The sequence below is a fragment of the Comamonas sp. genome, assembly GCF_036666375.1.
In the GTDB taxonomy this organism is placed as follows: Bacteria; Pseudomonadota; Gammaproteobacteria; order Burkholderiales; family Burkholderiaceae_C; genus Comamonas.
On sequence record NZ_JAVWWA010000010.1, the window covers coordinates 1 to 41,649 of the forward strand.

Below are 41,649 nucleotides of genomic sequence, written 5' to 3' on the forward strand. Positions count from 1 at the left end.
GACGCGCCCGGCCAGGGAGGCTCACCACGAACGGATTAGTGGCAGCGCCGCTTTCTGTGGACCGTTCGTCCTGAGCCTGCCTCGCCGGCCGCGTCGAAGGATGAACGCCCTGCGCGCAGAAAAACCATGTGCAAATATTTTGCCATTGAGGTTCCACTTCCCCGATCTCATCCGTCAATGCCTGTGAACACCACCAACAAGGACTCTTCACATGCGTGACGGACAACGCCCCAGCCCGCGCGGCTGCCTTTCGCCGCTGGCGCTTTCCCTGACGCTGGCTCTGGCAAGCCTGGCCACCACCGCCCAGGCCCAGACTGCAGCCAGCAGCCCATCGGCCCAGCGCTTCAGCATTGCGGCCGGCCCGCTCGCGCCCGCGCTCAACCGTTTTGCCCAGCAAGCCGGCGTGGCCCTGGTCATGGACGCGGGCCGCGTCGCCGGGCTGCGCACCCAAGGCCTCAACGGCAGCTACAGCGTGCAGGACGGATTTGCGCAACTGCTCAAGGGCACGGGCCAGGCCATACAGAAATCGGACGCCGGCTATCTGCTGACGCCCGCGGCTGTCGCCGCAGCGACGACAGCGCCTGCGGCGCAGTCGGCCTATGCCTTGCCTGAAGCCGCACCGGTCCCCGAGGCCGGCCAGGACCAGCCGCTGCAAGCCGTGATCGTCCAGGCATCGCGCTCCAACATGGACGCGCAGAAGGCGCCGCAAAGCGTGCAGATCATCGGCCAGGCCGATATCGAACGCCAGATGGCGCTGTCGACCAATTCCTCGGATGTGCTGAGCAATCTGATTCCTTCGTACACGCCCAGCCGCGGCAAGATGAACGGCAGTGGCGAGACGCTGCGCGGACGCACGCCGCTGATACTGATTGACGGCGTGCCCCAGTCCAACCCTATCCGCCCCACGGGCCGCGAATCGCACACCATTGACTTCGCCATGGTCGAGCGCATCGAAGTCGTGCATGGCGCCAATGCAATCAACGGCCTGGGCGCGACCGGCGGCACGATCAACATCATCACCAAGCGCCCGGAAAACGGCGCGTTCAACCAGCATGTGGACGTGCAGGCCACCATGCCCAGCTCCAGCCCCGGCAGCGAGACCATGGGCTACAAGACCAGCTACCGCGTCAGCGGCCGCAAGGACCAGCTCGACTACCTGTTTGCGATTGCCGCCGAGGACCAGGGCCTGCACCGCGACGCGCGCGGCCGCTCGATCGGCACCGACACCACCCAGGGCGATCTGATGGACTCGCGCAGCTACGACATGCTGGGCAAGATAGGCTATTGGCTCGATGACGAGCAGCGCCTGCAGTTCTCGCTGAACCGCTACCGCATCAAGGGCGAGGCCAACTACCTGGCCGTGGCCGGCAACCGCGCCACGGGCCTGCCCACCACCTCGGTGCGCGGCCAGCCCGAAGGCACGGCGCCGTGGAACGATGTCTGGACGTCCAGCGTCAGCTACAACCACTACGACCTGGCCGGCATGGAGCTGTCGGCCATGGTCTTCCACCAGGACTTCGAGGCGCTGTTCGGCGCCGACAACTCCGCCACCTTCCAGGACGCGGCCATCGCGCCCGTGGGCCGGCTCTACGACCAGTCGCGCGCCACCTCGGCCAAGCTCGGCAGCAAGGTCACGCTGACCAAGTCCGACCTGCTCGACAGCAAGCTCAAGCTCACCGGCGGCTTCGACACCCTGGCCGACAAGGGCAAGCAGGACCTCTACGGCACGGGCCGCACCTATGTGCCCGAGTCCACCTACCGCAATCTGTCGCTGTTCCTGCAGGGCGACTACCAGCTGCATGAAAAGCTCGCGCTGCACGCCGGGGTGCGCAGGGAGCATGCCGAGCTGGAAATCGACAGCTACCGCACGCTGGCGCGCTACAACCGCGTCGCGGTCGCCGGCGGCACGCTCAAGTTCGACGAGACGCTCTACAACGCGGGCCTGGTGTTCTCGCCCACCGAACACTGGAACATCTACAGCAGTTATTCCGAAGGCCTGGGCATGCCCGATGTCGGCCGGGTGCTGCGCGCGATCAACACGCCGGGCCAGAACGTCGACGAGATGCGCAGCCTCAGCCCCATCGTCACCCACAGTGTGGAGCTGGGCACGCGCTACAAGCGCGGCGACTGGGACGCCGAAGCCAGCTGGTTCCGTTCGAGCTCCGACTACGGCACGCGCGTGGTGCGCGTCAACGACGCCTTCATGCTGGCGCGCGAGAAGAACCGCATCGAAGGCGTGGAGACCAGCCTGGGCTACCGCCTCAACCGCGCGCACAAGGCCAAGCTGTCCTATGCGCGCACCAAGGGCCGGTATGACAGCGACGGCAACGGCAGCCTGGACGCGCGCCTGGACGGCCTCAACGTCGCCCCCGACCGCGTGATTGCCGGCTGGACCGCGCAATGGAACGGCAATCTGTCGTCCTTCGTGCAGGTCCAGCATGCGATCAGCCGGCATTTCGACGACCCGGCCAAGCGCTTCAAGGGCTATACGCTGGTCGACGCGAGCCTGAACTACAAGCTGCCCCAGGGCACGCTGCGCCTGGCCGTGGCGAATGTGTTCAACCGCGACTACATCAGCTACTACTCGCAAAGCGCGCTGGTCGAGCCGCTGCGCTATTTCGCGGGACGCGGTCGCACGCTGACCGTGGGCTACTCGCTGGACTTCTGATGCGCCACCCTGCCCTCGCCGGCGCCTGGCGCGCGCTGGTCGCGACCGGCGGCGGCTATGTGCTGGTCGCGCTGGCCGTCAATGCGCTTGCGGCGCTGCTCGCACGCGCCGGGCAGCTGCCTTCGGACGCGGTGGTGAGCGCGGCCATGCTGGGCTTTCCGGCTTACCTCGGCGTGCTGCTGTGGGGCCTGGCCTGCCCCAGCGGCGCGCGCCTGGCCTGGGTGCTGGGCCTGGGCTGCCTGGTGTTCGCACTGCTGGGCTGGCTGGGAGCCAAGGCATGAGCGCCGCGCCGCAAAAACCCTGGCGCCAGCGCCTGGGCCCAGTCCACACCTGGGTGGGCATTGTGCTGGGCGGCTTGCTGTTTGCGGTCTTCTGGATGGGAACGCTCAGCGTGTTCGATCGCGAGATCGACCGCTGGATGATGCCCGCGACGCGGCTCGCGTCGCCTCCCGGTCCGACGCGGCTCGCGTCGCCCGCCGGCCCGCCGCGGCTGGACGCGATCGCGCCGCTGGCGCAAAGCCTGGTGCCCGCGGGCGCACGCCAGTGGCGCGTGGACTGGGCCACGCCGCGCACGCCCGTTCTGCGGCTGTCCTGGCAGACGCGGGACGGGCAGCGCGAACTGCGCTACCTCGACCCCGCGACATTGGCGCCGATGGCCGACCCGGGCACGCTGGGCGCCAGCGGCTTTTTCTTTCCCTTCCACTACGGCCTGATGCTCTCCTGGAACGACCTGGGCAAGTGGCTGGTGGGGCTGGCCGGCATGGCCATGCTGGTGCTGCTGGTCAGCGGCGTGGTCATACACCGCAAGCTGTTTGCCGATTTCTTCACCTTCCGCCCGCGCAAGCGCCTGCCGCGCAGCAGCCTCGATCTGCACAATGTCACGGGCGTGCTCGGCCTGCCGTTCCATTTCCTGATCACGCTGTCGGGGCTGGTGATCTTCTGGGCGGTCTATTTTCCCCAGGCGCACCAAGGCGTCTACGGCAGCGGCGCCAAGGCCAAGGCCGCGGTACAGGCCGAAGGCTATGGACGCTTCCGCCCGAACGCCGCGCCCGCCGCGCCGGGCCGGCCCCTGGCTTCGCTGGACGCCATGGCCGATCAGGCGCGCGCGCGCTGGGGCCCTGGCGCCGAGCCCTACTTCGTGCGCGTCTGGAAACCGGGCCAGGCGGACAGCTATGTAGAGCTGCGCCGGTCCTACGCCAGCGAAGTCTCGATGAACCTGGACCAGCTGTATTTCGATGCCGCGACCGGACAGTTCCTGCACCAGTTCCAGGCCGCGCCCGCAATGGCCGTGCAGCGCTTTTTCTCCGGCCTGCATTTCATCCAGTTCGAGCACCCGCTGCTGCGTGGGCTGTACTTTGCGCTGGGCCTGTCGGGCTGCGTGCTGATTGCCACCGGCCTCGTCTTCTGGCTGGCGGCGCGGCGCAAGGCCGCGGCGCCGGATGCGCGCTGGCGCCTGGTCGAGGCCTTGGCCGTGGCCAGCACCACGGGACTGATCGCGGCAACGCTGGGCTTTCTGTGCGCCAACCGGCTGCTGCCCCAGCACGCGCAATGGGGCGCGACGGACCGGCCCGGACTCGAGCTGCTGGCGTTCTTCGTGCTCTGGAGCCTGGCCCTGGCGCATGGCCTGGGCCGCGCAATGCAGGCCTGGCGCGAACAGGCCTGGGCGATTGCCGCGCTGGCGACATCGGCGCTGCTGCTCAATGCCGCGACTACCGATGCCTACACGCGGGTCACGACGCCCTGGGCAGTGTGGGGTGTCGATGCGGCGCTGCTGGCGCTGGCCGCCACCGCGATCTATGCCGCGCGCCGCCTGAAGGCGCGGGGATTGGCGACATGAATACACTGCTCGCCGCGCTGTGCCTGTTCGCTGGCTGGACGCTGCTGTATTTCGCCAGCGCAGGAACGCGCAGCAAACTCGGCGATACCGCGCCCCGTCCGGCCACATGCAAGATGGCAGCGCTGCTGCTGGCCCTGGCCGCCTTCGCGCTGTGCACCGTGAGCCAGGGGCCGGGAATGGGCAGTCTTTTGTGGCTGGCGCTGCTCAGCGCCTGTGCGTTTGCCGTCGTCGGTGTCGCCACCTGGGCGCCGCAGGCGCTGCTGCGCCTAGGCCGTCGACAGCGCCAGTGAGGTGTGCACCGGCATTTGCAAGCCGGCTGCCGCATCTTCGAGCGCCACCACATGGATATGCGGCTGCTCGCTCATCACGCCGCCAAAGATGGTCGCAAACGCCACGTCGGCCGCGTCGCGTCCCGTTGCCAGGCGCATCATGCCCATGGGAATCGCCGTGCCCGAAGGATCGAACTGGTACCAGCGATCGCCCAGGTAGACCTCGACATAGGCATGGAAGTCCGGCGGACCCAGGGCCGGGTCGGCGCCGTAGTCGGTGCCGGTGACAAAGCGCGCCGGCAGATTGAGCGCGCGGCACAGCGCGATCATCAGATGCGCGAAGTCGCGGCACACGCCCACGCGTTCGATCAGCGTGTCCACCGCCGATGTCGTGCCGCTGGAGCTGTTCGAGCGAAACGTCACATGCTGGCTCACCCAGTTGCAGATCGCCTGGACGCGCGCATAGCCTTGCGGCAGATAGCCGAACTGGCCCATGGCGAAATTCGACAGCCGGTCCGACTGGCAATAGCGGCTGGGGTAGATATAGGGCAGCACCTCGAGCGGCAGCTGGCGCACCGGCACTTCGCCGATCTGCGCCGGGTCCGCCGTGTGGTGGGAGATGTCCACCGTGGCACCGTATTGCACGGTGAGCGGGCCGGGCAGCGCGCTCAGCCGCAGGCAGCGCTGTCCCATATCGGGACTTTGCTGCAGCTCGCGGTAAGCGTCTGGCTGGCTGATCACCAGTTTTTCGCCGGACACTGCCTGGTGGGCGGTGTGCGCGGCATGGATATAGAAAAAGAAATCGGCTCCCGGTGCGAACACCGTATAGGACAACTCGATTTGGAGTTGAAGTCTGATCATGGTTGTCGTGGGCTACCAGAATGACAAGGAGAATTCCTGCGCCAGCGACTGCACACCTTCGCGCAACGCATGCTGGATGGCCGAAAGACCCATGCGCTAGCGTCAGTATGCGCTGCCCGGCGCCGGCAGGATGTCAGCAAACACCACCACTTCACTGCCATCCGTATGCCCACGCGGGCCGGCACTTCATGCCAGTCGGCACCGATGATCACGGCATTGCGGCTGCCGCCACGAAAGCCTGCTCCACGGCATCGAGCCGCTGCAGGCCCGCGTCCGCGCTGCGCCGCACCAGGCAGATCTGGCGCACGGGTGCGTTTCTGCCCAGCGCGATCTCGCGCACGCCATAGGCATCGCGCAGCTGGTAGCGGATCTTGGGCAGCACCGACACGCCTATGCCCGCGGCCACCATGGCGACGATCGCATCCATGCCCGGCACATCGAGCAGCGGCTGGCGCTGCGGCAGCAGCTGGTTGACGAAACGCGCGGCCATCTGGCCGGCGACGACGCCGCGGTCCAGCCGTATCCAGGGCGATTGGCCCAGGATCTGCTTGACGGTGCCGGGCGCCATGTTCGCGGGTACGACCAGCACGAAAGGCTCGCGCAGCAATGGCGTCCACAGCAGCCGGCTCGAGCCGCCCGAGACCGGCCGCACCACGACGGCGGCGTCGACGCGCCCGGCCTTGAGGCTTTGCAGCAGATCGGGCGTGGTGCCGCGATCTATCTGCAGCGCGATTTTCGGCGCCTGGCGCTGCAGCGCGGCAAAGGCCTGGGGCAGCAAGGTGGTCAGCGCCGACTCGGTGATGCCCAGGCGCACATGGCCCGCGGGCGCGGCGTCGGCGGTGTGGCGCAGCGACTCGAGCTCGGCCAGGCTGCGGTTGACGACGGCCGCCAGCTGCAGCGCGAACGGCGTGGGCCGCGCATTGCGCGCCGAGCGGTCGAACAGCGGCTGGCCGAAGTACTGCTCGAGCTGCTTCATCTGCAGGCTTACGGCGCTGGGCGTGAGGTTCACCTGCTCGGCAGCCTGGGCAAAGCTGCCCTGCTGCACAACGGCGGACAAGGTCGCCAGCAACTGCATTTTCATGAGTTTTCCTCGTGTATCGAACGACGAATGATCAAACAACAATTGAGCATTGTCTTCTAGCATGCAGGCTTGTTCAATCGATTTCGCCAGGCCATGACCTCCACTTTCCGCCTTGAAGACTTTGCCGCGCCGAACTCGGCATCGCCGGCGCGCGCGGGCACGCCCGCGCTGCCGCGCCGCCTGCGCAAGATGCTGTCGCTCGACGACTTCGAGCACGCGGCGCGCGCCTTCCTGCCCCGCCCCATCTTTGCCTATGTCTCGGGCGGCTGCGAGACCAACCGCTCGCTGCAGGGCAACCGCAGCGCCTTTGCCGACTACGGCTGGCAGACGCGCATCCTGAAGAACACCGCGGCGCGCACGCTGGGCACGACGCTGCTGGGCGAGGACTGGGCGGCGCCGTTCGGCATCGCGCCCATGGGCATCAGCGCGCTGTCGGCCTACCGCGGCGATCTGGTGCAGGCCCAGGCCGCGGCGGCGGCAAACATTCCCATGATCCTCAGCGGCACCTCGCTGATCCCCATGGAGGAGGTGGTGCGCGCCAACCCCAGGGCCTGGTTCCAGGCCTATGTGCCCGGCGAGCCCGAACGCATTGCGCTGCTGCTGGAGCGCGTCGAGCGCGCGGGCTTCGGCACGCTGGTGGTGACGGCCGACACGCCGGTCTCGGGCAACCGCGAGAACAATCTGCGCGCCGGCTTCTCGACGCCGCTGCGCCCCAGCCTGCGCCTGGCCTGGGACGGCATCACGCATCCGGGCTGGCTGTTCGGCACGGCGCTGCGCACGCTGGTCCAGCACGGCATGCCGCACTTCGAGAACTCGCAGGCCACTCGCGGCGCGCCCATCCTGTCATCGACGGTGACGCGCGACTTCGGCGCGCGCGACCATCTGAACTGGGAGCATTTCGATCTGATTCGCCGCCGCTGGAAAGGCAAGCTGGTGCTCAAGGGCATCCTGCACCAGGACGACGCGCTGCGCGCGCGCGAGCATGGCGCCGACGGCATCATCCTGTCCAACCACGGCGGGCGCCAGCTTGACGGCGCGGTCTCGCCGCTGCAGGTGCTGCCAGGCGTGGTGCAGGCGCTGGGACCCGACTACCCGGTGATGATGGACAGCGGCTTTCGCCGCGGCAACGATGTGCTGCTGGCGCTGGCGCTGGGCGCGAAGTTCGTGTTTGTCGGCCGGCCCTTCAACTACGCGGGCGCGGTGGCCGGCGAAGCCGGCGTGCGCCATGCGATAGGCATACTGGCCTCGGAAATGCTGCGCAACATGGCGCTGATAGGCGTCAACAGCCCGGCCGAGCTGGGCCGTGAACATCTCTTTTCGCGCCCCTGAACGGCAAGACGCCGGCAGCGCTGCCGGCGTCTTTCGCTGCAGACCCAAAGCTTCATTCGAGCTTGATGTTGGCCTCGCGGATCAGATTGCCCCACTTCGTGTGTTCGGCCTTGATGAAGGCCGCGAACTGCTGGGGCGTGCCGGTCACCGGAATATTGCCTTCGAAGGCCAGCTTGTCCTGCACGTCCTTGCGCGCCAGCATGGCACCGACTTCCTTGTTGACGCGCGCCACGACCTCGGCCGGCAGGCCCGCGGGGCCGACCAGCCCCAGCCAGGTGGTGGCGTCGAAACCGGGATAGCCCTGCTCGGCCACCGTGGGCACCTGGCCTATCACCGGCAGGCGCTGGGCCGAGCTCACGGCCAGCGCGCGCACCTTGCCGCCCGTCATCTGCGACATCACCGAGACGCTGTTGCCGAAATACAGCTGCACCTGGCCGCCGAGCAGCTCGTTCATTGCCGGGCCCGCGCCCTTGTAGGGCACCTGCAGCACCTGGATGCCTGCGCGGCGCGTGAGCATCTCACCCGCAAGATGGCCCACCGTGCCGTTGCCCGCATGCGCAATGCTGTACTCGCCGGGCTTGGCCTTGGCGGCCTTGATGAAATCGGCCAGCGTGCGAAACGGCGAGTCGGCGCGCACCACCAGCACCACGGGCTGCACCGCGATCTCGACGATGGGCGTGAAGTCCTTGAGCGGATCGAAAGGCATCTTCGCGTAGAGCGCGGGATTGATCGACAGATTCGAGGCCTGGCCCATGCCTATGGTGTAGCCGTCGGGTTGGGCCTTGGCCACCGCGTCCAGGCCGATGTTGCCGGCCGCGCCGGGGCGGTTCTCGACAATCACCGTCCATTGGTTGAGCACGGTGAACTTCTCGGCAATCAGCCGCGAGGTGGCATCGGTGCCGCCGCCCGGGGGAAACGGCACGATCAGCTTGATGGGCTTGGCCGGCCAGCTGCTCTGGGCGAAAGCGCCCGTCGTGCCCGCGGCCAGCGCCAGCGCGCCGGTGTGAAGAAAAGTACGTCGTTGCATGGTTTGTCTCCTTGGTTTATTTCTTGTTTCTATGCGCAGGCCACTATGGAGCGGACGTCAACTCCTGATAGAACCGTTCGTCCTGAGCTGATAGAACCGTTCGTCCTGAGCTTGTCGAAGGGCCGTTCATCCTTCGACGCGGCCGGCGAGGCAAGCTCAGGACGAACGGAGGGCGTCATGCCTTTCAAGAGAAGCCGCTGCGACGCCTCCCCGTTCGTGGTGAGCTTGTCGAACCATGAACGCCCTATCCTCATAAATTGACCGCAAGCCGCTTTAGATCGGCAAGCCCTTTTCGCGCAGCACCGCGTCAAAGCGTTCGGGATCGGCCGTGCCCGTGCGGTTGGTCTCGCGGATCTTGGCTTCCTTGAGCAGATGGGCGCGGGTCCTGGCGAGAACGCTCGCGGCCTCAGCGGCCGGCACGGCAATCACGCCGTCGGCGTCGCCGACGATCAGATCGCCGGGCAGCACCACTAGGCCGGCGCAGGACACCGGCACATTGACTTCGCCCGGGCCGTCCTTGCTCGGGCCGCGGTGGGTATGGCCCTTGGCGAAGATGGGCATGCCGTCTTCGGCCCATTCGCACAGATCGCGCACCGCGCCGTCTATCACCAGGCCGCCGAGCTGCTTGGCCACGCAGGTGGTGCGCATCAGGCCGCCGACCAGGGCCTGCGAGACATCTCCGCCGCCGTCAATGACCAGCACATCGCCGGGCTCGACCATCATCAGCGCCTTGTGGATCATCAGGTTGTCGCCGGGGCGCACGCGCACCGTCACGGCCGGGCCGCACAGCACGGTCTCGAGCCGGCGATGGTATTGGCGCAGGCCCAGGGTGCCGACGTTGCGGCTCATGGAGTCGCCAATCGCCGCCACCGGCATGTCGCGAAAGGCGGCGACGGTCTCGGCGTCAGGGCCGGCGGCGCGGGGGTTGATGCGGTAGCCTGCGGGCCACGAAGGGGTAGTGCTCATCGGATGCTCTGGTGGTCTTGGGAAAACACCTGCGGGTTCACGCAGGCGCAAAGATCGGGGGATTGGCCGCGGAGAAAGCCCAGCACGTTGCGCGCCGCGCCCGTGGCCATGCCTTCAAGCGCCGCCGCGGTCGAGCCGCCCACATGGGGCGTGAGCACGACGTTGGGCAGCGCGGCCAGCGCGCTGCCGGCCGGCAGGGGCTCGACGGCCATGGTGTCCAGGCCGGCGGCAAACAGCGCGCCCGAGCGCAGCGCCGCGATCAGCGCCGGCTCGTCAATGACTTCGCCGCGCGCGGTGTTGACCACGATCGCGCCGCGCGGCAGCAGGGCCAGCCGGGCGGCATCGAACAGGCCGCGCGTATGCGCGTTCAGCGGAATGTGCAGGCTCAGCACGTCGGCGCGCGGCAGCAGGCTGTCCAGCGCGGCGTGCAGCGCCACGCCCTCGACGGGGCTGGCGCCGCGCAGTCCGGGATCGAAGGCTTCGACTTCCATGCCCAGCGCCAGCGCCACCTTGGCGACGCGCTGGCCCACCTGGCCAAAGCCGACCAGGCCCAGGCGCCGGCCCGCGAGCTGCACGCCGTCCTGGGCGCGCGTCCAGCGGCCGGCGCGCAGCTCGGCGTCCAGCAGCGCGACCTTGCGCGCCGCGGCCAGCATCAGACCCAGCGTGAGTTCGGCCACCGACTGCGCGTTCGCGCCCGGCGTCACATAGACCGGAATGCCGCGCTCGCTGGCCGCGGCGACGTCGATGTTAGGCACGCCCACGCCATGCTTGGAGATGACTTTCAGCGTCGGGCAGGAACGGATGGCGTCGCCCGACAGCGCGACGGTGCGCGAGATGACGGCGTCCACCGGCTCGCTGGCCAGGATCTGCGCGACCTCGGCGGCGTCGTTGCCGTCGCGCATGAACAGCAGGCGGCAGCCCGCGTCCTCGAGAATGCGCTGGCCCGCGGGGGCAAGCTTGGGCGCGGTGATGAAAATCGTGAAGGCCATGTTGTCTCTTGTTGGGGAGGTGAATCCTGTTGGAAGTGGATTCTGCGCAGCGCAATTCATTCGGTCTATTGAATAATGGTGATTGACCCATTTCTTTTGGTAATTGATGAAAGCGCCCCATGGACCTGCATCTGCGCGATCTGCGCTACTTTGAAGCCGCGGCTGAAATGGGCCACTTCGGCCAGGCGGCCGAGCAGCTCGCGCGCAGCCAGCCGGCGCTGACCAAGTGCATTCAGCGGCTGGAAGAGGCGTTCGGCAGCCCGCTGTTCGAGCGCGAAGGCCGGGGCATACGGCTCACGCCCGTGGGCCAGATGCTGCTGGGCCGGGCGCGCATGCTGCGCAACACCGCCGAGGAAGTGGTGCGCCAGGTGCAGGAGTTCGCCCAGGGCCTGGCCGGCCATGTGCGCATAGGCAGCGGCCCGGTCGCGGCCGATCACCTGCTGCCCGAGGTCTGCAGCCTGGCGCTGGAGGGCGGCCACAAGACCACGATCAGCATCGTTGTCGGCCCGAGCTGGGAGCTGCGCGAGCAGCTGCGCGAAGGCAAGATCGATCTGCTGATAGGCCTGACCATAGACGGCGACCCGACCACCATCTCCTACCCGATTGTCGAGGACGTGGTGGTCGTGGCCGCCAGCCGCAGCCACCCGGTGTTCGCCACGCCGAAGATCACCATGCAGGCGCTGCTGGCCTACCCCTGGGCCCTGCCCGCGCCCGCGATTCCCAGCCGCCTGTGGCTGGACATGGCGTTTGCGAACCAGGGCCTGGCGCCGCCCAGCGTGCAGATCGAGGCCAGCTCCATTGCCCTGCTGCCGCGCATGATTGCGCGCACCCATCTGCTGAGCTTTGTCTCGCGCCACACCTTGGAACTGCCCGGCGGCGAGCACCTCGAGGAAGTGCGGCTGGAGGCCACGACGCTGCGGCGCAAGCTGGGCGTGACGGTGCGCCGCGCGGGCGAGCTGTCGCCCGCGGCGCAGCGCATTGTCGAGCTGCTGCGCTCCCAGGGCGCGGCCCTTGCGGCGGCTTGCTGAATCAGGGCCGGCCGTCCAGCAGATCGACTTCCGTGCGCATGTCCTGCACCAGGCGCTGCACCGCGGCGCCGTCCAGCAGGCTGCTCATGCCCACGGCCACGACGGTGTGCGTGAGCTGCCGGCGCGCATTGAACACCGGCAGCGCCACCACCGTGAGGCCGCGCACGAAATGGTCGCGGTCCAGCGCCCAGCCCTGGCGCCTGGCCAGTTCGACTTCGTTGCGCCAGATGGTGAAGCCGGGCGCGTCGTCCCAGGCAATGGCGGCGTAGATCTTCTTGAGCTGCGCCGGGCTGGCATCGAGCTCGGCGGCAATCAGCCGGCCCGTGGCGCTGACCAGGCTGGAGAACTGGCTGCCGACATCGGTGTGCAGCCGAAACGGCTGATTGGACTTCGACAGCGCCAGCACCACCACGCTCTGGTGCTGGGTGACTTCGACACCCATGGCGGTGACGCCATGCGCGGCCGCAAGCCGGTCCAGGCCGGGCTGCACGCGCTGGGCAAAGCTGCCGCCTTCGAGCACGCTGCGCGCCAGGCTGATCATTCCGCCGGCCAGCGTATAGCGCTTGGTCGCGCTGTCCATCTGCACCAGATCCTCGCTGACCAGCACGCGTAGGATATGCAGGCAGGTGCTGGGCACCAGGCCCAGTTGGTCGGCTATGGCCTTGACGCCCAGCCCGGGCTGGCTTTCGCCCAGCAGGCGCAAGATGGCAATCGATCGGCTGACGGCGGGCACGGGCCGCACGCGCTGGGCCTTGGGTTGACTCGGTTCACTGACCATGCTGCGGGTTTTCTGCGGGCTGCGACGCAATGTCGGGCTGTCCAGCTTACCCGATGCGGCGCGCGCCAACGGCGTCCAGGCCATGTCCAGCGAAATCATGGTGCGCTCCTGGGTGGGGCGGCCTTCATGATGGCCTGGGCCTGCAGCACCGGCGCGCCGTCCACGCTGGCCAGGCCCTGCAGGAACAACAGGCTGCGCGTGCGCTGCGTGATGCGGGCGCGCACTTCGACAAAGCCACCTTCGGCCACGCCGGCCAGGAAATGGCTGTCAAGCTGCAGCGTCAAACAGGGCACGCGGCCCGCGGCCTGCCAGGCAACGGTGCTCAGCGCATGGTCGACCAGCGTCAGCAAGGCGCCGCCATGCAGCATGCGCGCCGGATTGAGGTGCTCGGCCCGCACCTGCAGGCCATAGGCCCAGTCATCGCCCTCGCGCCGGCTCCACAGCGGGCCGGCCAGGCCCATGAAGCCGGGCAGTTCGTGCGGTTTCCAGCCTTGGGCCTGCGCTTGCATCGCTACGCCCTCAATCAGCCTTCAAGCCCGCCGTGGAAATCACCACCTGCCACTTCTGGCGTTCGCTGCGGCCAAAGGCCTGCAGGGATTCCGGCGTGCCGCCCGCGGGCTCGAAGCCCAGCTCCAGCAGGCGCTGGCGCGTTTCGGGGCGCTGCAGCGCCTTGTTGAACGCGGCGTTGAGCGTCTGGATGATCTGCGCTGGCGTGCCCCTGGGCGCGTACAGCGCATTCCAGGCAATCACGTCGAAGTCGGGAAAGCCCTGCTCGGCCACCGAAGACACGCCGGGCACCAGCGAGCTCGGCTGGCGCGATGTCACGGCAATCGCCCGCAGCTTGCCCGACTGCAGGTGCGGGCGCAGGCTGGTCGGGGTGTCGACAATCGCCGTGAGCTGGCCGCCGATCAGATCGGTGATCGCAATGCTCGCGCCCTTGTAGGGAACGCCGAACAGCGGCACGGCCGAACGCTCCTTGAGCAGCTCGACGACCAGGCGCGCGCTGGTGCTGGGCAGGGCGATGTCGGCGCTGCGCGGCGCGGTCTTGACCGCGTCGACCAGCTGCCTGGCCGTGGTCAGCGGCGAGCTGCTGGCCACGGCCAGCACCATGGGAAAGGTGCCGACCATGACCACCGGCTCGAAGTCATGGCCGGCGTTGAAAGGAATCTTGGTGTAGAGAAACTCGTTGAGCACATGGGTGGCGTTGGTGCCCATGGTCAGCGTATAGCCGTCGGGATGGGCCTTGGCCGTGGCCTCGGTGCCGACGTTGCCGCCGGCGCCGGGGCGGTTGTCGATGATGATGGGCTGGCCCAGATCGCGCGAGATCTGGTCGGCGAGATAGCGCGTGGCGATGTCCGTGCCCTGGCCCGCCGGATAGGCGACGATGATCTTGATGGGTTTCGATGGATAGGTCTGCGCCTGCAGCGCGGCCGAAGCCACCAGGCCGATGATCGCGGCCCATCCCGATACGATGCGTTTCATGTCTGTCTCCTTGTGATGCCAACTGTTTTTCCTGCGCGGGGCCTGGCCCCGCGCAGCGGCTTTTCTTCTGTGGATCAGTGTTGGGGGGTGGCATGGCCCTCCTGCATTCTGCGGGCCGGCGCCTGGGGCTGACCCTCGGGCCGACCCTCGCCCTGCTCTTGACCTTGCCCCTGCCGGCTGCGCGCCAGCACGGCGGCCCGGTCCTGGTCGAGCCGCGGCGGCGCCGCGCCCGGCACTGCAGGCGTGCCCATGAGCCGCACCGGTGAGCGTATGCCCTGGTAGTCGCCGCGCCGCACCAGCAGCTGCCGGTGCTGGGTATGCGGATGCTCGAGCGCGGCGGCCACGCTGTTGACGGCCGCGGCCGGCACGCCCTGGGCCATCAGCGCCTCGGCCCAGACTTGCGCCGGCCGGGTCGCAATCGCCGCCTCGATGGCCGCGTACAGCGCGTCGCGCTGGCCCAGACGCTGGGCGTTGCTGGCAAAGCGCGGGTCGGCGGCCAGCGCGGGCTCGCCCAGCGCGGCGCAAAAGCGCGCGAACTGCGCGTCGTTGAGAATGCCTATGAACAGCTCGCCGTCGGCCGCGCGGAACTTGTCGTAGGGCACGATGTTCGGGTGGGCGCTGCCCAGCGGCGCGGGCACTTCGCCCGAACAAAGCCAGTTCGCGCCATGCGGCAGCAGCAGGCTGATCGCGGTGTCGTAGAGCGTGGCCTCGACGCGCTGGCCCAGGCCGTCGCGCGCGCGCGCCTGCAGCGCCATCAGGATGCCGCTGAGCGCGACATAGCCCGTGAGGTGATCGACCACGGGAATGCCCACCTTGGTCGCGCCGCTGCCTTCGCTGCCGTTGATGCTCATGATGCCGCAGGCCGCCTGCAGCACGGCGTCATAGCCCGGCAGCCCGCCCAGCGGACCGTCGGCGCCAAAGCCGCTGATGCTGCACAGCACCAGCCGCGGGTAGCGCGCGGCCAGCACTTCCTCGTAGCCCAGGCCCCAGCGCTCCAGCGTGCCGGGAACGAAGTTCTCGACCAGCACGTCGGCATTTGCCAGCAGGCCGTGCAGCACCTGCTGGCCGTCGGGCGTGGACAGATCCAGGCTGATCGACTGCTTGCCGCGGTTGAGCGCGGAAAAGTACGCGGCCTGCTGGCTGGGCGTATAGGGCGGGCCCAGCCGGCGGGTCTCGTCGCCCGCGGGCGGCTCGACCTTGGTCACCTCAGCGCCATGGTCGGCGAGAATCTGCGTACACAGGGGCCCGGCCAGGACCCTGGTCAGGTCGACGACCCTGAGCCCCTGCAAGGCGCCTGCGCGTTCCATGGCTCAGGCTCCGCGGCTGGGCAGGACCACGACGCCGCCGCCAAGCACCGACAGCTCGTTGTCCTGGTTGTGCGCGATCTGCTCGATCTCGACCATGTGCTTGCCGTCCTCGACAAACTTGCGCACCACCTTGCCGGTGATGAACACCATGTCGCCTTCGGGATTGTGGCGGCGGATCTTGCAGCTGGCCTTGTGCAGGAAGCCGCTGTCGCCCATCCAGTTGGTCAGGTGGTGGGTCAGCCACGAGGTGCGCTCGGGACCGTAGTCGTAGGCACCGGGCGCGCCGACTTCCAGCGCGAAGTCCTCTTCCCAATGCACGCGCTCGGGCACGTCGGGAATGCCGAAGCGGTTCTTGATGCCCACGCCCGGGTGGGCGTCGATCAGCTTCCAGGCCAGCTTGTTGGCGCGGATGTAGAGGCCGCCCCAGCCCTGGGCATAGGCAATGAAGCCGGTCACGGTCATCGGGCCCTTGAACATCGTCGGCAGGGCCTCGCCCTCCTTCACATCCTCCCAGTAGCGCGGCACGGCGCCGCGCACTTCCTCCTTGCGGTAGAGGTCGAAGGCCGCGGCCAGCTCCTCGTCGGTGTAGCTGCGCTGGCCGCGCTCGCGCGCCGCATCGTACTTGGTGCCGACCTCACGCGCATGGTCGCGCTCGGTGCGAAAGCACCAGCTGTCGGCCTCGGCCACCTTGTCGCCGTCCTGGTTGAAGAAATCCACGTGGTAGATCTGCTGCACGGCGCGGCCGGCAAAACGCGTCTGGTGTTCGATCAGGTCCTTGAGATAGGCCTCGGTGTGGATCTCGTCGTTGCGCCGCACGGGCTTGTGCCAGGTCCAGTCGGCACCCGACCACATCGCATGCACGCCCGGCAGGCCGCCGACATAGCCCGAAACAATGCGGCTGGTCGAGAACAGGAAGCTGGGCAGCGCGACAATGCCGCCGTAATGCGACTTGGCCGCGTAGTCGGGGTCGCACCACAGCGGGTTGTCGTCGCCGATGCCATGGGCGTAATGGCGGATGTTGTCGCGCGTCGCCTCGTGGCACCAGGGCTCGACGGTGTGGCCTATCTTGACGCCTATGCGCTGGCGCAATTCGTCGAGTCCGCTTTCGGTGATCTTGGGGAAATTGCGCTGGGCTTTCATGTCCATGGTGATGGCTCCTGGTTGAGAAATGGGGAATGGGGAAATGGCGCGGTGACGCATTCAGCCGGCAGTGCTGGACGGCCCTTCGACAAGCTCAGGGCGAACGGGGCGCAGCTCAGGGCGAACGGGGGGCGGCTCAGGGCGAACGGGGGGCGGCTCGGGGCGAACGGGAAGCGGCTCGGAGCGAACGGCCAAGGGCCCGGGCGCCGAACCGTTCGTCCTGAGCCCGTCGAAGGATGAATGGCCTTGCCCTGCCAGCTCGCGCTCGCGCAGCACCTTGCGATGCACCTTGCCGGCCGGGGTCTTGGGCAGCTCGTCGACCAGGGCCACATGGCGCGGGTATTCGTGCTGGCTCAGCTTGGTCTTGACCAACTCCTGGATTTCGCCGGTGAAGGCGGCGATGTCGGCCGCCGGGCGGGTGCTGACGATGAAGGCCTTGACGACCTGGCCGCGCAGCGCGTCGGGCACACCGATCACCGCGGCCTCGAGCGCGTCGGGGTGCATCAGGATCACGTTCTCGATCTCGACGGCGCTCATGGTCCAGCCCGCGGATATGATCACGTCGTCGGCGCGGCCGCCGTGATAGAAGTAGCCGTCGGCATCGATGCGGCCCAGGTCCTTGGTCGGCAGCCACTGGCCGCGGCGCAGCACCATCAACTGGCCCGTGACGCCGGGCGCGCAGGGCTTGCCGTCATCGCCCTGCACCTGCACCTCGGTGCCCGGCACGGCCTTGCCCAGCGCGCCTTTCTTGACCGGAAAATCGGGCGCGCCGGGGTAGCTGGCCAGCACCACGCCGATCTCGGTCGTGCCGTACATGCTGCAGACTTCCAGGCCGAAGGTGGCGCGCACGAAGTCGGCGGTGTCGTCGTCTATGGGCTCGCCGGTGAACGACAGCTTCTGCAGCGCAAAGCGGTAGTCGCCGGCCTTGCCGCAGTTCTTCATCATGCGGTAGTGGGTCGCGGCCGCCGACATGTTGGTGAAGCGGTGCTCGGCCAGGCCCTGCAGCAGGCGCTCGGCGTTGAAGCGCCCGCTGTATGCGCCCACCGTGAGGCCCAGCGCCAGCGGCGCAAGCGTGCCATGCCACAGCCCATGGCCCCAGGCCGGCGACGACGGGCAGAAGTAGCGCTCGCCGGGGCGTATGCCCGTGCCGTAAAGCGCGGCCACCATCAGCGTCACCAGCGCCTTGTGCGAATGCTTGACGGCTTCGGGCAGCTCGCGTGTCGTGCCCGAGGTGTACTGGAACACCGCCAGGTCCGCTGCCCTGGACTGCGTCTGGTAGCGGGCGGGAAAAGCCGTGAGGGATTGCGCGAACCCGGCGTCGAACACCTGCACCGGCGGGTGGCCGGGAAAGCGCGCGGCGTCCTGCTTCTCGGCATTGGTGATCAGCAGCGCGGGCTGGCAGTCCTGCACCCGCAGCCGTATGCCGTCGGGGCCGAACAGCGTGAACAGCGGCACGGCAATCGCGCCGCGCTTGATCACGCCGAACATCGCGGTGTAGAAGGCGCGCGAAGGCTCGAGCATGATCGCCACCCGGTCACCGGCCTGCACGCCGCTGGCCTCCAGCCAGTGCGCCAGCCGCGACGAGTCTTCGGACAGCTGGGCAAAGCTGATGACTTCCTCGCCGCCGCCGGCCTGGACCACGATCAGCGCGTCCCGGCCCGAGGCCGCATGGCGGTCCACGCATTCATGGGCAATGTTCAGCGCATCGCGGTTTCCGTCAAACAGGTCCCAGAGCCGTTCGGGGGAAAACTGGATCTGCGCATCGGCGTAGCTCTGGTAGTCGGTCAGTGATTTCATGGCGGCATCCAACGTCAGTGAGGGGTTGAATGCAGTTTTCTCCCGCCGGCTGCTTTTGTCAAATACGACTTCTATTTGTCTATAGACAAATACAAGCAAAATCCAAGTGCGTGAATGCGGGCGCAAACGCAGGTCTTGAAGACCTGGGCGGGTGCATTGAGAAGCTGAAGACGGGGCGCGGGAACACCGGGAAATGCGCGTGCCTGCTGCGGGCCGCGCTCCTGTTTTTCCGGCATTCAAGCCGGCGCAAAAGTGCCGCGCGGGCATGCATGCGGGCCTGAGATGAACCCGCGAGGGCGGCGCAAAACCCCGGCACCCGCATGCGCGAGCGGCGTGCAATCAAGGGTATGTCCTAGGCAATTTGCGCGTGGACGCGGCGGCCAACGCGCGCTTGCCGCCAACCGCCCATGGCAACACAAGCTCCACTCCCACACCGCGCCCGGATTTCATCCGTTACGGTAGCAAGTGCTGGTGTTTCCCCATGCCAGATATCCCATTCCAATCCCACGAGGTGTGCAATGAACAATAACGAGCAACAACCACGTCAGCTGACACTCGACAACCAACGACTCGAAGCGGCAAAGCAAAGCCTGGACCAGGGGGCGGTGACGCCCGAGGCCGAGCAATGGCGCGAAGCCATCATCAAGCTGCTCAATGATTCGCTGGCGACCGAAATCGTCTGCGTGCTGCGCTACAAGCGCCACCACTTCACGGCCACCGGCCTGGAATCGCCGGCCATTGCCGATGAATTCCTGGTGCACGCCAACGAGGAGCAGGCGCATGCCGACAAGATCGCCAAGCGCATCGTGCAGCTGGGCGGCAAGCCCGATCTGAATCCCGACACGCTGACCAGCCGCAGCCACGCCGACTACGACGAGCAGGAAGACCTGCACGCCATGATTCGCGCCAATCTGATTGCCGAGCGCGTGGCCATCGAGGCCTACACGCAGATGATCGAGCTGATCGGCGACAAGGACCACACGACGCGCCGGCTGATCGAGCAGATCCTGGAGCAGGAGCAGGAGCACGCCGACGAGCTGTCGGACTGGATGAAGCGCGCCTGACGCGCAGCCGGTAAGTGCCCGGCGCAGGGTTGGCCATCGGCCCTGCGCCGGCGCATTTCCGGTGAATTTCCGGCGCGATTCCGGCGCAGTGCCGACGTGTTTCCGGCTCAGGCCGGGCGTATGCGCACCTGCAACTCAAGCCAGGCCAGCACATTGGCCGGCCGCGCAAACACCCCATCGGCATGGTCCGCGACGCGCTCGCCGACCGCAAACGCCAATCCGCCCAGCGCCCGCGCGGCCTGCATGGCGCTGATATCGCTGGTGTCGTCGCCTATGAACACCGGCATCCTGCCGCAATACGGTGCCTGCTGCATCAACTGCTGCAAGGCCGCCCCCTTGTCGATATGCGCGGGCAGCCATTCAATCACTTTTCTGCCTTCGCACAGCCCATGGGTGGGCAGTGCCGCGGCCAGCTGCGCGCCGAGTTCGCGAATCATGGCTTCGGCCGCGGGCGCCTGGCGCCAGTGCAGCGCCAGGCCGCAAGGCTTTTCCTCGACCAGGGCGCCGGGCCAGGGCTGCAGTGCCTGGCGGCAGCGCTGCGCCAGCGCCGCCAGCCGGGCATCGGCCGGCGCGGCCTGCAGGATCTCGGCGCCGTGGCTGCCGACCAGCGCGATGCCCGCGCCTTGCAGCAGCGGCGCCAGGTCGGCATACGCCCGGCCGCTGATGCAGGCCAGAGCGCCGTTGAGCCGCGGCGCCAGCGCGGCCAGGGTCTGCAGCAGCAGCGCACTGACCTGCACCGCGGCCGGCGTGGGCGCGATATCGATCAGCGTGCCGTCGAAATCGACAAACAGCGCTATCGGCTCAGCCAAGACCTGCCCCCGCGCCGCGCTGCGTCTGCTGAACGCCGCGTTCGAGCTGGAGCAAGAAATCGCCAAAGCCTTCGCGCGCGCGCGGATCGCGCCGCGCGCTGGTCACCACGCAGGGCGCGATGCGCCGCGCAATGCGCAGTCCCGCCTGCTCGCAGCGCCGCACCAGGCTCACGTCTTCGTGCGCCTTGCCCGGAAGAAAACCGCCGACCTGCAGATAGGCCTGGCGCGACAGCCCCAGATTGGCGCCATGCACATGCGGGTGGCCGTCGCGCGGCACCGTGGCGTGAAACGCGCGCACCACCTCGGGCGCGTAATCGCCCCAGTCGTCGACGCGCACAATGCCGCAGAACACCTCGGCGCCGCAGTTCCACTGCGCGTGCAGCCAGTCCTCGGGCACCTGGGTGTCGGCGTCGGTGCAGGCAATCCAGTCGGCGCCGCGTTCGAGGGCGCGCTGCGCGCCCGCGCACCTTGCCCGGCCGACGTCGCGCGCATCGATCTCCAGCACCTGGTCGGCATGCGCGCGCGCGATGCGCGCCGAGCCGTCATCGCAGGCATCGAGCACCACCACCAGCAGCGATTCGACGCCATGGCCTGCGAGATGCCGCATGCTGGCGCGCACCGACTGCAGGCAGGCCAGCAGGCGCTGCTCCTCGTTGTGCGCGGGAATGACAATGCCCATCATAGAAGTCCGTCCTTCTGCGCCACGCTGACGCTGCTGGCGCTCAATACGTCAATCAACAAATCATGGTCCTGGTAGCCGGCCAGGCGCGCAAAACCCGTGACTTCGGCCAGCAAGTCATGGGCAGCCGGCGCCGGCGTGATGACCTGGGCAAAGGGGTGGCGCCAGTGCGCCAGCAGCAGCACGCAGTCGGCCGAGGCCTGGATGCGGACATTGCGCGCCAGCTGGCTGAGCTGCGCCTCGCTCAGGTAGTAGGCGACATCGCACAGCAGGATCTGGTCGAAGCTGCGCGCCGGCCAGTCCTGGGTGATGTCGGCCTGCACGACCTCGACATGGGCCAGGCCCTGCAGGCGCTCACGCGCCAGCGAAACGGCTTTCGGCGAGACGTCGATGGCCAGCACATGGCGCGCGCGCGGCGCCAGCATCTGCGTGATCAGGCCGGTGGAGCAGCCGATTTCCAGCACCTGGCCGAGCTTTTCGCCCGGCAGCAGCGCGGCAATCAGCGCGCGCCGGCGCTTTTCGTACCAGTGCGTCTCATAGCCCCAGGGATCGGGCTCCTCGTGGGGCGCGTCAAAGTCAATGGCCATGGACGTAGTACTCGTGGTCGGTGGTGAACTCGGCAAGGAATTCGTCGCGGATGATGGCGCCGGCGGGCGTGGCGTCGCGGCTGAACTGCGTCTGGAACAGCGCCGCGGCGCGCTGCTTCAACGCGCGTTCGGCGGGCGCCAGCGTGATGGCGGCCACGCCCTCCTGGGCAAAGAACTGGGTGCGGCGCGCGCGGTCGATCAGCGCCCAGACCGGGTAGAAGATGCTTTGCCCCGCGGCACTGACCTGGCGCAGGCCGTGGGCCACCATTTCGTGGTCGGGATGGCCGTCGTTCCACCAGGGGGCGACGCACAGCGCATCGGCGCGGCAATGGTTTTGCAGCGCGCGCTCGACCAGCGCCGGCTGCTCCATGAGCTGCGAATCGCCCAGGCCCCAGAACGTGGGCGGCGGATAGCCAAGCAGGGCCGCGGCCTGGAGCGACTCCTGCTGGCGCGCGGCGCGCAAGGCCAGCTCCTCGTCGACCGGCAAGGCGCCAAAGCAGCGCTCGCCATCGGTCACGATATGCACTTCGACGCTCAGGCCCAGCCGCTGGGCGCAGCGTATCAGGCCGAAGCAGCCGAACACCTCGTCATCGGGATGGGGGGCCAGCACGGTGAGGGTGCGAAACCCGCGCAGCAGCATTTCAACGGGCACGGGCAGCATGGCTAGAGCTCCCAGACCACGGCCGCGGCCTGTGACAGCCGGCCCAGGCCCTCTTCGTCCTTTTCGGCATGCTGCTGCGTGCACCAGACCGCCAGATCGGCGCAGCGCTGCGCATGTTCGGCGTGGCTGCACAGCGGGCCCGGGCCCATGGCGCGCGCGCTGCGCTCTATGATTTCCGTCGCCAGGCCGCGCATGAAAGCGCGCAGCGCCTGGACTTCCTCCACCCAGGGCTGCTGCGGCGCGGCATCGATGCGCTGGGCGAGCTGGTGCAGCATGGCGCGCGCCGCGCGCAGCTGGGTGAACATCGCGCCCAGATGCGCGGCCGCATGCGGCTGGTCGGGGTGCAGCCGCTGGCGCAGCAGCTGCGCGATCTCGCAGGCCGCGCCATACCAGCAGGCCGCAATGCCCGCGCCGCCATGCCAGAAGCCCGGGCGCTGCAGATAGACGCAGCGCGCGCCAATCCAGGTGGCCGGGGTGCGCTCGAACTGCACCGTGGGCGTCGCCACATGGCGCATGCCCAGCGCCTGCCAGCCCTGGCCTTGCAGCGTGATGCCCGGCGCGCGCATGTCGACCATGGCAAAGCCAGGCTCGCCTTGCGCGTCCTCGCAGGTCAGCAGCGCATGGGTGGTGATGTCGGCGCCCGAGCACCAGGACTTGCTGCCGACCAGCACGCGCTCGGCGCCGCTGCCGTGCAGCTGCAGCGGCGCCCTGGGGTTTTCCGCGGCCCAGACGCTCCAGGTACGCGCCTGCTGCGGCGGCGAGACTTTCAGCTCCTGCAGTATGGTCAGCGCATCCCAATGGGCTTCGGCCAGCTTGCAGGCCGCGAGATCCTGCGCGGCCAGCGCGGCCAGCGCGCGCCAGCGCTGCAGCGTCGCGCCCGCGGCTGCTCCGGGTGCGGGCAGCTGCGGCGTGGCGTGCAGTGCGCGCTGGAACAGCGCGCTGCTCTGCGCGCTCATGAGCCGGTTCTCTCGAAAGCCTGGCGATGGCAGGCGAACAGATCGAACAGAAAGCGCTGGTGCCACCACTGAATGTCGTGGCTGCGCAGGCGCTTGAGCATGGCGCGGTGGCGCTGCACGCGTTCGAGCAGCGGCATCTGCAGCGCGCGCTCCAGCGCCTGGGCCACGCCGCGAATGTCGAAGGGGTTGACCAGCAAGGCTTCGCCCAGCTCCTGCGCCGCGCCGGCGAACTCAGACAGCACCAGCACGCCGGGATCATCGGGGTCCTGCGCGGCCACATACTCCTTGGCCACCAGGTTCATTCCGTCACGCATCGGTGTGACCAGCGCCACGCGCGCGAGCCGGTAGAAGCCCGTGAGCAGGCCCTGGTCGCACACGGTGTTGACATAGCGCACCGGCGTATAGCTGGGAGTGCCGTGCCTGCCATTGATCTGCGAGGTGCGGGCTTCGAGCGCCGTGCACAGCTGCTGATAGCTGGCCAGTTCGCTGCGGCTGCGGCTGGCCATCTGCAGCAGCACCGGCGATGCCGCATCGACGCTGGCGCCCAGATAAGCGTCGAAAGCACGCAGCTTGTGCTCCAGCCCCTTGCTGTAATCGAGCCGGTCCACGCCCAGCACCAGCGCCCGCGCGCCCAGCGACTGCCGCAGCTCCTGCACCGAAGATTGGGCGAAGGCCGCGGGCGCATCGTCTTCGATGCGCTGCGTGTCGATGGAAATCGGGTAGACGCCAAACTGGCTGCTGCGGCCGCGCCAATGCACATGAAAGCAATCGTCGCCCGCCAGGGTGATCTGCATCTCCGCCTGGCGGCTGCGCGCCGCCTGGAAATAATCGAGCAGATTCTTCAGGTCATTGCGGGTTTGCAGGCCCACGATGTCATAGTCCAGCAGCCCCGCAAACAGCTCCGCATGGCGGGGAATCGCGCGCAGCAGGTCGGGCGGCGCAATGGGAATATGGTGAAAGTAGCCGATTGCACCCGAAAAGCCGCTGTCGCGCATGGCCTGAGCGGTCAGCAGCAGATGGTAGTCATGCACCCAGACGAAGTCGTCGTCAGCGGCGCAGGCCAGCACTTCATCGGCAAATCTGCGATTGACCTGCCGGTAGACCGCAAAATATTCCTCGGAAAAATCCAGATAATCAGGACGCGAATGGCAAACAGGCCATATCACGGAATTGGAAAACCCCAGATAATAATCAGAATATTCCTGCTCGGTCAGCGAGAAAACACTGTAATCTATATTCCCAACGGCGCCGGATTGCCTCTGGCAGTCTGCTGATATCGCTCCGCTCCAGCCTATCCATGTGCCCTGCACCGTCTCGAACGTATCCTGCACCGCAGTCGCGAGCCCGCCTGGTTGTGGACTTTCGTCATGACAGACCCGGTTCGAGACAATAATCAATTTCATTTTTAATAACGGATAGCGCTTGATATGCTCAAACTGACTTTCCATTATTGCCCTGGATGAAATTTGAAATGTAGGATAGCTGGCCCTGTGAATGTGGGAGACCGATAAATAGCTTTCTCATTAGATAAATTCAAAGCTCATGAATTTATTCGATGACTGCGCGCGCCGCCGGCCAGCGCGACGTTTGATACGCGATGGCCGGGTCCGCGAGCGTCACGCCGAGATTGCTGTTGCGCTGCAGGGCGAAGCTCCCTTGTGGCGCAGACCGCCGGCCCGCATCAGGCCGAGCGCACAAACACCACGCCGTCCGCGTCCAGCGCCACCCAATCGCCATCGGCGATCGCCACGCCGCCCAGCGCCAGCGCGCCGTGCCGCGTTTCGGCGTGCGACTGGGCCGGCGCACGCCGCGGCACCGCGCCCAGCGCCAGCACCGCGAAATCCAGCCCGGCCAGCGCCGCAACGTCGCGCACCGCGCCGTGCACGATCACTCCGCGCCAGCCGTTGGCCAGGCCCAGCCGCGCCATGCGTTCGCCCAGCACCGCCACGCGCAGGCCGCCGCCGGCGTCGGCCACCAGAATGCGTCCTTGGCCCGGCGTGTCGAGCAGCGCGCGCAGCGGACCTGCGTCCTCGAACGCCTGCACGCAGGCCATCGGCGCGCCCGCGGCCTGCAGCCCGCCATAGGAGCGCCAGGGCAGATGGCAGACCCGGGCCTGCTCGCCCAGCCGATCGCACAGATCGGCCGTGGCTTCGCCCGGGAGAATGGGAGTCGGCGCGCCGTCAGTCAAGCGTGGCTCCCGATTGCTTCACCAGCTTCTGGTGCTTGAGCAGCTCGGCCTGGAAGAAGGCCGGCGCGGCGTCCGGGCCTATGGACAGCAGCGACAGCCCCTGGCCGACCACGGCCGCATGGGCTTCGGGCGAGGCCATGGCCTTGGCGATCGCCGCCGCATATCCATCGACCTGGCCCCTGGGCAGGCCCGCGGGCGCGATCAGCGCGACCCAGGCGTCAAAAGCGTATTTGGGCACGCCGGCCTCGGCCAGCGTGGGCACGTCGGGCAGGGCCGCAGAGCGCTGGCAGGTGCTCACGGCCAGCGCGCGCAGCGTGCCGGCCTTGACCTGGGCCGCCACCTGCGAGATCGACACAAAGCCCAGCTGCACCTGGCCGCCTATCAGATCGGTGATCAGCGGGCCGGTGCCGCGGTAGGGCACATGCTTGATGGCTATGCCGGTTTCGCTGACCAGCAGTTCGCCCGCGAGGTGCAAGGTGCTGCCGTTGCCGGCCGAGCCAAAGTTGAGGCTTCCCGGGTGGGCCTTGGCATGGGCCAGCAGTTCGGTCACCGACTTCACGGGCAGGGCCGGATTCACGGCCAGCACCAGCGGCACCGTGGCCAGCACCGCGATCGGCGTGATGTCCTTGAGGCTGTCAAAGGGAATCGATTTGTAGATGCCGGGATTGATCACGTGGTTGGACGAGATCATTCCCAGCGTCATGCCGTCCCTGGGCGCCTTGACCAGCTGGGCCGTGCCGGTGATGCCGCCGGCGCCGGCCAGGTTCTCGACCACCACGGCGTGGCCGGTGGCGCGGCCAAAGCCAGGCGCCGCCGCGCGCGCAATCGCATCCACGGTCGAGCCCGCGGCCAGCGGCACGATCAGCCGTATCGGCCGGGCGCTGTTGACTGCCTGTGCCAAGGCGCCGACCGGCGCCGCGCAGGCCGCAAGCAAGGCCGTGGCCAGCAGCGCGCGCCGCGCCATGAATGTAGTGTCTTTCATCGTCTTGTCTCCTTGGTTTTATGGGTGGACGGGGCCGGTCTGCGCCGGCCCTCGCCATGGAGCGCGCGCTGCGCTCAGCGGTGGCGCGCCTGCAGCTGCTCGAACGACAGCAGTTCTCCGGCAATCGCACTGGCCGCCACCGTCGGCGGGCTCGCGAGCCACACGCTGCCGGGGCCGCCGCGGCCGGGGAAGTTGCGGTTGATCGCGCTGACCGTGACCTGGTCGGCGCGCTGCGAGCCCCCGGGCCCGCAGTTGCCGCAGGCGCCGCACGAGGGCTGCAGAATGCGCGCGCCCACGCGCTCGAATGCGTCCATGTAGCCCGCGGCGATGCAGTGATCGCGCACCGCCGTGGTGCCGAACTGCAGGTAAAGCGACACGCCGGGCGCGACGCGCAGCCCGCGGTCCGCAGCCCAGCGCAGCACGGCGTGGTAATGCACGAAATCCTCGCGCTTGCCCGCGGTGCACGAGCCGCCGTAGGCGATGTCTATGCGCAGCGGCGCGGCGACATCCGCCAGCGCCAGGCCGTTGCCCGGATCGCCGGGCGCCGCGACCATGGGCGGCACACCCGCGCAGTCGATCTCCAGCACCTGGGCGTACTCGGCGCCGGCATCGCTTTGCATCCAGTCTTCGAGCCTGAAGTCGACGCCGCGGCGCTCGCGCAAAAAGCGCAGCGTCTGCTGATCGGGCGCGACGATTCCCGTCAGGCCGCCGAGCTCGGCCGTCATGTTGGTCAGCGTCGCGCGCTCGTCGATCGACAGCGCCTGCACGCCCTCGCCGACAAATTCAAACACCTTGCCCACGCCGCCGCCGGCGCGGATGAACGGCTGGGCCAGCAGGTGCAGCACCAGGTCCTTGGCGGTGACGCCCGCGGCCAGCCGGCCGTTGCAGCGCACCAGCAGCGAGGCCGGCACCGTGAGCCGCACCGCGCCCGTGACCAGCGCATTGGCCATGTCGGTCGTGCCCACGCCAAACGCCACGCAGCCCAGCGCGCCGCTGTGCGGCGTGTGCGAATCCGTGCCCACGACCAGCTGGCCCGGCAGCGCGTAGTGCTCGGCGACCATGGCATGCGAGATGCCGGCCGCGTCGCTGGCCTGGTCGTCCAAGGCTTCGGCCTCGGTCAGCGTGCGGTGCGAGCGCAGGCCGTATTCGGCAACAAAGGCGCGCTGGGCCTGGACCATGCGCTGCACGTTGGGCACCAGACCGGCGCGCACATGGGCCGGGCTTTCCTCGACATACGAGGTGTGGTCCTCGAAGACGATCACCGAGCCGGGATCCTGCAGCGCCAGCGGCCGGCCCAGGCTGGCATGCAGCATGTGCGCGGCCATGCCGGTGTAGTACTCGTGGATGAAGCGCCAGTCGGCGCGCACGAAGATTCCTGCGCCCACGAGCGGCGACGCGGGCGTCAGCGCCGTCGCCAGCGCATGGCGCGCGACGATCTTCTCGAACAGCGTCTGCGGACCGGGTGCCGCGTCACTGGCGCTCTCCTTGATGGCGCGCATGTGCGCCTGGCCAAAGCGCAGCAGCCCGCCGCTGCGCAGTATGGCCGCGGCCAGCGCATCGCGCCCCGCGAGCAATTCCTCCAACGGGATGGCTTCTCCCGCGGCAATGCGCTCGATCAGGCCCAGATCGGTGGACGTGAACAGCCCGATGTTGTCGGCGTTCTGCCGGTAGATGCGCTCGAAGCTTTCGGCAATCACCAGTCGCACGCCGGCCAGCTTCTCTGCCGTGGGGCTGTGCTCGCGCGACGAGCCCTTGCCGTAACGCTTGCCCGCGACCACGACTTCGATGCCCGCGGCGCGCACCGCGTCCGCGCCAATCGGCAGGCTGTCGCCGGCCTTGAAGCCGGTGTAGGGGTAGCGGCCCAGCTGCTCGTCGTAGTGCGTGAGAATCGGCAGCGGCGTGATCTCGTCGGTCGATACGTCATCGCGCAGCGGCATGGCCTGGGCCAGCGCCCGGGTTTCGCCGCGCAGCACGGCCTCGACCGCTGCCGGCGACTGGCTCAGGAACAGAATGCGCGCATTGAAGCGCAATGCGGCGGGTGTGTGGATGGGTGGGGAATGGGGTTTGTCAGCCATGCGCCATGCTGGCGCGCCGGGGCCTGCAGGCCAAGCGCCAACACGGCAAGGGGGGTCGCGCGAAATGCGCGATCGGGACTTACCCCGGGGCTGGCTGCTTGAGGCTGTCGATCAGTGCCTGCGTGGCGCGCGGCTGCGGCGAACGGTGCAAGGCGTAGAGGTGCAGGCTGCGCGCGGCCCAGGACGCAGCCAGTGGACGGCGCGCGAAATGCGCGGCACCCGCATAGGCCGCGGCCGCGCTGTGCGGCACCACCGCCACGCCCATGCCGGCTTCGACCATGCGGCATACGGCATCGAAGCTGCTGACCGACACCGTGGGCGCGAACACCCGGCCCAGCGCGAGCGCACGCGCCGTGAGTTCGCGGTCCAGCGCCCCGCCCTGGTGGATGCCTATCAGCGCATGGTCCAGCGCCTGGCCGAAATCGACGCTGGCCTGGGCCGCGAGCGCATGCGCAGCGGGCACCACCACATACAAGGGGTCCTGCGCGAAATGCCAGGCGTCCAGGCCCGCGGGCGCGTCCACCTGCACGCCCACGCCGACATCGGCGCGGTCGTCGAGGCAGGCGCGCAGCACGTCTGAGGTGTCCATTTCATGCAGCGCCACGCGCACCTGCGGATAGGCCGCCATGAAGCGCTTGAGGCGCTCGGGCAGAAAGCCTATGACCGACGACATGTTGGCGTACAGCCGCACCGTGCCGCGCACCTCGTCGCCTTCGGACTGCACTTCGCGCACCAGCGCCTGCAGGTCTTCGTCTATCTGCAGGCCGCGCGCGAGCACCACGCGCCCGGCATCGGTCAAGGACACGCCGCGGGTCGAGCGCACCAGCAGCGGCCGGCCGAACGCATGCTCCAGGTCGGCAAGCCGCCGGCTCAGCGCCGAGGCCGCGATATGCTCTTGCGCCGCCGCGCGCACGATGGAGCCGGCCTGGGCGGCGGCGACAAAAAGGCGCAGGCTGTAGGGATCGACGCGGCGGGGGGTCTGCAAGGGGGCGCACTCCTGGAACAGGCAGCATTGTCCCATGGCGAGCACGCAGACCATTCAAGACCGCCCTGCCCTGGCTGCGCGCGCGCCTGAAACTTTAGCGGCTAAAAAAAGGGCGCGCGCGCCCCCGGGGCTCAGCCCAGCGCCTGCAGCTGCTGCTGGCGCTTGGCATGGCGCACCAGCGCGTCCATCTGCGACTGCACGAAGCCGCGCGTCGTGGAGTCGGTGCACTGGCCGTCGGCGTCGAACTTCTGGTTGGCGAAACCGACGAACACTTCGGGCTTGACCAGCACGGCGGCATTCATGAACAGCAGCACCTTGCGCAGGTCATACTGCACGCGTGCGCCGCCCAACGGGCCGGGAGTTGCCGACAGAATGGCCACGGGCTTGTCGAGCAGCGGCTGGTCGTCGCCGCGCGAGACCCAGTCGATCGCATTCTTGAGCATTCCCGGAATCGAGAAGTTGTACTCGGGCGTGGCGATGATGACGGCATCGGCCTTGCGTATGCGTTCGCGCAGCGCCGACACCGCGGGCGGCAGGCCCTTGGCCATCACATCGGAGTTGAACGCCGGCACCTCGTCCCAGGCAACGACATCCAGGCTGGCGCCCGCAGGCAGGCAGTCGCCCGCGAGATTGAGCAGCATGCGGTTGATGGATTGGCCGCGCAGGCTGCCACAGATTCCGACGATGTCCATGAAAATTTCCTTGAAGGTCACAAAAAAAAGGGCTGCGTCCGCAAGCCTGCGGCGCAGCCCCGCGATTGTCGCGTGAAATCAGGTCTGCAGTGGAATGCCGACCTGCTGGATGACATCGCGCCAGCGCGCGATTTCGCTGCTGACCATGGCGCGCATCTGCTCGGGCGAACTCGGCGTCGCGGCGCTGCCGGCCTGGGCCAGGGCCTGCTGCAGATCGGGCGCCTTGAGCGCCTTGTGGATTTCGGCGGCGAGCTTTTGCACCACGTCCGCGGGCGTTCCCGCGGGCGCGGCCAGGCCCAGCCAGGAGCGCACCTCGAAGCCCGGCAGCACCGCGGCGACCGTGGGCACGCCCGGCGCCGACGGCCAGGCCTCGGCACTGGTCACGGCCAGCGCGCGCAGCCGGCCCGACTTGATGTGCGGCGCGGCCACGGTGAGCGTGTCGGTGAGCACGTCGACGTCGCCGGCGATCACCGCCTGCACCGGCGCGCCGCCGCCGCGATAGGGTATGTGCAGCAGCTTGACCTGGGCGCTCGCGCCCAGCAGCTCACCGACCATGTGCTGCGTCGAGCCCACGCCCACCGAGGTGAAGCTGATCTTGTCCGAATCCTTGCGCGCCATGGCCAGCAGTTCGGCCAGGTTCTTCGCCGGATGCTCGGCGCGCACCGCGACAACGAAAGGAAACGACGACACCGTGGACAGGAAAGCAAAGTCCTTGACCGCGTCATAAGGCATGGACTTGCGCAGCGCCGCCGACACGGTGTGCGCGCCCGTGAGCATCACCAGGCTGTAGCCGTCAGGCGCGGCCTTGGCCACGGCGTTGCTGGCAATGGAGCCGCCCGCGCCGCTCTTGATTTCCACGACCACGGGCTGCTTGAGGCTTTCCTGCAGCTTCTGGCCCACGAGGCGGGCGACGACATCGGCATTGCCGCCCGCGCCGAAACCGTGGATCAGCTGTATGGGCCGGTTGGGATACGCGCCCTGGGCCCAGGACGTGAACGGCGCCAGCGAAGCGGCGCCGGCAAGCAGCGCGCTGCGGCGGGAAATGGGGGCGGTCATTTTTTTGTCTCCTTCTCTTCTTGGTTGGAAAAATGGCGCGCCGCGTCTCAGGCCGGCGCGCGCACGTAGCCGGTCTGGGCGCCGAACACCTTCTCGCGCTGCGACCAGTCGTGGGTCTCATTCCACAGCGCCAGCACTTCGGGCGCCTGCGCCTCGAACTGCGCGTAGCGCTGCGGATCGCAGGTGCGCACCGTGAGCTCCAATCTGTGGCCCGAGGGGTCGAAGAAATAGATCGAGGTGATGAAGTCGTCGTGGTTGGTCGGGCCCACGACCTGCAGGCCCTTGGCCAGCAGGTCGCGCCGCGCCTGCTCCAGCGTCTCGAGGCTGTCGACTTCGAACGCGAAATGCTGAATCCAGCCCGGCGTGTGCGCGTCGCGCCCCGAGGCTTCGCCCGCATCCTGCGGGCATTCGAAGAACGCAATGTTGCTGCCGTCCTCCATCTCGAAAAAGATATGGATGTGCGGGCTGTACTTGCCCGTGGACGGCACATGGTCCTCGCCCATCGCGTGGGCGAACTTCAGGCCCAGCACTTCGGTATAGAACTGCACGGTCTGGGCCGCGTCCTTGCAGCGAAAGGCCGCATGGTGGAGTTTCTTACATAGCATCGGGGGTCTCCTGTTGAATGGGGGTGACGCAAGGGGCTTGCCACAGCGGCGTGAAGAACGGCGCGGGCGTGAGGAACTTCGATTCCTGGCTCTGCAGCAGCGGCAGCATGCGCGCCACATAGGCCAGCCAGCGGGGCTCGGCCATCAGGCGCGCGCGCCGCGCCGCGCGTTCGTTGAGATCGACATAGGCCCACAGATGCACGATCTGGTTGAGCGGGCCGGATTCGGTGGTGTAGTAGCCGACCATGCGGCCCAGGATGCGCTGCTGCACTTCCAGACCTTCGGCTTCGTACAGCGCGAGGTAGTCGCGCCACTTGCCGGGGTGGGCGGTATAGGTGCGTTGTTCGACAAGCATGGGGTTCTCCTTCAGCCCAGGGGCGTGGCCGTGGCCGCGCCCAGCGTGGCCGTGCAGTCGCCCCAGCCTATGCCGACAAAGCCCGGGCGCTCGCTGCGCGCGCGCAGGCTCACTTCGTCGCCATCCTGCAGGAAAGTGCGCTGCTCCTGCGTCGCGGCCAGCGTCAGCGGCTGGGCGCCGCCGCGCGTGAGCTCCAGCAGGCTGCCCAGCGCGTCGGCGCTGCTGCCCGAGATCGTTCCCGAGCCCAGCAGATCGCCGGTATCGAGCGCGCTGCCGTTGCTCGTGTGGTGGGCAAGCATCTGCGCAAAGCTCCAGTAGAGCGTCGCGGCGTTCGAGCGCGACAGCCGCTGCGCGGGCAGCTGCTGCTCGCGCATGCGCGCACTGCGCAGCAAGGCCTCGATCGCCACATTCACGCCGCCCAGCGCCTGGTCGGCGGCATCGAACAGATGCGGCAGGGGCGCGGGATCGCCGGGAGCGCGCTGCGCCATGGCCTGGCGAAACGGTGCCAGCGCCTGGGCCGTCACCACCCAGGGCGCGACGCTGGTCGCAAAGCTCTTGGCGAGAAACGGCCCCAGCGGCTGGTATTCCCAGGCCTGGATGTCGCGCGCCGACCAGTCGTTGAGCAGCGAGAAACCAAACACATGCTGCCAGGCATCAGCCACGGCCAGCGGCCTGCCGGTCTGCGAAGGCGCGCCGATATAGATGGCCAGCTCCACTTCGTAATCCAGGCGCTGGGCCGGCGCGAACACCGGTGCAGCCTGCTCCGCGGCCTTGAGCTGGCCCCAGGGCCGCTGCACCGGAGCGCCGCCCACGCGCACGCTGTTGGCGCGGCCGCTATAGGCCACGGGCACATATTTGTAGTTCGGCAGCAGCGGCGCATCGGGGCGAAACAGCCGGCCCGCATTCGTCGCGTGGTGCACCGACGCAAAGAAATCGGTGTAGCCGCCGACCTTCACGGGCAGATGCAGCTCCACATCGGCCAGCGGGTGCAGCGCCTGGGCGATCGCGTCGCGGTGCTGCGACTGGCCCGCGCTCAGCAGGCGCGAGAGTTCGGCGCGCAGCGCCGCGGCATGGGCCTGGCCCAGCGCCATCAGCGCATTGAGCGTAGTCGCCGCGCAGGCCTGGGCGGCTTCGGCGGCCAGACCGTGGAGCAGCGGCGCGCAGGCCGCGACATCGAGAATCCGGTCGCCAATGCCCACGCCGCAGCGCCGCGCGGCCGCAGCGCCGCGCATGCTGAACACCGCGAACGGCAGGTTCTGGATGGGGAAATCGGCGCCGGGCAGGTTGGCGCTCTCGACCCAGCTGCGCAGCGCGGGGTCGTGGGTGGCATTGATCAGCGAAGGGTTCACAGCGAATGCCCTCCATCGATGACGATGCGCGCGCCCGTGGCGGTGCGCAGATGCGTGGCGCAGGCCAGCACGGCCTGGGCCACATCGTCGGGCACGACCACGCGGCCCAGCGGCGTCTGCGCGGCTTTCTTCTCGAGCTCGGCGCGGCTGCGACCGCCGACGAAATCGGTGTCCACCGAAGCCGGCGACACGCACAGAAAGCGCACCGGGGCAAAGGCGCGCGCCATCGACATGGTCAGCGTGTCCAGGCCCGCCTTGGCCGCGCAGTAGGCCAGGTTGCTGCCCAGGCCCGTGAACGCCGAGACCGAGGACAGGTTGACCACGACCGCGCTGTCGGACCGGCGCAGCAGCGGCAGCAGCGCGCGCGTGACCGCATAGGTGCCGCCGACATTGGCGCAGAGAATGCTGTTGAACAGGTCGGGGTCGAGCGTGTCGGTGTCGGCATGGGCGATGCGCTGCGTGAAGCCCGCGGAGTTCACGAGTATGTCCACTTGATCGAATGTCTGCGCAAGCCATTGCGCGGCCGCGGCGTGGCTGGCCTGGTCTTCAAGCCCGATGCGCAGCGCATGGTGCGCGCCGGGCAGCTCGCGGCACAGCGCCTGCGCGCGCTCCAGGCTCAGGTGGTAGCCGATCACCACGGTGGCGCCGGCGCCGGCCAATGCGCGCACCGTGGCCGCGCCTATGCCGTTGCTGCCGCCGGTGACGAGCGCGATCTTGCCGCGCAGGGGGGAATGCTGGTGTTCCGACATGGGCATGTCCAATAGTTGGATGTCAGGTTGTTGAATGGCTTTGATTGTTTTCTAATCAAGCGGCATCAGTCCCAGGCCTGTCCGTTAAATGAACACGAAAAACACTACCGAAGCCGGCTCGCTCAAGCGCGGCGTGGTCCTGCTCAAACTGCTGGCGACCGGGGGCGCACGCGGCTGTCCGTTAACCGAACTGTCTGAAAAGTCGGGCATGCCCCATCCTTCGGCGCACCGCATACTCAAGCAGCTGATGGCCGAGCGTCTGGTCGCGCACAACCGCGAGACCCACCGCTACCGGCTGGGACCGCTGGCGTTCGAGCTGGGCATTGCCGGTTCGACCATGTATGACGTGCGCGACCTGTGCGAGCCCGCGATGGCCGAGCTCGAGCGCGCGACCGAAGACACCGTCTATCTGGTGCTGCGCAGCGGTTTCGAGGCGGTGTGCATGCACCGCTGCGAAGGCTCGTTTCCCATCCGCACGCTGGTGCTGGAAGTCGGCAGCCGCCGGCCGCTGGGCGTGGGCGCGGGCGGTCTGGCCATTCTGGCGGCGATCGCGGGCGACGAACGCCAGCAGATCATCGAGCGCGTCGCGCCCGCCTTGCCGCTGTTCGGCAAGCTGACGCCGACGGCGCTGGCCGAGGCCTGCGCGCAGACCGTGGAAGCCGGCGTCGCGGTCATACAGAACCGCGTGAGCCTGGGTGTCACGGCCGTGGGCGCGCATTTCTGCAACTCCATGGGCCAGCCCATAGGCGCGATCAGCGTCGCCGCGCTGAGCCAGCGCATGCCGCCGGGCCGGGTGCGCAGCATCTCGGAGCGCGTGCGCGCCACGGCGCGCCAGGTCGAGCTGAGCCTGGGCGCGCCCGCCGCGGCCCGGCCCCGGCGCTAGGCGCCAGGCGCCTGCTCAACGCGCGCCTGCAGGCCGCGGGCCAATTGCAAGAAGAGCCCCACGGCTTCGGGCGAAGGGTTGAACTCCACGCTCTGACTGGCCTGGTCGCGCAAGCCGCGCAACTGCTGATAGAGCGCACGATCCTGGGCACACAGCAACTGCCCGCCGGCCTGGGTGCGGTGCTCCAGATTGCGCCAGGCCGCCAAAATCGCCTGGCGCGACGCGCCCGCCGCGGGCATCACGGCGGCGGCCATGCTGCCCGCGCCCGCGGGAATGCCCGCAGCCAGCAGCTTGAGTTGCTGCTCGAACTCGAACTCGGCCGCCCCCAGCTTGCCTTTGCTCAGACGCGTGAGCAAGGCACCCAACTGCTGGCGAAAGATCAGCGCCATCGCCACGACGGCCAAGGGCCAGGCCGCGGCCTTGACCATCTCGGCGATGAAAGTGAGTGTGTCCATACGCCCTCCTGCAGCGCGTGCGTTGTCCATCAAAAAGAAAGGCCGGTCCAGGAACGGACCGACCTTTTGAATCACACTTTGCTACCACGAACACAAAGTGCGAGAACCCGGCCGGCGGAGCTCGCGCCCGCCGGCATCAGGGAACCAGCTTTTGCGCAAAGGCTCAAAGGCGCTGGCCGCCATCGGCGTGTCGCCAACCTGCTTCGCGCGGCAACAAGCAATACTTTAACTATGTTTATTTAAATATAAATAGATAAAAGCTATTTATTTTGTAGGACATCCACCAACCTGCTGCATCTGCCGCGGCATGTCGCCCAGGCCAGGACCGCAGGCCTAGCGCCTCGAATAGATGCCGTGCGCCCGGGCAAAGCGAAAGCTCGCCAGCGCCAGCGCGGTGATGCAGATCTGGGTCACCGCGCAGGAGATCACCGGGTCGTCGCCATGGCCCACCAGCAGCGTCCCCAGGGCGCCCATCGCCATCTGGCCGAAGCCGTAAAGGCCGGCGCCCGAACCCACGAGCGCGGGCACGGCCGACAGCGCGCAGCCCAGCGCCGCGGGACTGGCGAAGCCCGCGCCAAACGTCATGGTGACGGTGATGGCCAGCAGCCAGCCGGGCGTGAGCCAGCCCAGCAGATGGAAGATCAGCAGCGTCGCCGCCATGACCAGGCCCAGCCCCGCGCCCAGCAGCAAAAAGCGGTCGGCCGGCCAGCGCCCAGACAGCCGGCGCGTGAGAAACGTGCCCAGGCTCGCGCCCACAATGGTGCTGGCCGCGAACCAGCCGATGGCGCTGATCGGCAGCCCCATCTGGCCGTGCACGATGTAGGGCACCGAAGCCAGATAGGGATAGAGCGCCGACGTGATGCAGGCGCCGCCCAGCATATAGCCCGCAAAGCCCGGATGGGTGACAAGCTGGCGGTAGTCGCGCGCGATCGCGCCCACCCTGAGCGCGCGCAGATGCCGATTGGTTTCGGGCAGCAGCCGGTAGGTGAACAGCAGCATCGCACTGCCGCCCAACACCAGAAAGACATAGATCGCGCGCCAGCCGAAGTGGTCCGCAAGATAGGCACCGACAATCGGCGACAGGCCGGGACCGACCAGCGTCAGCAGATTGAGCAGCGCCAGGTCCTTGGTCACGCGCAGGGGATGCGCCGTGTCGCGCACGATCGCCCGTCCCAGCGCAATGCCCGCGGCGCCGCCCAGCGCCTGCAGCAGCCGCGCGGCGACCAGCCATTCAAGCGAAGGTGCGAACAAGGCCATCAGGCCCGCGCTGAAATAGATCGACAGTCCCAGCAGCAGCGCGGGGCGCCGGCCCAGCGCGTCGGACACCGGACCATAGATAAGCTGACCCAGCGCCAGCCCGACCACATAGAGCGTGATGGTCTGCTGCATGCTCGCGGGCGATGCGCCCAGCGCCTCGCCGGCCACGGGCAGGGCCGGCACGAAAATGTGCATCGCCATGGTGCCGCTGAGCGTGACCAGCACCAGCAGCCACAGCGGAACCCGGGTCTGCTGGGTCATGCAGGCAGCAGCACGGGCTGCATGCGCGGGTGGCGCTGGAAGAACACCGCGGCCGTGGAGCCCAGAACGATGACGATGGCGCAGAAGATGCGCACGGCCGCATCCATGCCCCAGTTGTCGGCGATCCAGCCAATGCCCAGCATGGGCACCATGCTGCCGATGTAGCCTATCACCAGGTAGGTGGACAGCAGGCCAGAGCGGTTGGCCGGCGTGGCGATGCGGTTGACCATGCTCATGCCCGCGAGCATGCTCATGCCGTGGCCCGCGGCCGTGAACAGCACGCCCAGCGCGAACAGCGTGGCCGAGCCGGCCCAGAGGTTGATCATCAGCAGGGCGTTGCTCACCGCCAGGCCCACCAGGCCCAGGGCCCCGCACCAATGCGTGGGCATGCGGCCGGCGAGAATCTGCGTGCAGGCCGACATCAGCAGGATCAGCGCAATCGCCGTGCCGCTCACGGCCGGGCCGTGCCAGGGCACGAGCTTGTCGAGAAACAGCGGCGACATCGCGGCGTAGAGGCCGAACACACCGAAGGCGAGAAACGGCAGGCTGCTGGTCAAGGCGAACGCCTTGGACGCTTCACCCGTGGGCCAGGTCAGCTTGGGCAGCACATCGCTCCACTGCAGCGGCTGCTGGTCCTTGGGAGAAGCGTTGTCGGGCAGCTCGAGCTTGGCCAGCGCCAGCAGGCCCAGCGCGGCCAGCACCAGCGTAGGAACATAGGTGGTCACCAGCGGATACGGCGCCCATTGGCCGATCACGCCGCCGACCAGCGGGCCCACGCCAAAGCCCAGCGCGATCAGAAAACCGCTCATCATCGCCACGCGCTGCACATTGCCCGGAGGCGACAGCTTGGCCAGGCCCAGCGTCGCGCTCGTGGTCACCATGCTCGACGCCACGCCAACGATCAACCGGCCCACGCTGAGGCTGGTCACATCCCAGGCAATCAGGCTGATGAAGGTGCCGATGATGGCCATGCCCAGGCCGAACATCATCACCGGCCGGAAGCCCACGCGGTCGGGCAGGCGCCCGAGGAACAGCAGCGTGCACAGCGCGCCGCCCATGTAGATCACATAGATGCGCGAAATGTCGCTGGCCTGCAGATCCCAGGCTTCCTTGTAGAGTGCGTACAGCGGGCTGATCAGCGCCGTGCCCATCACGCCGACGATCATCGCAAAACTCACCCAGGCAAAGGGCGATGCTTTCAATTTCATTTTTCTACCGTTTTTCTTCTGCTGGGCCTGGTCGAGGGTAAGAACCCAGGCCTTGTTCTTGGCATGCGAGAGGCGTCAGAACGACGCGAAGCGTTGCGAGATCTTCACCAGCACGGCGCGCGTCACCTGCTGCTCCTGCTCGGACAGATCGGCGAGCAGCGTGCGCTCTATGTCCAGGCTCTTGGCGAGAATCAGCGCCGCGGTCTCGCGGCCCTTGTCGGTCAGCGCAATGCACTTGGTGCGCCGGTCCGCAGGGTCGCAATCCCAGTCCACCAGCCGCGCCTCGCGCAACTGCGCCAGCACGCGCACCAGCGAGGAGCTGTCGAGATACAGCGCATCGGCCAGATCCTTTTGCCGCAGCGGCCCGCCCTGCTCGTACAGCACCAGCAAGGGGACGCGCGTGGCATCCGATAGGCCCAGGTCCTTGAAGCTCAAGTCGACCTGGCGGCGCCACTGCCGGTAGACGCTGCCGATCAGCAGGCCGAAACGCGAACGCGCCTGAGAAAGTTCAGGCGCGTCGCAGGCACTGACCGGGGAATTAGTTTGCATGCAAAGTATTTTGCCACGGGTTTACCCGGAGTGCTTGCAGGCTGACAAAAACCTTGCGCTGGATCAAGTCAAGGGAGCTGCACGGCAGAAACCAGCGGGCATGAGGCGCCGGCCGGCGTGGCGCAGGTTCCACACTCCTGGGCCGGCGTGGCCATCCACCAGGCCGCGCGCCGCAGAAAGTCATTAGACTGCGCCGTTCATCTTGATGACCCGGCCGCGCAGCCACCTTTCATTTTTTCTCGTCACCATGGTTGCAACGATTCTTGTCGGCATGCTGTGTGCACACCTGCTGTGCTTCACGGTCATGTTCCTGCTCTTCAGCAAACGCCTGCCCGGCAAGAAGATGGGCATGGATCTTTTTGCGCTGGGCAACTTCCTGCTGGGCCTGGCCTATGTGCTGCAGCTGGCGGAGGGCCAACCAGCGTGGAGCGCGGTGAGTGTGCTCAATCACACCCTCACTTTGGCCGCGCCCGTGGCCTATTGGCTGGGTGCGATGCGCTTTTTTGGCCAGGCCGTGCCGGTGTGGCGACCGATGCTGGCGTTTTCGCTGGCCTATGCCACCGCCCAGGCACTGGTGCAATGGGGCCTGGGGCCGGTGGCGCGCTACGCCATGCTCTCGGGCATGTCGGCGCTGCTGTTTCTGGTCATGACACTCACGGTGGTCTTTGGCGTGCGCACCTTCGCCAAGGACCTGCACCGGGAGATGGTTTTCTTCGCGCTGATGATAGGCGGCATCTGCGTGCTCAACGCGATCAAGTTCGTGAAGATCATCACCGGCGGTCTGGACGCACTGCAGATGGACAGCAGCTTCCAGCTGGCGTTCTACATCTACATGTCGTCCCTGGGCACCGTGCTGCCGCCGTCCATCATCTGGCTGGTGCTGCGCCGCCTGACCGATGATCTGCGCAACATGGCGGCGCGCGACCCGATGACGCAGCTGCTCAACCGCCGCGGCCTGTCCGACGCGCTGGCGCTGCATTTCAATGCGCGCCATGCCTCGCCTGCCTACCTGCTGCTGCTGGACATCGACCATTTCAAGCGCATCAACGACACCTATGGCCACCAGGCCGGCGATGCCGTGCTGTGCCATGTGGCCGAGGTATTGCGCACCACGGTGCGCCGTGGCGATCTCGCGGGCCGCATAGGCGGCGAGGAGTTCGTGGCCATCTGCCTGGACACCGACGCAGCGGGCATTCTGCGCCTCGCGCAGCGCCTGCGCGCGGCCATTGAAGCCCAGGCGATCGACATCGCGGACTGCGACCATGCGCTGCGCCTGACCGCCACCATAGGAGTGTCGCACCACTTCACAAGCGCGCAGTCCCTGGAGGACGCAATGCAGCAAGCCGATGCGGCGCTCTACCGCGGCAAGGCCGGCGGACGCAACCGCATCGAATCCGCCCAGCCCGCTCGCCCGGACCCGGCGCAGCCTGCGGATCAGGCCGTGGCGCAAGCGCTGCAGACCGCCGATTAGGCCGCGCCGCCGATCGCCGGGGCCGGCCGCATGTCCCGCCACATATGGACCTTGGCCTTGAAGCCTTGCGGCGTCGCAATGGCCATGGGCTCGAGGCCGAAGCGCTCAAAACCCAAGGCTTCGTACAGGGCGATCGCGGGCGCATTGCCTTCGGTGACCGTGAGCGTCACCACGCGCACGCCGGGCCTATCGGCGGCCAGGCGCATCGCGGCCTGCAGCAGCGCCCGGCCCGCGCCCTGGCCGCGCGCCGCTTGCGCCACGAACATGCCTATCAGATGCGCCTTGTGCCGGGTCTTGGGCTTGGCGGAGAACTCCAGCGTCACCGTGCCCAGCAATTCGTCGCCAAGAAATGCACCGAATGCATGGCTCAAGCCCTGGGGATCGGCGAGGCGTGCGACCCACCACGACAGCGGCTCGGCCGCGCGCTCCTGCGGCGTCGAGGTGAACGCATCCGCGGCCACGGCGTAGGCATGCAGCATCAACGCGCGGTAGCTGGGCGCGTCGGACTCGCCCAGCGCGGCAATGCGGATCTGCCGGGATTTGGGAACTAGCGGGAGAGTTGGGGCCATGGGCTGCCTGCCAGTGATTGCCCATAAGGGCTTGCCAGAAAAATGAAGGCCAGGATATTGAGCACCACGGTACACCAGAACAGCGCACGGAACGCGGGCTTCGATGATTTGTGCCGCAGCCACTGCTGCGCCAGCAGCGCCCCGGGCCAGCCTCCGGCCAGGGCCAGCAGGTGCAGCCTGTTTTCGGAGGTGCGCCAGGCGCCTTGCCGGGCGGCTGACTTGTCCAACGCATAGGCCATGAAAGTCACCACGCTGGCGCCCAGATAGAGCCACGGGGCCCAGCGTGGCGGCTGACCCCAAAGATAGCCGGCCGCCATCACCACCAGCCCAAAGGGGATTGCCAGAACGCTGGCCGCGCCCCAGGGGGCGGCGCGCTGGGTCCTGGGCGCGGCCTGGCTGGGCGCCTGGAGCAGTTCCACATGGACCGCGCGCTTCTTGCCTTGAGGGCCGACCTCGACCTGAAAACGCACGCGCTGCGCGGGCTGCGGCCGGCCGCGCAATGCGCTGAACGCCTTGATGTGAACGAAGATTTCCTGCCCGCCTTGCGTGGGCTGTATGAAGCCAAAGCCTCGGTCGTCGTTCCAGGACTTGATGATGCCTTCAAACCGCATGATGTCTGGTATTGGCTGAGGTGATGTATTGCGC

General features: G+C 67.9%; 42 protein-coding genes and 1 pseudogene. 9 read left to right on the forward strand and 34 right to left on the reverse strand.

The window, feature by feature from the left end:
• Nucleotides 1-211: 211 nt before the first annotated feature.
• From RR928_RS03855 to RR928_RS03870, 4 genes are read left to right on the forward strand one after another with little or no spacing between them, the layout of a single operon-like run.
• Nucleotides 212-2,668: a TonB-dependent receptor gene (locus RR928_RS03855; RefSeq protein WP_332681543.1), complete on the forward strand. Its 2,457-nt coding sequence runs from the start codon at nt 212-214 to the stop codon at nt 2,666-2,668.
• A complete protein-coding gene (locus RR928_RS03860; protein WP_332537929.1) occupies nt 2,668-2,949 on the forward strand; it encodes a hypothetical protein in 282 nt (93 codons plus the stop codon). Before RR928_RS03855 ends, RR928_RS03860 begins: the two co-directional genes overlap by 1 nt.
• Entirely contained in the window at nt 2,946-4,505 is a 1,560-nt protein-coding gene (locus RR928_RS03865; RefSeq protein ID WP_332681544.1) for a PepSY-associated TM helix domain-containing protein, read from the forward strand. The genes RR928_RS03860 and RR928_RS03865 overlap by 4 nt, the downstream gene beginning before the upstream one ends.
• On the forward strand, nt 4,502-4,795 hold the full coding sequence (locus RR928_RS03870; protein ID WP_332537927.1) for a DUF3325 family protein: 294 nt from the start codon (nt 4,502-4,504) through the stop codon (nt 4,793-4,795). The genes RR928_RS03865 and RR928_RS03870 overlap by 4 nt, the downstream gene beginning before the upstream one ends.
• On the opposite strand, the gene RR928_RS03875 is transcribed toward RR928_RS03870, so the two are convergent.
• Nucleotides 4,772-5,635, reverse strand: coding sequence for a transglutaminase-like domain-containing protein (locus RR928_RS03875; protein ID WP_332547524.1), 864 nt, complete (start codon nt 5,633-5,635; stop codon nt 4,772-4,774). The genes RR928_RS03870 and RR928_RS03875 overlap by 24 nt on opposite strands.
• Before the next feature lie 208 nt (nt 5,636-5,843).
• On the reverse strand, nt 5,844-6,716 hold the full coding sequence (locus RR928_RS03880; RefSeq protein ID WP_332537925.1) for a LysR family transcriptional regulator: 873 nt from the start codon (nt 6,714-6,716) through the stop codon (nt 5,844-5,846).
• Between the two features lie 93 nt (nt 6,717-6,809).
• Between RR928_RS03880 and RR928_RS03885 the strand changes: the two genes are divergently transcribed.
• Entirely contained in the window at nt 6,810-8,045 is a 1,236-nt protein-coding gene (locus RR928_RS03885; RefSeq protein ID WP_332681545.1) for an alpha-hydroxy acid oxidase, read from the forward strand.
• Between the two features lie 52 nt (nt 8,046-8,097).
• On the opposite strand, the gene RR928_RS03890 is transcribed toward RR928_RS03885, so the two are convergent.
• The 3 genes from RR928_RS03890 to RR928_RS03900 form a co-directional block, all read right to left on the reverse strand.
• A complete protein-coding gene (locus RR928_RS03890) occupies nt 8,098-9,072 on the reverse strand; it encodes a Bug family tripartite tricarboxylate transporter substrate binding protein (RefSeq protein WP_332537923.1) in 975 nt (324 codons plus the stop codon).
• A 273-nt stretch (nt 9,073-9,345) separates the two neighbouring features.
• Entirely contained in the window at nt 9,346-10,038 is a 693-nt protein-coding gene (locus RR928_RS03895; RefSeq protein ID WP_332681546.1) for an RraA family protein, read from the reverse strand.
• Nucleotides 10,035-11,027: a hydroxyacid dehydrogenase gene (locus RR928_RS03900; protein ID WP_332537922.1), complete on the reverse strand. Its 993-nt coding sequence runs from the start codon at nt 11,025-11,027 to the stop codon at nt 10,035-10,037. Before RR928_RS03900 ends, RR928_RS03895 begins: the two co-directional genes overlap by 4 nt.
• A gap of 119 nt (nt 11,028-11,146) precedes the next feature.
• Here RR928_RS03900 and RR928_RS03905 point away from each other — a divergent pair, with 119 nt between their 5' ends.
• Entirely contained in the window at nt 11,147-12,055 is a 909-nt protein-coding gene (locus tag RR928_RS03905) for a LysR family transcriptional regulator (protein WP_332537921.1), read from the forward strand.
• Between the two features lies 1 nt (nt 12,056).
• On the opposite strand, the gene RR928_RS03910 is transcribed toward RR928_RS03905, so the two are convergent.
• From RR928_RS03910 to RR928_RS03935, 6 genes are all read right to left on the reverse strand, one after another.
• On the reverse strand, nt 12,057-12,932 hold the full coding sequence (locus RR928_RS03910) for an IclR family transcriptional regulator (protein ID WP_332537920.1): 876 nt from the start codon (nt 12,930-12,932) through the stop codon (nt 12,057-12,059).
• On the reverse strand, nt 12,929-13,342 hold the full coding sequence (locus tag RR928_RS03915; RefSeq protein WP_332537919.1) for a PaaI family thioesterase: 414 nt from the start codon (nt 13,340-13,342) through the stop codon (nt 12,929-12,931). The genes RR928_RS03910 and RR928_RS03915 overlap by 4 nt, the downstream gene beginning before the upstream one ends.
• Before the next feature lie 10 nt (nt 13,343-13,352).
• Nucleotides 13,353-14,315, reverse strand: coding sequence for a Bug family tripartite tricarboxylate transporter substrate binding protein (locus RR928_RS03920; RefSeq protein ID WP_332547520.1), 963 nt, complete (start codon nt 14,313-14,315; stop codon nt 13,353-13,355).
• 74 nt (nt 14,316-14,389) lie between these two features.
• Nucleotides 14,390-15,622 carry a CaiB/BaiF CoA transferase family protein gene (locus RR928_RS03925; RefSeq protein ID WP_332537917.1) on the reverse strand — a complete coding sequence of 411 codons (1,233 nt, stop codon included), beginning with the start codon at nt 15,620-15,622 and terminating at the stop codon, nt 14,390-14,392.
• A 3-nt stretch (nt 15,623-15,625) separates the two neighbouring features.
• Nucleotides 15,626-16,768, reverse strand: coding sequence for an FAS1-like dehydratase domain-containing protein (locus RR928_RS03930; protein ID WP_332537916.1), 1,143 nt, complete (start codon nt 16,766-16,768; stop codon nt 15,626-15,628).
• 54 nt (nt 16,769-16,822) lie between these two features.
• Nucleotides 16,823-18,559 carry an acyl-CoA synthetase gene (locus RR928_RS03935; RefSeq protein ID WP_332681548.1) on the reverse strand — a complete coding sequence of 579 codons (1,737 nt, stop codon included), beginning with the start codon at nt 18,557-18,559 and terminating at the stop codon, nt 16,823-16,825.
• A gap of 518 nt (nt 18,560-19,077) precedes the next feature.
• Here RR928_RS03935 and RR928_RS03940 point away from each other — a divergent pair.
• Nucleotides 19,078-19,623, forward strand: coding sequence for a ferritin-like domain-containing protein (locus RR928_RS03940; RefSeq protein WP_332537914.1), 546 nt, complete (start codon nt 19,078-19,080; stop codon nt 19,621-19,623).
• A 107-nt stretch (nt 19,624-19,730) separates the two neighbouring features.
• Here the strand turns inward: RR928_RS03940 and otsB are convergent, their stop codons facing one another.
• The 16 genes from otsB to RR928_RS04020 form a co-directional block, all read right to left on the reverse strand.
• On the reverse strand, nt 19,731-20,432 hold the full coding sequence (otsB, locus tag RR928_RS03945) for a trehalose-phosphatase (RefSeq protein ID WP_332537913.1): 702 nt from the start codon (nt 20,430-20,432) through the stop codon (nt 19,731-19,733).
• Nucleotides 20,425-21,114 (reverse strand): glycosyltransferase, encoded by a 690-nt coding sequence (locus RR928_RS03950; RefSeq protein WP_332537912.1) that lies wholly within the window; start codon nt 21,112-21,114, stop codon nt 20,425-20,427. Before RR928_RS03950 ends, otsB begins: the two co-directional genes overlap by 8 nt.
• Nucleotides 21,111-21,698, reverse strand: coding sequence for a class I SAM-dependent methyltransferase (locus RR928_RS03955; RefSeq protein ID WP_332681549.1), 588 nt, complete (start codon nt 21,696-21,698; stop codon nt 21,111-21,113). The genes RR928_RS03950 and RR928_RS03955 overlap by 4 nt, the downstream gene beginning before the upstream one ends.
• Complete coding sequence (locus tag RR928_RS03960) at nt 21,688-22,359, reverse strand: PIG-L deacetylase family protein (protein WP_332537910.1); 672 nt, start codon at nt 22,357-22,359, stop codon at nt 21,688-21,690. The genes RR928_RS03955 and RR928_RS03960 overlap by 11 nt, the downstream gene beginning before the upstream one ends.
• Before the next feature lie 2 nt (nt 22,360-22,361).
• Nucleotides 22,362-23,315, reverse strand: a complete 954-nt coding sequence (locus RR928_RS03965; RefSeq protein ID WP_332537909.1) for an acyl-CoA dehydrogenase family protein — start codon at nt 23,313-23,315, stop codon at nt 22,362-22,364.
• Nucleotides 23,312-24,763 carry an alpha,alpha-trehalose-phosphate synthase (UDP-forming) gene (locus RR928_RS03970; protein WP_332681550.1) on the reverse strand — a complete coding sequence of 484 codons (1,452 nt, stop codon included), beginning with the start codon at nt 24,761-24,763 and terminating at the stop codon, nt 23,312-23,314. The genes RR928_RS03965 and RR928_RS03970 overlap by 4 nt, the downstream gene beginning before the upstream one ends.
• Nucleotides 24,764-24,996: 233 nt before the next feature.
• Nucleotides 24,997-25,503 (reverse strand): ribonuclease E activity regulator RraA, encoded by a 507-nt coding sequence (gene rraA / locus RR928_RS03975; protein WP_332681551.1) that lies wholly within the window; start codon nt 25,501-25,503, stop codon nt 24,997-24,999.
• Entirely contained in the window at nt 25,496-26,485 is a 990-nt protein-coding gene (locus RR928_RS03980; protein WP_332681552.1) for a tripartite tricarboxylate transporter substrate-binding protein, read from the reverse strand. Before RR928_RS03980 ends, rraA begins: the two co-directional genes overlap by 8 nt.
• Nucleotides 26,486-26,559: 74 nt before the next feature.
• The gene (locus tag RR928_RS03985) at nt 26,560-28,560 is read right to left on the reverse strand and encodes an aconitase family protein (RefSeq protein ID WP_332681553.1); all 2,001 of its coding nucleotides are present in this window, start codon (nt 28,558-28,560) and stop codon (nt 26,560-26,562) included.
• 79 nt (nt 28,561-28,639) lie between these two features.
• Nucleotides 28,640-29,545, reverse strand: a complete 906-nt coding sequence (locus RR928_RS03990; protein WP_332537904.1) for a LysR family transcriptional regulator — start codon at nt 29,543-29,545, stop codon at nt 28,640-28,642.
• Nucleotides 29,546-29,676: 131 nt separating this feature from the next.
• Nucleotides 29,677-30,237 (reverse strand): NADPH-dependent FMN reductase, encoded by a 561-nt coding sequence (locus RR928_RS03995; protein WP_332547512.1) that lies wholly within the window; start codon nt 30,235-30,237, stop codon nt 29,677-29,679.
• A gap of 78 nt (nt 30,238-30,315) precedes the next feature.
• A complete protein-coding gene (locus tag RR928_RS04000; RefSeq protein ID WP_332537902.1) occupies nt 30,316-31,293 on the reverse strand; it encodes a tripartite tricarboxylate transporter substrate binding protein in 978 nt (325 codons plus the stop codon).
• 47 nt (nt 31,294-31,340) lie between these two features.
• Entirely contained in the window at nt 31,341-31,898 is a 558-nt protein-coding gene (locus RR928_RS04005; RefSeq protein ID WP_332537901.1) for a VOC family protein, read from the reverse strand.
• The gene (locus RR928_RS04010; RefSeq protein ID WP_332537900.1) at nt 31,888-32,253 is read right to left on the reverse strand and encodes an NIPSNAP family protein; all 366 of its coding nucleotides are present in this window, start codon (nt 32,251-32,253) and stop codon (nt 31,888-31,890) included. Before RR928_RS04010 ends, RR928_RS04005 begins: the two co-directional genes overlap by 11 nt.
• An 11-nt stretch (nt 32,254-32,264) precedes the next feature.
• Nucleotides 32,265-33,602 (reverse strand): fumarylacetoacetase, encoded by a 1,338-nt coding sequence (gene fahA / locus RR928_RS04015; protein WP_332681554.1) that lies wholly within the window; start codon nt 33,600-33,602, stop codon nt 32,265-32,267.
• Entirely contained in the window at nt 33,599-34,351 is a 753-nt protein-coding gene (locus tag RR928_RS04020) for an SDR family NAD(P)-dependent oxidoreductase (RefSeq protein WP_332540006.1), read from the reverse strand. The genes fahA and RR928_RS04020 overlap by 4 nt, the downstream gene beginning before the upstream one ends.
• 88 nt (nt 34,352-34,439) lie before the next feature.
• On the opposite strand from RR928_RS04020, the gene RR928_RS04025 reads away from it, so the two are divergent.
• Complete coding sequence (locus RR928_RS04025; protein WP_332681555.1) at nt 34,440-35,234, forward strand: IclR family transcriptional regulator; 795 nt, start codon at nt 34,440-34,442, stop codon at nt 35,232-35,234.
• On the opposite strand, the gene RR928_RS04030 is transcribed toward RR928_RS04025, so the two are convergent.
• The 4 genes from RR928_RS04030 to RR928_RS04045 form a co-directional block, all read right to left on the reverse strand.
• Nucleotides 35,231-35,689, reverse strand: a complete 459-nt coding sequence (locus RR928_RS04030) for a hypothetical protein (RefSeq protein ID WP_332547505.1) — start codon at nt 35,687-35,689, stop codon at nt 35,231-35,233. The genes RR928_RS04025 and RR928_RS04030 overlap by 4 nt on opposite strands.
• Nucleotides 35,690-36,022: 333 nt before the next feature.
• Nucleotides 36,023-37,207: a multidrug effflux MFS transporter gene (locus RR928_RS04035; protein ID WP_332540000.1), complete on the reverse strand. Its 1,185-nt coding sequence runs from the start codon at nt 37,205-37,207 to the stop codon at nt 36,023-36,025.
• Nucleotides 37,204-38,415: an MFS transporter gene (locus tag RR928_RS04040; protein WP_332681556.1), complete on the reverse strand. Its 1,212-nt coding sequence runs from the start codon at nt 38,413-38,415 to the stop codon at nt 37,204-37,206. Before RR928_RS04040 ends, RR928_RS04035 begins: the two co-directional genes overlap by 4 nt.
• A 75-nt stretch (nt 38,416-38,490) precedes the next feature.
• Nucleotides 38,491-38,964 (reverse strand): MarR family winged helix-turn-helix transcriptional regulator, encoded by a 474-nt coding sequence (locus RR928_RS04045; RefSeq protein WP_332539997.1) that lies wholly within the window; start codon nt 38,962-38,964, stop codon nt 38,491-38,493.
• Between the two features lie 247 nt (nt 38,965-39,211).
• Here RR928_RS04045 and RR928_RS04050 point away from each other — a divergent pair, with 247 nt between their 5' ends.
• Entirely contained in the window at nt 39,212-40,435 is a 1,224-nt protein-coding gene (locus RR928_RS04050; RefSeq protein WP_332681557.1) for a GGDEF domain-containing protein, read from the forward strand.
• Here the strand turns inward: RR928_RS04050 and RR928_RS04055 are convergent.
• From RR928_RS04055 to RR928_RS04065, 3 genes and pseudogenes are all read right to left on the reverse strand, one after another.
• Nucleotides 40,432-41,004 (reverse strand): GNAT family N-acetyltransferase, encoded by a 573-nt coding sequence (locus RR928_RS04055; protein ID WP_332681558.1) that lies wholly within the window; start codon nt 41,002-41,004, stop codon nt 40,432-40,434. The two genes, RR928_RS04050 and RR928_RS04055, sit on opposite strands and share 4 nt — an antisense overlap.
• Nucleotides 40,983-41,321, reverse strand: a complete 339-nt coding sequence (locus RR928_RS04060; RefSeq protein ID WP_332681577.1) for a DUF1294 domain-containing protein — start codon at nt 41,319-41,321, stop codon at nt 40,983-40,985. Before RR928_RS04060 ends, RR928_RS04055 begins: the two co-directional genes overlap by 22 nt.
• 156 nt (nt 41,322-41,477) lie before the next feature.
• A pseudogene (locus tag RR928_RS04065) lies at nt 41,478-41,615 on the reverse strand (cold-shock protein); the annotation flags it as partial.
• Nucleotides 41,616-41,649: the final 34 nt, after the last annotated feature.

What these genes read in the sequence shown, in the direction of transcription:
- RR928_RS03970 (WP_332681550.1), bottom strand. Translation starts at nt 24,763, where the DNA reads ATGGAAAGTCAGTTTGAGCATATCAAGCGCTATCCGTTATTAAAAATG.
- RR928_RS03995 (WP_332547512.1), bottom strand. Translation starts at nt 30,237, where the DNA reads ATGGACATCGTCGGAATCTGTGGCAGCCTGCGCGGCCAATCCATCAAC.
- RR928_RS04035 (WP_332540000.1), bottom strand. Translation starts at nt 37,207, where the DNA reads ATGACCCAGCAGACCCGGGTTCCGCTGTGGCTGCTGGTGCTGGTCACG.
- RR928_RS03875 (WP_332547524.1), bottom strand. Translation starts at nt 5,635, where the DNA reads ATGATCAGACTTCAACTCCAAATCGAGTTGTCCTATACGGTGTTCGCA.
- RR928_RS03860 (WP_332537929.1), top strand. Translation starts at nt 2,668, where the DNA reads ATGCGCCACCCTGCCCTCGCCGGCGCCTGGCGCGCGCTGGTCGCGACC.
- RR928_RS03890 (WP_332537923.1), bottom strand. Translation starts at nt 9,072, where the DNA reads ATGCAACGACGTACTTTTCTTCACACCGGCGCGCTGGCGCTGGCCGCG.
- RR928_RS03915 (WP_332537919.1), bottom strand. Translation starts at nt 13,342, where the DNA reads ATGCAAGCGCAGGCCCAAGGCTGGAAACCGCACGAACTGCCCGGCTTC.
- RR928_RS04055 (WP_332681558.1), bottom strand. Translation starts at nt 41,004, where the DNA reads ATGGCCCCAACTCTCCCGCTAGTTCCCAAATCCCGGCAGATCCGCATT.
- RR928_RS03980 (WP_332681552.1), bottom strand. Translation starts at nt 26,485, where the DNA reads ATGAAAGACACTACATTCATGGCGCGGCGCGCGCTGCTGGCCACGGCC.
- RR928_RS03920 (WP_332547520.1), bottom strand. Translation starts at nt 14,315, where the DNA reads ATGAAACGCATCGTATCGGGATGGGCCGCGATCATCGGCCTGGTGGCT.
- RR928_RS03885 (WP_332681545.1), top strand. Translation starts at nt 6,810, where the DNA reads ATGACCTCCACTTTCCGCCTTGAAGACTTTGCCGCGCCGAACTCGGCA.
- RR928_RS04060 (WP_332681577.1), bottom strand. Translation starts at nt 41,321, where the DNA reads ATGGCGGCCGGCTATCTTTGGGGTCAGCCGCCACGCTGGGCCCCGTGG.
- RR928_RS03855 (WP_332681543.1), top strand. Translation starts at nt 212, where the DNA reads ATGCGTGACGGACAACGCCCCAGCCCGCGCGGCTGCCTTTCGCCGCTG.
- RR928_RS03940 (WP_332537914.1), top strand. Translation starts at nt 19,078, where the DNA reads ATGAACAATAACGAGCAACAACCACGTCAGCTGACACTCGACAACCAA.
- RR928_RS03965 (WP_332537909.1), bottom strand. Translation starts at nt 23,315, where the DNA reads ATGAGCGCGCAGAGCAGCGCGCTGTTCCAGCGCGCACTGCACGCCACG.
- RR928_RS03925 (WP_332537917.1), bottom strand. Translation starts at nt 15,622, where the DNA reads ATGGAACGCGCAGGCGCCTTGCAGGGGCTCAGGGTCGTCGACCTGACC.
- RR928_RS03985 (WP_332681553.1), bottom strand. Translation starts at nt 28,560, where the DNA reads ATGGCTGACAAACCCCATTCCCCACCCATCCACACACCCGCCGCATTG.
- RR928_RS04040 (WP_332681556.1), bottom strand. Translation starts at nt 38,415, where the DNA reads ATGAAATTGAAAGCATCGCCCTTTGCCTGGGTGAGTTTTGCGATGATC.
- RR928_RS04045 (WP_332539997.1), bottom strand. Translation starts at nt 38,964, where the DNA reads ATGCAAACTAATTCCCCGGTCAGTGCCTGCGACGCGCCTGAACTTTCT.
- RR928_RS04030 (WP_332547505.1), bottom strand. Translation starts at nt 35,689, where the DNA reads ATGGACACACTCACTTTCATCGCCGAGATGGTCAAGGCCGCGGCCTGG.
- RR928_RS04025 (WP_332681555.1), top strand. Translation starts at nt 34,440, where the DNA reads ATGAACACGAAAAACACTACCGAAGCCGGCTCGCTCAAGCGCGGCGTG.
- RR928_RS03955 (WP_332681549.1), bottom strand. Translation starts at nt 21,698, where the DNA reads ATGGCCATTGACTTTGACGCGCCCCACGAGGAGCCCGATCCCTGGGGC.
- RR928_RS04000 (WP_332537902.1), bottom strand. Translation starts at nt 31,293, where the DNA reads ATGACCGCCCCCATTTCCCGCCGCAGCGCGCTGCTTGCCGGCGCCGCT.
- RR928_RS03935 (WP_332681548.1), bottom strand. Translation starts at nt 18,559, where the DNA reads ATGAAATCACTGACCGACTACCAGAGCTACGCCGATGCGCAGATCCAG.
- RR928_RS03900 (WP_332537922.1), bottom strand. Translation starts at nt 11,027, where the DNA reads ATGGCCTTCACGATTTTCATCACCGCGCCCAAGCTTGCCCCCGCGGGC.
- RR928_RS03950 (WP_332537912.1), bottom strand. Translation starts at nt 21,114, where the DNA reads ATGATGGGCATTGTCATTCCCGCGCACAACGAGGAGCAGCGCCTGCTG.
- RR928_RS03870 (WP_332537927.1), top strand. Translation starts at nt 4,502, where the DNA reads ATGAATACACTGCTCGCCGCGCTGTGCCTGTTCGCTGGCTGGACGCTG.
- RR928_RS03895 (WP_332681546.1), bottom strand. Translation starts at nt 10,038, where the DNA reads ATGAGCACTACCCCTTCGTGGCCCGCAGGCTACCGCATCAACCCCCGC.
- RR928_RS04005 (WP_332537901.1), bottom strand. Translation starts at nt 31,898, where the DNA reads ATGCTATGTAAGAAACTCCACCATGCGGCCTTTCGCTGCAAGGACGCG.
- RR928_RS04050 (WP_332681557.1), top strand. Translation starts at nt 39,212, where the DNA reads ATGGTTGCAACGATTCTTGTCGGCATGCTGTGTGCACACCTGCTGTGC.
- RR928_RS03910 (WP_332537920.1), bottom strand. Translation starts at nt 12,932, where the DNA reads ATGATTTCGCTGGACATGGCCTGGACGCCGTTGGCGCGCGCCGCATCG.
- RR928_RS03930 (WP_332537916.1), bottom strand. Translation starts at nt 16,768, where the DNA reads ATGGACATGAAAGCCCAGCGCAATTTCCCCAAGATCACCGAAAGCGGA.
- RR928_RS03960 (WP_332537910.1), bottom strand. Translation starts at nt 22,359, where the DNA reads ATGCTGCCCGTGCCCGTTGAAATGCTGCTGCGCGGGTTTCGCACCCTC.
- RR928_RS03880 (WP_332537925.1), bottom strand. Translation starts at nt 6,716, where the DNA reads ATGAAAATGCAGTTGCTGGCGACCTTGTCCGCCGTTGTGCAGCAGGGC.
- RR928_RS03865 (WP_332681544.1), top strand. Translation starts at nt 2,946, where the DNA reads ATGAGCGCCGCGCCGCAAAAACCCTGGCGCCAGCGCCTGGGCCCAGTC.
- RR928_RS03905 (WP_332537921.1), top strand. Translation starts at nt 11,147, where the DNA reads ATGGACCTGCATCTGCGCGATCTGCGCTACTTTGAAGCCGCGGCTGAA.
- RR928_RS04010 (WP_332537900.1), bottom strand. Translation starts at nt 32,253, where the DNA reads ATGCTTGTCGAACAACGCACCTATACCGCCCACCCCGGCAAGTGGCGC.
- RR928_RS04020 (WP_332540006.1), bottom strand. Translation starts at nt 34,351, where the DNA reads ATGTCGGAACACCAGCATTCCCCCCTGCGCGGCAAGATCGCGCTCGTC.